This is a genomic window from Planctobacterium sp. R6 (genome assembly GCF_055755215.1).
In genome coordinates, this window is record NZ_JBVTQY010000002.1 from 1 (window position 1) to 57,671 (window position 57,671).

Below are 57,671 nucleotides of genomic sequence, written 5' to 3' on the forward strand. Positions count from 1 at the left end.
ATGTTGTGGAACTTAATCCGGAGAGCAAAAAAGAAGCAGCTTAACGGCTTAGGCGACAACTACCTTGAAAAACGCCGCCTACGGTATCGTACTCAAGGTTAATGTCTGAATATTCCCGCACGGGGTTTTCTACGGTGGTAAACAAGGCTGAATAATCGGTCGCCAGTGGCAAACTAAAACTGGCCCACTGGCTGCGCTGCTCTGTTTTAAAGGCGCCAAACACCAGATCCAGGCGTTCATCCTTGAGTCGGTTCATGGCGGATTGCCAGGTGGTCGCGATAGGAAGTAGATTTACTTTTTCGGCTCCAGCGGCCATTTCGATTAATCGCCAGGAAAGCCCATAAGGCCTGGAAGACTTAATTTGTTTTTCATGATCATCAAAAACAGCGATTACAATGTCTTGTCTGGCCTGGTCAACATTGCTATCCGGAGTAACGATGGCAGGTTGAGCAATAACACTGTGGCTGAGCACCATCAACAACAAAAATACACCACAGCATACTGTCATCTGAAACAGATAAGTAATGATCCTTTCTGTGGTTTGTTGTTTTTTAGTGTTATTCATTATTATGTTTATAATCAATACCCTAAGTGAGTACCGATAGTTTTTCCCCTGGATTCCGCTTGTATCGGCTGAAGTGAAAAAAACTGCACTGCTTTTTTCGCTTCACCGTTTTACATTGCGCATTCTGCTGTTACACAATGAACTCTGAGGCAATTGTCCGGCAATCCGCATTGCTGAGCTATTAGCTAATTTCCCGAACCCTTGTAAGAGATTGACTATAAAACAGGATTAAATCGTTGTTTTGTATAGATAAACTACCGAAAAGCTGGGTAGTCTTCACAGGAGGGAATTAGCGATTGAGCTTGTTCAATAGCAGTCCACGCAAATAACGGGCAGTATTATTATCCAGTGGATTCAGGATCCCCCTGTTAGCCGGTGGAATGTGCGCTTGTTCTTCAGGTGAGAACACATAGTGCTCAAACACCTCCCGCCAGTATGCTCTTTGCTGTGGCGGCAGTTCCCGGATACTGAGAATTGCATGCATTAGCGCATCTGCAGGGGCACCAATGAAATTGTCTACCTGTCGCCACCAGTAATTGATAAGCACGTTAAAGTCTGCGAGTCCTTCGACGTGGTGCCACCACATGCTGGGGATGTATATTGCGTCACCAGGCCCCAAATCGGCGACTACAGCGTGCTGCAGTGCCTCTTCAAATAAGGGAAAGCGTTTTAAGTCCGGATTGTGAAAATCCACCAGGCTGGCTGGCTGGCCGGCAGGGGTAAAATCCAGCGGTCCAATGTACAGATTTTTAATTTGCTCCGGAGGAAACAAAGTAAACCGGCGTCTTCCCGCCACGACGCAAGCGATATTATCCGGGGCATCGTAGTGAGCCGCGATACGGCTTTGATTACCCAGCCAGATACTGACTAAGGCTTTGCTGTGCAAGGCGGGTAAATCGTTGTCCTGACGAAAGCCCGGAAGAATGTGATCTATCGCGGTTGAACCAACATAGAGGGTATCCCGCTCGGATTGTTCGCTTTGTTTTAATTCGTTAAAAACCTGATCTAACGAGTCTTTGCTGCGACTAAAATTAAATCCGGTCAGCGTTTCGTTGTAAAACAAACGGCCGTTATTGCTGGCGTCTGTACGCATTACATGCACGGGCTTGTGATTGTAAAAACCCGCTAAATACGCCATAACAGCGTCTGGCTTGTTATGGCATTGTTGCACTACTGGCCATTCGCTCACATAGCCCCGCAAAATCACGGGGGCGGCGTTTTCCAGCAGACCTTCTGGCAAGGTCTGCTCACAAGCAACCGCAATTTCGGCCATGCTTTGCACTATTTTGCGGCCAGTTTTTTATTTTTAAGCGCTATCAATCTTGCGATATTTTGCAGTGAGGCATCCATCATATAAATCAGCTCCAGCATGCCATTTTTGTGCAGGCTGGCCACCTGTTCGCCGCTGAGTTCCCGCAGTTTATCCTCATGAATGGTGTATAAGCCGGCAAGCTCAACATTTTCACCGTTGTCCAGTTTCGCTTTCAGGTTGACCGACTCCATAAGTTCCAGTGACTGCAAGGTTTCGACAAACGCCTGAGTGTGCATCCAGCCCTGTTGCAGAGCATTGAGTACGGCGCTGATGTGTTGCAGATAGGGACTTTGTCCGCCTTGCGCCAAAAACAGCGGCTCGCCTTCAGTTTGGCTGATGCGGGGGCTGTCCATATCAATGTGTACTACGGCTTTATCTTCAGGGGTGGCGGGATCATTAGAACTTTGGAAGCCAATCAAAAATGGACGACGTTGCACCGAAAGGGGAAGGTAGTGGGCGTGCCAGCCATTGTCATCCAAAAACAGGTTTTCTTGTTCCGCCATACCGAACATGGCAATGATTTCGAATTGCCCGGTTTCATTGTTCTTTCTGAAAAATAATGGGTAATCAGCTTGTGCCGCTTTTAACTCCGAGGGAACAATTCTGGCGTAACTGTGGTTATCGCCATATTGAGGGTGTTGTGCGGTAATAACTTTGATGTCTTTGTGGGTAATATTGTCTAATAATTGGTGGTTGGCCATCATGGCTCCCTAATTTGGTAAATTATTCTTCGTCGTGGTTTGCAAAAACCACGCTTAAATGGTTTGCAGCCCGTAGTTTATTATTTTATTGATCAATTCTCTATTAGTGGGTAATCCACTGAGCAATTTTCGGGTCATTTCCTGATTTTTGGCAAAGTGCTGTTGCGCTAACCGTTCATTGGCGGAGCGTCTTTGCGTAGCACCGGGCTGGGTATGGAAACCCATGCCATACAGCACATACTGATAACTGGCAGACGGGAACACCTCGTCTATCTGAGTAAAATCCTGATGCCAGGGAGACTGATAACGCCAAAGTTGTAACAGGGACTGCAGTTCCTGTGGAATGGTTTCAGCGCGGCAATTGTCGAGCCAGTAATCACTATCTGTGCGTTTGGTGAGCACATAATGCAGTTTTAAGAAGTCAATAATGCGATCCCAGCGATAGCGGAATTTATCATTAAAGCGCCTGGCGACTATGTCCATGATGGTCCGGGTTGCGGGCATTTGCTCACTTATCATTGCCGCTGAAAGCTCTACCAACACTAATGCAGAGGCTTCCAAAGGTTCTAAAAAGCCGGCTGACAGACCTACTGCAACACAGTTTTTATGCCAAAACACTTCTCTGTGACCTGGCTGAATATCAATCTTCCTGAGGGTTAAATCATTGGCCTTTTTGCCGATACTTGCGCTGAGGTAGTTGCGCAGCTCCTGCTCCGCGCCGTCCTGCGATTGATGGGCGCTGGAATAAACATGGCCAACGCCCCGTCGGGTGGGTAATCCGATATCCCAGATCCAGCCAGCCGATTGGGCTGTTGAAATGGTGTGACTGGCTATCGCACTTTGCTCATCAGGGTAGGGAACCTGTACCGCAAGGGCGGTATCATTAAACAACACCTCTTTACAGCTTTTGAAGGGGATCCCAAAATGTTTACCTAACAGCAGGGCATTAAAACCGGTGCAATCAATAAACAGGTCGCCTTGCAATGCCCCGTGTTGTCGTGTTTGCAGTGACGCGATGTCGCCGTTGTCATGGCTGTTGACGCCTTCTACGTGATCTAAAATATGCACGGCACCCAGTTTTTCGGTGCAATGTTTCTGCAAAAAGGTGGAAAACTTACCGGCATCCAGGTGATAGGCGTAATTCGCAACATGTGCATATTCTGGTGTGGTGTTTTGTTTTGGAGCCAGCCCCTGTTCGCAAAGGTGGCTTTGAAAACAAACTGCATCAGCAAAAGAGACTTTATCAGCGTGCTCCGTCCAGAAGGGGACCAGGTTTATATCGCTATAACCCTGCGGCAAAACCAACGGATGGTAATAAGCATCGTCCTTTGCACCGGTAACCCATTGGGCAAATTTGGCCCCTTGTTTGAATGAGGCATCGCACTCTCTGAAAAAGTCGGTTTCGCGAATACCGGCTTTGCGCAACGTACCCCGCATGGTGGGCCAGGTACCTTCACCGACACCAATGGTTTTTACATCCGGTGATTCAATCAGGGTTATCTGTAAGCCATTTTCTGAATTGGCACAGTGTTCCGCTGCCAGTACTGCGCAGGTAAGCCAGCCAGCGGAACCCCCACCGACAATAACCACTTTTCTGATCTCTTTATCCAAATCGGACTCCAAATTCACTTTTTTAAAGTGTACAACATTAAAAAAAAGCCGCACAAGGCGGCTTTGATTTAATTGCCTTTGTTGTTATTCAAAGGTGTACCTGACGCCCAGCGCATAACGCGGTCCGTACTGTCTGCCGAACAGGAATTGGTTGCGATAGCGACCGTAACCTTCTTCGGTTTCATTGGTAATGTTGTAGCCTTCCAGGAAGATAGTCAGCTCTTCAGTGTGATCATAGTTGATACTGAAATCAGTAATACTGGTATCGCGGAAGTACTGAGGAGGCGCATCTGCAGAACCCTGCTCCTGACCAACACCAATCAGATAATCATCACGCCAGGTATGGGTTAGCTTGATTGACCACTGATCATCTTCATAGAATACCTGGAAGTTAGCTGAATCACTGACACCTGGCAGTGGTTCCTGCACCACTAACAGGTCGTTGTCATATTCAGAGTCACTGTCCACAACCGTGGCATTCAATGAAACCCCAAAGCCGGTATCTGCGATCATGTGTTGTATCGCAAACTCGATACCATCAACCGTTTTTTCAGAAGGATCGTTAACCGGCTGATTGACCAGCCACTCTACCAGTGGATCATCATCCTGCTGGCGAACAATTTGGGTCTGACAACAATCGTCATCTACACCACCACCATTTTCGATGATGCGTTCCCAAATTGCGGTGACAGTCGGTTGAATACCTTCAGCTTCCAATTGAGAAATCGCAGCCGTTGCTCGCGGACCGATAAAGGGATCGCGTAAACCGTCAAAGGTCAGAACATTCGCTCCATTGACGATAAAGTTCTTAACATCTTTTCTGAAATAACCCAAAGAAACATAACTGGCCTCGTCGTAATACCATTCAAACGACAAATCCAGGTTTGTGGATTCAAACGGCTCCAGTCCGGGGTTACCTGAGCCACCAGTTCTGCTGCCAGGTTTGGGGTTAGGGGACAGGCTACGCCCGGCACTCATATTACCCAAAGAGGCCCGTGATATGGTTTTACCTGTGGAGAAACGAACAAACATGTCGTCCATTATTTCATATCTCAGATCCAGAGAGGGCAACAGTACATCATATTCACCCGTACCTGAAACGAAGACATCATCTCCTTCGCGGAATCTCAACTGCCATTCGGTGGGGTTTGACCACACCAGGAAGTCCTCGGCACGTTGCAAATTGGTGCTGAGTATTTCGGTTTCTTCGTAACGAATACCGACATTGACATCCAGGATGCGGTTTGCAATTTCAAACTCCATCTTAGCAGCGAGATAAGCCGACAGGGTTTCTTCATTGATATCACCCTGGGATATCTGGCCTGACGTGTTGAATGGGTCAGAATTGAAGTTTGGAAAGTATGCCTGCAATCGGGACAGCGCCTCACTCAGATCCCAGTCGTAATAATAATTGGTACCTAGTGCGCTACCACCACCGGCGAATTCGTCCAGTAGATCACCGGTTTCCACCCGGGTGAACATACTGTCGGGGAATACGGCCTGGTTGCCATTGTAGCCATTCGGCCCCTGGTTTCCACCAAACCCGGTACGACCACCGAAGTATTGCTCTGTATAGGCCGCGCCCGCTTTCACATCAACCAGGAAACTGTCATTGGGGTTTAACCATTTGCCATCAATTTGGAACTGCTCAACAGATGATTCGCCGATATTGCGGGAGAATTGTGCGAACAATGGATCAATATCATTCGGATTTGCTTCCGCGGCACCATTTGGCCAGGTCATTTCAAAGTGAGGTATTTCACTGTTGGTGAAATCATAGGTTTTGGTCACGATGTTATTCGGCGCAATAATCAGCAACGAGCTGGCGTTAGTGCCTTCATCTAAACCATCATCGTAGGTGACTTTGGAGTCGTGATAATCCATCTCAACGTGGAAGTCATCATTAATTTGCCATTCCCAGTTAAAGCCGACAGAGTCTTGCTCGACACCTATCGTGCTGGCCGTGCGCGAATGGGCAAAATCATTTTGCACTTCGGTAAAGCGTGTCGCTGTACCATTTTCATCCAACTCGTAATTTGTGACGTTGCCGCCGAAGTTAAACCAGATACCGAATCCATAGCCTTCAAGCGATGTTTCTGCCTCGTTGTAGAGGTAATCAGCAGTGAACGTCATGTCGTCGCGAGGTGCAAATTGCAAGGTCAGATGGGTGTTAGTTCGGTAGCGTTGTACATCATTGACATCATAGGATATCTGACGCGGTAAAAAGGTGTTACCCACACGACCATCGGCTACACCATCTAACAAATCTTGCTCTTCGCTGGTAGCTTCAGGGCGAGGGTCGATATTGTTTGTTGCCGCGCCAAATGGTCCGGTATTCGCCTGCCAGCCGGGAATGTTGGCACTTTGTTGTTGGAAATCACGTTCCTGGTAGGAGGCCGTGATAGAAATACCAATTTTATTATCCATAAAGGTATTGCTGTACATGGCCGCAATTTCAGGGGTAACGTCATCACCCAGCTCATTGGACTCATCATAAATGCCTTTCGCTGACACTGTGTACTTTAACCCAGGAGAAGCCAGAGGCTTACCGGTTTCGATGTCAACTGTCGCACCCAAACCACCACTGGGAACATCAACGCGGCTGGATTTATAGACAGACAAGGTGCTGACACCTGCCGAGGATAAATTGGCCAAATCAAAGGAACGAGAGTTGCCGGTGCCCGGCATCTGACGGCCATTTAGTGTCAACAGGTTAAAACTGGGGCCGAAACCACGAACGGTAATTTCACTACCCTCGTTATTGCTTCGGCTGATTGTCACCCCGGTTATCCGTTGCAGTGATTCTGCCAGGTTAGTATCCGGGAATTTGCCCATTTCCTCAGCGGAAATAGCATCTACGATACCGGACGATTCGCGTTTGATATCCATGGAGCGGGCCATACTGCCGCGAATACCGGATACCTGAATTATTTCAACATTACTGTCTTCTGCAGACTCTTCAACTTCCTGAGCTGACAATGGAGACAATGCTGTGGCGCCCAGCAACATGGAAATGGTTGCTGACAGGCGTTTTTTTGAAAAGTTGGTCTGTTTCATAATAACCCTACTTTTTTGTGTGCTGTATCTGCAACCCTAAGCTGATGCTTCAGTGTGGGTTGCAGAGTTGCGTTATTCCAATCTGCGATGCAGTGTGATTAATTCTCAGTGAACATAGCGTTGTCGATTTGGTAGATGGCGCCGCCACCTGTGCCCCAGGCCGGGAAAACCATCACGACATCAATACCACTGACGTCTAAGCCCGCATCCAATAAGGTGAGCAAATCAAAGCTGTAGGTTTGCCATTCACCGGTGATCGGATCCAAACCTTCGTTACTGGTATTTAATGCCACCTCTACAAATGAGGTATTACCATGTGCTTCGATTTTGAGTAGCCAACTGGTGTCGCCTGAGGGGGCATTTACCACACGCATGTCAAACTGGAACTTACCGGCAGAAAGATACGCTGAGGCATCGAACACCTGTCCCTGATCACGGCCATTGAAACCCATCACAGTGCCGTTGTTATCCAGAATCTGGAATTCAGCCACTGCGCCATGTCCATCATCCAGCATTTGCACTGCCGGTGTGGTACCGCCGCAACAATCCCACATTGGCCAGTTCTCATTTTCGCTGTCGGCAAACAGTGTCAGAGCGGCGTTGGCAGAGCTGCCGCCACCTGAACCACCGCCCGATATGTCACTGGGGTTACCAACATAGACATTGTCTACGCGATAGGTTGCACCCTCACCAGTGCCCCATGCAGGGAAGATCATAATCACATCAATACCACTGACGTCTAAACCAGCATCACTCAAACTTAATAAGTCAAAGGTGTAGGTTTGCCATTCGCCTGTTACCGGGTCCACGCCTTCCTGACTGGTATTCAAAGGTACTTCTACGAATGAGGTGTTGCCATGCGCTTCGATTTTTAACAACCAGTCTGTGCTGGAAGAGGGCGGTGATACCACTTTCATTTCAAATTGAAATACCCCGGTAGTCAGAATGCTACTGGCATCGAAAGGTTCGCCGCTGTCACGGCTGTTAAATCCCATCACAGTGCCGTTGTTGTCCAGAATCTGAAATTCCGCTACAGAACCATGATCGGCATCGTCCATTGCGACGGCGGGCGTAGTGCCACCACAGCAATCCCACATCGGCCAAGCTTCGTTTTCCGCATCAGCGAAAACCGCTAACAGAGGACCGGTTGAGCCACCTGAGGAAGCATTAGGATCATAGATTTTAGCGTTATCTACTCTGTACGTTGCGCCTGCACCTGTTCCCCAAGCCGGGAAAATCATCACGATATCAATGCCGCTGACATCCAGTCCCGCATCTGACAAAGCCAGCAGAGGGAAGGTGTAAGTTTGCCATTCGCCGGTGACCGGATCCTGACCCTGAGTACTGGTGTTTAGCGTAACTTCGGCAAAAGAAGTGTTGCCGTGCGCTTCGACCTTGAGCAACCAACTGGTTTCGCCTGCAGGGGCATTAACCACTTTCATGTCAAACTCAAGTACGCCATCAGACAGAATACTGGAAGCGTCAAACGGGCCATTGTCACGGCCAAAGAAGCCCATTACCGTACCGTTGTTATCCAGAATTTCGAACTCTGCCACAGTACCGTGCTCTTCATCGTCCATGGCTTCAACCGGCGTTGTTCCGCCACAGCAATCCCAAAGTGGCCATTCGATATTGGCGCTGTCTTCAAACAGTACCAGTTCAACCGAAGGTGCACTGCCTTCCGGACCGACAATCAGGTTGTCTACACGGAATGTCGCGCCATCACCTGTGCCCCAGGCCGGGAAAATCATAATGACATCAATACCGCTGACATCCAGTCCTTGATCAGACAGGTAGGATAGCGGGAAGGTGTAGGTTTGCCATTCACCCAATACCGGATCAGCGCCTTCAGTGCTGGCATTCAGAGGTACTTCGGCAAATGACGTATTGCCATTGGCTTCAACTTTTAACAACCAGCTCGTGGCGGTGGTAGGTTCTGTGACCACTTTCATATCAAAGCGCAGGCTACCATCAGACAAGGATGGCGAGGCATCCAGTGCGCCGGCATCGCGACCATAAAAGCCCAATACTGTGCCGTTGTTGTCCAGGATTTTAAATTCCGCTACCGCACCGTGTTGTGCATCATCCATTACCACTTCAGGGGTCGTACCGCCGCAGCAGTCCCACAATGGCCAATCTGGATTTTCTTCATCAGCAAAAATGGTTACCGGATCAACTGACGGTGGAGCGGGCGGTGTAGGGATAGGCGCTGCGCCTTCTACCAATCCGTCGCCTTCTTCATCATAGCCAGGGCGAACCGTTTCGCAGCCTTTACCGGTGTTTCGGTCAGACGAACACTCGTAAACCCGAACATAGTCCACCTGCATGGCCTGACCGCCTTCAAAGGCACTTTCATCAATGCCCAAATTGTTAACGTTTTCAGGCCAGTTTCCACCAACGGCAAAATTCAGAATCATATGAAAATTTTGGTCAAATGGAGCAGCGCTGTAAACGTTTTCTTCTTCGCCGGTGACTGAGTTAAATTGTGGCACAAACCAGCCACGGTGAGAAAGGCCCACGGCCGTACCGTCATTCAGCCTTCTGACCACTGATTTGCGTTGTGTCGCAAACAGGTAACCATCCATATACCAGCGAATTTCGCCTTCCTGCCATTCGATAGCGTATGTGTGGAAGCCGTCAGCCGGGTTGCTGGTTGGGGTATAGCTCTGGCCTGAACTCATATTGTTGGGCCAGTCGAATCCATAGTGCAAGGTACCGTGAATGTTAGATTCGGCAACACCGCTTTCGGCGTCTACAACACCCAGGTTAACCGCTTCTAAAATATCAATTTCACCCGATTTGGGCCAACCGCCATATTCTTCATCTGTAGGCAGCATCCAGAATGCCGGCCAGGAACCTTGTCCCTGGGGTAATTTTATACGGGCTTCGAAACGACCATAGGTAAAATCACCTTTGTATTTAGTGTTTAATCGCGCCGAAGTATAGGGCAGTGGGAGATCCTGATCTTCGGGGGTGGGCATGGCAACAATATTAAGCATGCCGTCAGTAACAAAAGAGTTACGCGGGTCATCGGTATAACATTGTTTTTCATTGTTGCCGCCGCCCTGACAATTGACCTCATGGGTCCATTTGTCAGAATCAATGTCGGCGCCGTCAAATTCATCGCTCCATACTAATTCCCAGTCACTGTCCGGCTGGTCTGTGGCCGTTACAGGTGGGGTTGCGATCGATGGGTCTATGATTGTATTCGTGGTGTCACTACCACCGCCGCACCCTAACAGACCGGCTGATAGTAAGGAAGCTGAGATAATGTGTGTGAGCTTGTTCGCTCTGTAACTTACCATGTTGCTCTCCAAAGTCATTTTATTTAATTAGCCCCGTTTACGTCGCTCAGCCGTGTGTGTTGCTGCAAAGTGCTTGTGACGGAGTAATGCGCATTTGGGCAAGTCAAACAATTCTGTTCAGCTACGGGAAAACTGAATTTCCTTGTTTGCTTGCAGTACTTCTTATGAAAGCGCTTACATTTTTGCTTCAAAAAATAACGCATAATGTAAGCGCTTTCATCAATGTTAAAAATATGTGTTGCTCAAGTCAACATATTTTTAACATTCTGAACTAAACTGAATCTTGAAGGCGTTTTGCCGCGACGTAAATCTCGCTTTTTACAGTGCGTTTTGCGGGTAAAAAATAGAAACGATTAGATACGGATAACTCCCAATACCACCCATGTCTGTTGCTGCTAAAACCGGATTAAAATCACAATTTATCTGGCAACCCTTGTTGTTGTTTGCCGTTGTGGGCTATTTGCTGGCGGAGATGTATTTTTTGACCGTGCTGGTGAATAGTCTTTATGTCAGTGAGCACATTTCTGATCTGACCCAATTGGAAACAACCGGAAGAGTTATTTCAGGCGCCGGGCTTGGACTTTCAGTACTGATCGGTTTATCACTGCATAAAGGCCTGAACAGAACCAGTGCTGTGCGTCGTGTTTCTATCAAGTTGGGATGTTTTATTCTGGTGACGATTATGGGTTATGTCGCAATGAAAGAGCTATACCTGGTGATGGAGAAAAACGCGTCTAAAAATATTGTTCATTGCAGCTTATTAGGCAATGCCGCCAACCGACTCTTTAGCAATGGCAATCTACCGGACTATCACCGGTTTGTGGGCGCGGAACGGCTTGCGGAAAACAGCCATAAGCAATTGGTGCGCTTATATTTGCCGTTACATGTTTGCCTGAATGACAGCTATTTACACACTTTGCAAACCAGTGATGTGCTGGCTGATGAACTCGCCCTGATGTTGCTCGACACCGGCCTGCCCGCCAAAGTAGCCAAACCTGCTATTGCTATTTATCAGGGATTCAAAGACAAAATTGATGATTTTTACCCAATTGTTGAAGGGCTGGATAACACCAAAAACTCAGAGCCGGAAAGGACGTTGTATATCGATACTGCTGTGGCGCAATTTGAGGCATTCTTAACGACTCAAAGCCGCTACACACGATTTGATATTGCGCGCCTATCGGAAGTTTATCATTGCAGCTTGTCGGCCTTACCTGAGGCAACAACAGGCCCGCCAGAGCAGCGTTTTTTATTGTCGGTTAGCCGCTGCCTGAATACTATCGTCAAAGCCAGATTTCCCTCCGTTGCCGCTATTGTTCATGCCGAAGACATCTATGCTTTAGAAGGGGAGGTTGCCCGGCATTGGTCAAGGCAACTGGTGCAGTCGCCAAAAGATATACCACAGGAAGCGTTTAACCTGATGCGCAAGAGCTTTGCTCTGGTGTTTTTACCGACCTATGCCGTGCTGGTGAGTACCTTTGTTGTGTTTATCTGTCTGGCTGCGTATGTGCGCACCCGTTTTCTGATTCGGGCGCGTCGAATGAAGCAGCGTATAAATCCACTAATTAATGCGTCTCTGTCACCGTTAGTTGTGGTGCCCTTTATCTGGACAGCTATCTTTTTGTGGTTACCCCGAACCGAGACGGAACGGGTTTTGTTTCCGGAGCACCTTCAGTCGCAATGGGGTAAGGTGATTGAAGTGGCGTTGCGGCCGCTGTTTTATTACTACGATGCATCACTGACCGGATTCGATTCACTGAAGTTACCCCTGTTAGTTGCACAGGTCAATGCCACCGAAACTCCACCGGTACCCAGCAAAATACACCACAAGCGTCGACATCTGGGCGGTTTCTATCAGTTGTCAATCTGTGGTGAAACCTGCGAAACCGTGCGACTGGTACTGACGGATTCTATGACCACAGGGCGCGTTTATTATCCTAAACAGCGCTGCAACACGACATTGGTGTTTGCTGCTGAAACCGATTTACAAGGTTTCTCCTATTTTGAAACCGGTGATGCAAATTCGGCCTGTCAAATTAACCGACGGTGGCAAATTCAGGCAGTTGGTGACGTTTTAGAGGTGGTGCTGGAAGAAGGGCAACAGGTTTTGCGTCTGACCGCACAAAACCTGTTTATTTAATGGTGCAACCTGTTACCTGTGGCGAATCCATTGGACTGCGCCTGTGTGCAAAAAGGCACCGTAAAGATCAACACGCTTTAGTGACTGTCTTTGCCGGTAACGACTTTGGCATGCTGACTAACTGACGCACAGCCTTTGCCTGTTTCCGGATCTTTACTACATTGATAGGCTCTTACATAGTCAATACTAAAACGCTGTGGAAAGATCTGCTGATCAATGCCTTTTTCGTTAACATTTGATGCCCAGGCGCCACCCACTGCGAGATTCAGGATCAGATGAAAGCGTTGATCAAAAGGCGCATGGCCTGGATTGCTTTTTACCTCACCTGAATCACTTTTTAATTCCGAAAACCAACCGGAAGAGCGCTGCGTAGCATAATGCACATCATCCATGTACCAACGAATCTCACCTTCTTCCCACTCTACTGCGTAGGTGTGAAATCCCGTTGCCGGACTGAGTTTACCCGGTAATTCGTACCAGGTTCCGGAATACACATTTTCCGGCCAGGTTCGCCCATAGTGAAGGGTGCCGTGAACCCGGGTTTCTGCTTCGGGGCTCAGGGTGCCAGATTTGTCCGTGTGAACCCCGATATTGACTGCCTCCATAATGTCTATTTCGCCCGAAGCGGCCCAGCCGCCATAGACGTTATCAGTGGGTAGCATCCAGAATGCCGGCCATGTGCCTTGTCCATGAGGCAGCCGGGCCCGCATTTCAAACCGTCCGTAGCGCCAATCTCCTTTGTTTTTGCTGCGCAAACGTCCTGAAGTAAAGGGGAGGGTGCGGGTCTGGGTTGGATCCCAGGCAGGCGAATCCTCTGTTTCACTGGCGCCGGTATGGGCTTCTTTTCTGGCCAAAATATGCATGATGCCGTCGATAAACTCAAAGTTGCCGGGTTTGTCTACGTAACATTGTTGCTCATCATTCCCGCCTCCCCAGCAGTTGATTTCATAGCTCCATTTAGTCTCATCAACCCGGTAACCATTAAATTCATCCTGCCAAATTAACTGCCAGCCTTTGTCTTGCCAGTTAACTTTTTCCGGCGCTGGCTGTTCAGCCAGACTGTTACAGGCGAATAACGCCAGGGAAAGCGATAATAACTTAGGATTTTTTAACATTATTGTTCACTCCGACAGGATTGCGGTATGGATGCACTTTCCTCAGGTTGACTGGTGAGTATGACATCGGATATCTGCAACTGCGTCCCTTGTGTTGCATGCAATGCGAAAGGGGACATAATTTTTGTAAAGTTAACACCTTGCTTCGCCAGGCATTGCAGTGGCAGTTGCACGGTTTGCCAGGCGTTACCCTGCGCCGCACTCAGTGTTGCGGTGAGGTCTATGCTGTTGACGCAGTTATCCATACAGATCAATTTGAGTTGCACACTATCACTGATGCTGGTCACGTTTACGTCAAACTGCAGGCTGGCTCCGGATTCCAGGAAACCCATCAGGTCATCGGGAAAGGGGCTGTACAAACCAAATGCCGCGTCATTGAGCCAGGTTATTTGCAACGCATCTTCCTGCACCCGTCGGTCACGGGTTCTGACCTTGATTGCATCGCTGTTAAGCACACTGGCGGTCATAACCTGTTGCCCCTGAGCATCGACCGCGGCCAGTTGCCAGGGGGCTTTCACCGCCCCCTGATATAAGGCCCGATCATCCAGTGTCGCGCCAGAACTGCCATTGTCCTCAGCCAGCATTGTGATTGGTTTGGCGTCAGAACGATAACTTAACCCGTACCCGTAGGGGAATAACGGAGCGTAATCTGCCTCGCCCTTATTGGCTTGTTGTTGAGGTGTCTTCGGCCAACTGAAGCTGAGTTTCCCGTGAAAATCATGTTGGATTTCACCCTGGCTATCGGTGAACAATACATCGGCAATGCCTTGTCCTTCTGAGCCGGGTAACCAGGCGGCGACAAAAGCGTCAGAAGCGTTGATTTCGGGATTCACCCACATTGGTCTGCCACTGATAAACAGAGAAACCACCGGGATATCCTGAGCTTTAAGTGATTTGAGTAGGGCAAGGTCGGATTTACTGCCGCGTTGATATTCCACATTGTCTAAATCGCCATTGCCTTCAGCATAAGGCTCCTCGCCAAATACCACGATTGCAACATCCGGCTTTTCAGTAAATGTACCTTGCTCAGACAGCTCAACTTGACCGCCTGCCTGAGTCACTACTGAAGCTATACCGTCGTAAATGGAGGTACCACCGGGAAAATCTGAATTGTTGTTGCCCGTTCCCTGCCAGGTAATACTCCAGCCACCCGATTGTTTGCCAATATTGTGTGCGGCATCACCGGCCACCAGGACATTCTGATTGGGAGAAAGCGGCAGAGTTTGTTGATTGTTTTTCAGTAACACCAGTGACTTTCGAACCGCTTCACGGGCAATATCTCTGTGAGCCTGAGCACCAATCAGCGACTGTTTGTTGGCGTGAGGTCGATTCGCAGGTGATGGTTTGTCGAATAAACCGGCGCGCACTTTAACGCGCAACACTCTGGTTACGGCATCATCAAGTCGGGACTGGGGGATTTCTCCGGATTGTACCTGAGCAATCAGGTTTTCATAGAGTGGTTTCCACGCTTGGGTGGGCACCATATAAACGTCCAGCCCGGCATTCATGGCCTGAGCACAGTTTTCATTACTGCAACCTTTTATCTGACCGTGACCATTCCAGTCGCCAACCACAAAACCATCAAAGCCCATACGCGTTTTCAGCACATCGGTTAACAGGTATTTTTTGCCATGAATTTTTTCACCATGCCAGCTGTTAAACGACGCCATGACAGTTTGCGAACCTGCGCTTAAACCGCCTACGTAACCCTGAGCATGGATAGTGAATAAGGTTGCTTCGTCAGCGATGTTGTTGCCCTGATCGTCGCCCTTTTCTGTGCCACCATCACCGATAAAGTGTTTAACTGTTGAGATGACTTTGTCGTCACCAAAAAAGCCGCTTTCATCATCACCCTGAAGGCCTTGCACTATCGCTTCTGAATAATCCCGGATTATCGCCGGATCTTCTGAATAACTTTCATAGGTTCGGCCCCAACGATCATCGCGAGCAGCGGCAACGGTAGGCGCAAAAATCCAGTCGATACCGGTTGCCTGAACTTCGATTGACGTTGCGCCCGCAATGCGTTTGATCAGGTCTGGATCATTCGCGGCACCCAAACCGATATTGTGCGGAAAAATAGTGGCACCAATCACGTTATTGTGACCGTGAACGGCGTCAGTACCCCACATGGTAGGAATGCCGGAACCATCCAGGCTGTCGTCAATCGAAGCCTGATACATGGCCTCCGCCAGTGCTACCCAGTCGGATACAGTGGCGTGTTTGTTATTGTCCGGATAGGCGCCGCCACCATTGAGATAGGAGCCGAATCCATAACGGCGCATATCCTCAACACTAATGTCCCGGATTTCAGGCTGGATAACCTGTGCCACTTTTTGTGGCAATGTCATACCCGAAAGCAGTTCTTTCACTTTGGCTTCGACAGCGGCATCAGGTTTAATAGCGATATCCAGTTTTGGCCAGATTGCATGAACGTTAGGTTCAGCCCGAGAAGTATCTGCGCCGGTATTTTGCTCCGTAACTGCCGGCTGGCAACCTGCCAATAATAATGTCGCAATGCTGGACGCAAGGAGAGAAAGTGTTTTACTCATTGTAACTTACCTTTGAATTCGGGTTGTCTGTTAGTATTCAGTTCCGCGGGGCTTAAAGCCCTTAAAGCCAAAAAATGCGATGTAGACATAGCAAACCAGCGGCAATACAAATGAGGCCTGAATACCAATGGTGTCAGCCAGTACGCCCTGACACAGAGGGATTACCGCACCGCCAACAATAGCCAAACACAACAATCCGGAACCCTGGCTGGTTAGAGGGCCCAATTTTTTGATGGCCAGACTGAAAATGGTGGGGAACATGATGGAGTTACAAAGACCCACGGCAATAACCGACCACATGGCAATCGCACCATCAAAGCTCATGGTGGCGGCAAGTAATAAGATGGACATTGCACCATTGAACGCCAGGATCTTGTTGGCTGCGATATAACTCATCAGAGCGGCACCAATAAAACGACCTATCAGCGCACCTCCCCAGAAATAGGCAACGTAATTAGCGGCCTGTGCTTCTGACATATTGCCGATATTGGCTTCGCCTAAATAGCTCACTAAAAAGCTACCAATGGACACTTCGGCACCGACATAGGTAAATATGCCAATGGCGCCGAGAATCAGGTGTTTATGTCGCCAGATGCTGTCGTTGGCCGGTACTTCTGCATCGCTGGCTTCCGTGGTGTGCGTATCCGGGATGTGGATCATTTTAAAATAGATACCAAGGGCGATAAGAATAACGGCTAATCCCAGATAGGGAACGATCACTTTATCGACTGAGGCGCCGTCCGCACCGTGTGTTCCACCGAAAATCAAAATACCACCAACAATTGGGCCTGCGGTGGCTCCCAGGGAATTAAACGCCTGGGTCATATTCAGTCTTGCTGATGCCGTTTCTGGCTTGCCCATCAGCGTAACTAATGGATTAGCCGCTACCTGCAATATGGTGATCCCCGATGCCAGGATAAATAGCGCTCCAAGGAACATCCAGTACGCAGGAATTTGTGCGGAAGGGATAAATATTAAGCAGCCAACGGCGGCGGTTACCAAACCGATGAAGATTCCGAGCTGGTAGCCCGATTTTTGTATGAGCCGTCCGGCGGGGATAGAGACCAGAAAATAGGCGCTGAAAAAACAAAACTGCACCAACATTGCCTGAGTGTAGGTAAGTTCAAAAACACCTTTAAGGTGTGGGATTAGTATGTCATTCAGTGATGTGATCAATCCCCAGATAAAAAACAAAGAAGTTAACGAAATGAGTGCAAAGCGATTATTTATCTGCACATCCTGTGGTTGCACGTTATTTGTATTTCCCGCTGAAATTCCAGCCATAGACTTGTCCGCCTTGTAATAGTGCTAAGTGTTTTTTCACTATAAATGAAATATTTGTTTGACGGCATTGTAACAACACATTAACATAAATGAAAGCGCTTACATTTAAATTTTCTTAACAAATTTTTTTGAGTGAAAATGTAAGCGCTTACAGGATGGTTGCTGACGATTCTCAAGCGAAACCAAAGCCGGGTAGTGAAGATTGCCCGTTAGTAGCAGCCTATATTATTGCTGAATTCTGCCGGATAAACTCTGTTATGAAATTAGATATTGCTCCACATTCTCCGCTACGAAAGAAGAACTTTTGTTTTGGTGTCGCCACTGCTGCTTTTCAGATTGAAGGTGGAATTAATACCCGTGACCGAAACATTTGGGATACGTTTTGCGCAAAAGAGGGAGCAATTCGTGACAACTCCAACGGGGACATCGCCTGCAATCATTACGAGTTATGGCATGAAGACCTGGAGTTGATATCGCATCTGGGCGTTGATGCCTATCGCTTTTCCATTTCCTGGGGCCGCGTAGTGGATGCACAGGGGAATGTAAAACCTGAGGGAATTCAGTTTTACCTCAATATTCTCAAGCGATTAAAAGCCCTTAATATTAAAGCATACGTAACCCTGTACCACTGGGATTTGCCACAATACCTTGAAGATGCCGGCGGCTGGCTTAATCGGGAAACGGCTTATCAGTTTGCCCATTATGCTGATGTGGTCAGTAAAGCGCTCGGAGAATACGTGTATTCCTGGGCCACGTTAAACGAACCGTTTTGTAGCGCTTACCTGGGCTATGAAATTGGCGTTCATGCTCCCGGCAAAGTCGGGCGTGAGTTTGGTAAAAAAGCCGCACATTATTTATTGCTGGCACATGGTTTGGCAATGGCAAAGCTGCGCCAGAATTGCCCTGACAGTGAAAGTGGCATCGTGGTCAATGTCAGTCCCAGATATGGTGAAACTGATAGCCATGAGGATCAAATTGCCGCCAGACTGGCCGACGAACACTTTAATCAGTGGTACATCTGCCCACTGCTAACCGGCGAATATCCCACGCTTATTGAACAACTACCTGAAGAAGAAAAACCCGATATTGTGGATGGTGATCTGGAAATAATAGCGGCAAAGCTGGACTATCTTGGAATTAATTACTATACACGTGAAAGGTATGTTGCCGATCCACAGGAGGGATTCCGGGAATCTTCCAAAAAGCCCTTGCCACTCACTGATATGGGGTGGGAGATTTACCCGCAAGGCTTAACGGATATTTTAGTGCAACTTCATGAACAATATCAGCTACCACCCATGTACATAACCGAAAATGGCGCGGCAATGCCGGATGTGTTGAAAGACGGTGCCGTTGTAGACAAAGCACGCGTTGCTTATTTCAGAACGCATCTGCATGCTGTTGAACAAGCCATGGCACTGGGAGTAGATATTCGCGGCTATTTTGCCTGGAGTCTGATGGACAATTTTGAATGGGCAGAAGGCTATTTAAAACGATTTGGTATTGTTTACGTAGACTATCAGGATCAAAAAAGAATCATAAAACAAAGTGGCCTTGCCTATCGGGAATTTCTGTTGGCTCGGTAAGTGTTGTGCGCATTATTTGGGGATGAAAAGCTAAATGGTATCAGTAAAAGAAAAAGTGGCTTACGGGTTAGGGGATACCGCAAGCAATATCATTTTTCAAACGGTCATGCTGTTCCTGTCATTTTTTTATACCGATATCTTCGGTATTTCTCCGGCGGTCGTCGGCATATTGTTTTTAGCGGTCCGGGTCGTTGATGCCATCACTGACCCTCTGATGGGGGCGTTGACTGACCGCACCAATACCAAATATGGCAAATTTCGCCCTTATTTACTCTGGTTAGCGATCCCCTTTGCGGTGATCAGTATTCTGGCCTTTACCACGCCGGAACTGTCCGAAAATGGCAAGATGATATATGCCTTTGTCACCTATACGTTGTTAATGATGGCCTACACGGCTATCAATATTCCTTATTCTGCGCTGGGGGGAGTCTTGACCGCTGATCCAAGAGAGCGGGTTTCAATCCAGTCTTATCGCTTTGTATTTGGCATGCTTGGTGGACTGTTAGTTACGGCGCTGACTATCCCTCTGGTAGATTTGTTAGGACAAGGCGATAAAGCCAGAGGATATCAGTTAACGATCACGGCCATGAGTATTTTAGGTGTGATCCTGTTTTTATTGTGTTTTGCCGGTACTAAAGAACGCGTGCATCCACCGGTAACGCAAAAATCTGACTTCAAAAAAGAACTGGCTATTTTATGGCATAACGACCAATGGCGAATTTTGTGTCTGGCCGCCATTTTTGTGTTAACCGGCATTGTGATGCGCTCAACGCTGGCCATTTATTATGTGAAGTACTACCTGCTCAGAGAAGATTTGATTACCTGGTTTGTGACTTTGGGCATGATTGGCAATATTTTAGGTTGTGCGTATTCGGCTTACCTGGCTAAACGGATATGCAAAATCAAGTTGTATATTGCGATGCAACTGATTGCTGCCGGTTTTTCCATTGCTGCTTTTTTTGTGGGCGATCAGCAGATTATATTAGCTTTTGCACTGTACTTCTTATGGTGTTTCAGCTTGCAGATTGGTACGCCATTGCTTTGGGCTAAAATGGCCGATGTGGTGGATTATGGGCATTGGAAAAGCGGTATCAGGATCAACGGCCTGGTGTATTCTTCGGTAGTGTTTTTTATTAAATTGGGATTGGCCATCGGTGGCGCAATAGCGGGTTGGTTATTGGCTGCATATGGCTACGTCGCTGACACAGAGCAAACCGATGTCGCGAAACAAGGCATATTGTTGTCCTTTACTCTGTATCCGGCCATCAGTTTTATCCTGGTGGCCGTGGTAATGAAGTTTTACAACCTGACAGAGCAAAAACTCGATGATATCCATCGCGATCTGCCAGATTTAACCCGGGTCAGTTAACTGAAAACGCTATGCCTTGTCACTCTTCAGCATGGCGATACTGTCCCGACTTATGAGTTCAGGCATAAAAATGTGGGTAGCATCAAATGGCCCCTGGCCGTATATGCGACTTAATATCCAGTTGGCTGCCGTTTCTCCGATAGCGCGGGTAGGGTAGTCAACTGTGCTCAGTTTTGGATGGGAAAAGCGGGAAAATTCGATGTTATCAAAACCCACCAACGAGATATCATCGGGAATAGATAATCCGCGTTCACGGATAGCATCAGCCGCCCCATAAGCCATTTCATCATTGGCACAAGCCACCGCAGTTGGTGCTTGTCCTGAGTTCAAAAATGACAGCATTCCCTCATACCCGGAGCTGGCCTGGAAGTTCCCTTCGAATACGCGCAGGCGATTGTAGGGAATATTGGCATCCTGTAATGCTTGTTTGTGACCTGCCAACCGGTCGGCGGCGTCAGATTTCCACAACGAACCTGAAATATAAGCAATGTCGCGATGGCCGTAGCGGATTAACGTTTTCGTGGCGATATAGCCACCTTTGACATTATCCAGACTGATACAGCGGTCGGCAATTTCCGGGATGTAACGGTTAACCACCACAAAATCAACATTGTCTTTGGACAGTTCAATAAGATAGTCGTTTGAGACCGCTTCCAGATGCAAGATTAGTGCATCACATCGTCTGCCAAGTAAGGATTCGATGGCCTTGATTTCATCTTCTTCATTACTGTGTCCGGCAGCGATAAACAGATGCTTCTTGGCTTTCTTTAACAGCCTTTCTGAACCGGATAACATGTCGCCAAAAAACGATCCGTGTAATTCCGGTACAACATAGCCCACGGTATTACTTTTATTGGAGGCAAGTGACTGAGCAATAAAGTTGGGGCGGTAACCCAGCTTTTTCATGGCATCTTCGACTTTGGCGCGGGTGGCGGGTTTTACCTGATCGGTATCATTTATGACCCGGGAAACTGTTGCTAATGATACACCAGCCAGTTCGGAAACTTGTTTGATTGTTGCCATAAAATAAGAACGCTGAGCACTCGTATGAGAAAGAATTAATGTTCTATATTCTCAGCTTCTTAGGGTTTGTCAAACGATTCATAGCCGGATTGCCCAAAGAATGGGCAATCATACAATACTGAACTCAGCAAAAGGCGCCGGGGCGCCTTATCACTTTATCATTTGGTCTGATTTTTAGTTTGGAGTAACTTGCCAGATTGTTACTGTGCCACTGATTTCATTACCAATGACCACCAGTGCATTGCCGCTGGGGCTTTGATCGGCAGAGACAAAGACCATGCCTTCCGGTGCGGAATCACCTGTCAAGTCTGCACCTTCAGTGGTGTCACGGTTGATCACATATTCAACAAACTGCGTGTTGTAGGGATTGGTAATATCGTAAACGAAAATCCCGCCCATACGCTCAAGACCAATAAAGGCATAGGTTCTGTCACCCACAGTACCAATCGTCAGAGCTTCCGGTTCAGGCCCTTTGTTGGCAGAGCGTGAATCACCTTCATTTGCATCGTCGTTGTTATTGAATTCATCACCGTGTACCGATGCAGTAATGCGTTCAAAATCATCACCGGAATCGAATACTACCAGACCATTGCTATCCCAGATGGTAAAAGAGCGAGCACCGTAGGCATATATGTTTTCGTATACCCCATCGCCGTCACTGTCGCCCAGCTCCGCGGTTACTGTCAGGCGACCAATGGGGAAGGCGGTAAAGTCAAAATCTTCGGGATCGTCACCGGCGTTCATTGCCAGTGATGAACCTGCTGCAAAATCAAGGCGGCGGCCCTGAGTTTCATCCGTGTAGGAGAGACAGCCATCATCTTCGTCAAAGTCTTGTCCGCCAGCGGCATCACACAAGTCTTCGTCCTGGTTTCCTTCGGCATTTAGGGTGTCAAAGAAATATTCTCTGGCATCCCCTTCATTGGCGGTAACGACGAAATCAGCATTGTTCCAGCTGTAGGTTGCGATGGTATCGGGTTGGTACATTCCATAAAGGTTGTCGTAGGAGCCGAAACTAACAGCACCATCTTCCATACCATCAATCAACAGGTCGCTCCAATCCTTAAAGCCTAAACCCACCACTTCGAGACTATTGTCGGTTAAATCTACGATCGCCAGACCGTTATTTTCCTGCAGTGCAACGTAGGCCACCTCATTCGTGGCAGCAATGTATTCCGGCTCTAAATCCTGAGCAACCGACACATTGATAAGGTTGCCATTGATGGTGCGGCCATTGGGATTAGGGAAGTGCATTCCCTGAGCTTCTAAAGCGTCCTGCATACCGTTGTAGGCAGTAAAGTCGAGAATAGTGGCGGTATCTGCTGGCATGCCATCAGTCATGTTGATAATGGCCACAGAGCCTTCCGGATCAACCGAATAATCACCGGCAGGTTCGCCTTCGTTGGCAACAATCACTTTACTGCCATCAGGCGTGAAAGTGACCATGTCCGGCAGATTACCAACGGTAACGGCTTTAACAAAGACCGGTGTAGCGGCATCAAGACCATTGTAAAACAACACTACACCGTTATCGGCATGCGCATCTGCAGCGACAGCAATCGCCATCCAGTCACCTGATACGGCAATGCTGTTGGGTCCACCTAATGCAATGCCATTGGCGCTGGTTTCCAGTACCAGCGCGGTTGACGTTAAATTTGTGCTGGTTAACGGGTTGCTCAATGCCTCTGCGGTGAGTCCGGAAATATCAATCATTTCAACAGTAGGTGCATCGGCAGCACTATTGATAGCGAACACAGTTTGCGTGGCTGCATGGTATTGTACGATTTCTGCCGCGCCTTCGGGGTCTTCAGGATTCAGTTGTGCCCGCCCTACAACACTCATGCTTACACCTAATGTGGCATCTTGTCCTGGGGTACCTGGTGAGCCAGTGTCACCCTGAGCACCTTGTGGTCCCTGTGGACCGATTGCACCATCGTCACCATCATCGCCGGAACAACCGGCCAGAATAGCAATCACTGCCAAAGAAAGAAGTGTACGTTTCATGATTAATCCTATTTTAATTTGCACATTTGGGCTGAAAGTCAGGCCCAATATTAAAAATAGAGAATGTGACAGAATGGCTACGAAATTATTAAATCTTTCAATGGTTTATGACCATCTGGACAGGTTTTGATGTTAATTTTCGATGCGCCAATTGACGGCTGAACGGGTCAGAACAGGTGGCCCCGGAAAGTTTGGCTGTAGCTATTAAGTTGGTCCGGTTATTGCTGAACAGATGCAGGGTTAACGAATTTTTGACTTATTATGTTATCAACAACAGCTTCGCAGGCGACTTCACTTTTCCAGTACATCGACGATCAACGATCCAATGCACAATTTGTCAGTGACATGCAGAATTTAGGAGCAAAGAACAGTGCTCAGGATGTGGATGCCATTCAAAATAGCCTGGTCAACGTGCAGTCTATCGACAACATGGTTGATCAGATAATTAGCGGTGAAAGCAGTGTCACCGGTGACAAAGTTAATGACATGCTGGATTTCTATTTTAAGCAGGTCAAAAATGAACTGAAAAGTGTCACTGAAGATCTCAACCTGTCTAACATTCCGCCACTGCAACTATCTGATGGAAAGTGGCAACTGGCTTCTGAACAAGCCGACAATAAATCTTTAAACAAGCTGGTTGATTATCTGAATCGTGACAGCAGGCTTAGTGAGCGCATGGAAAAGGTAATGATGCTGTCAGAGCTCAGTGAACAGGTGACCGCCCGGGATTATGCACAATCCTTAAAGAATGACGACACATCGGACAAAGATATTGAAGCTTATTTGCTGAAAACCAGTGAACAATTGCAACAGAACCGCTTTCTCAGTGTTGAGTCAGGCAACCTGAAACTGGGGAATTATGGTATTGCCAAAGAAGAATATCAGGAGCGCTTTGGAAAACAGGCGGATGCTACCTAGCCAATTTAGCTAAGTTAACCACATCCGCCCAAAACGTTGGAAGGGAATCAATACCAACAAAGCGCATATCCGGACCACTCTCAAGCTAGTTTACAAGGGGCGGTTATGCCTTGTTGGCATGTTTCAAGACGCATCGTCTCATAAGTTTTATCGGCATTGGAACCCCCCAATTGAGCATTTTAGCCTAAAGTATTAGATGGCCTCTGGGTTAAATACTGAGAAATTGTTACCCTTATAAACCTGACTATGATTAAACTGTACCGGTAATTAAACTGAGGCTTTTTATAAATGCATGATTCTTCCCTGGTCATAGCAAAATTTGGTGGCACCAGCGTCGCAAATTTTGAGGCTATGAAAAACTGTGTGCGTATCGTTTCCCAGAATACAGACTGCAAACTGGTGGTAACCAGTGCCCCGGCGGGCATCACCAACCATCTGGTGGAATTGGGTAAAACGCCCATGTCCGGAGAAGATAAAGAGATTATTTTGCAGCGAATAGAGCAGCAAATTTTTGACATTTATGAACAACTCAACGACAAGCAAAGTGTTAAGCCTAAATTGGACAACCTGTTTGCCGGCATCCAAAAGGTCGTCTACGCTGATGGCATCAATGAAAGCCCGATGTTACAGGATGAATTACTGTCGTACGGTGAACGGCTGGCTTCTTTGTTGCTGGCTGCCTGTTTTAATGAAAGTGGCGTGGCGGCTCTGGAGTTCGATGTCAGACAGGTGATGCTGACCGACGACAATTTTGGCTCTGCCACACCCGATATTGAGCAACTCGCCATTCGCGCCCAAAAAGACATGACCCCACTGCTTGCAGAGCGGGTTTTGGTAACCCAGGGCTTTATAGGCAAAACCGCCTGGGGAGACACTACGACGTTAGGCCGGGGCGGTTCCGATTATACCGCCGCTTTATTATCTGAAGCGTTATCCGCAAAACGCTGTGAGATCTGGACTGATGTGGCCGGGGTGTTTAGCACGGACCCACGTATCGATGAACGAGCCTATCCCATTGCTGAACTGAGCTATGACGAAGCCGCCGAGATGGCAAACTTTGGTGCGAAAGTACTACATCCGGCAACATTAGCGCCAACGTTAAGGCAAAATATTCCGGTATTTGTGGGCAGTACCCGTGCCCCTGAGCAGGGCGGCACCACTATCGTTAAAGATTGTCAGTTCGAACCGACATTCAGAGCAATAACCCGACGCAAAGAGCAGCAATTGGTAACACTGCACACGCCTAAAATGGAACGTACTACGCAGTTTATCGGCAAGGTATTTAACATCCTGGATCAGTTTGGGTTGAGTATCGATTTAATTACTACATCAGAAACCTTTATATCTCTGACTTTCAACGCCTGGCATGCTACCAATCTGGCGCAGGCGTCAACCCGGGCGTTAGCAGAACTGGAAAAAATCTGCATTGTAGAGGTAACACCAAAGCTGGACCTGATCACGATTGTTGGCAATAAACTACACGCGAAACACGGTGGTGCTGGCAAAATATTTGAGGTGTTGGAAACCGTCAGAATCAGAATGATCAGTTACGGCGCGAATCCACACAATATCTCGTTTCTGGTGGATGAAGAAGCCAGTACCGGTGTGATAAAGGAGCTGCACCAACATTTGCTGGCTGAAAACCTGGCCAGATAACGCGAACGGTTATTTTAACATGGTATAAAAAAAACGCCTGTATGTCAGCATACAGGCGTTTTTCTTTGGGTAACGATTAATCGTTGGTAAGTGTCATGCTGCTAAGGGTATTTGCCGCGATGTCATCCTCAGTAAACAGGATAGGGCGTAAACCATTGCTTTGCGCATAGAGCACTGACTGGTCATTCCAATGAGGTGAAAACGCATTATTGGATTGTGAGAATGTTAAAACGCCTCTGCCTTGTGGACCATCATCGGTAAACTCCACCACCATCATCCAACTGGAGCCATAGCGCACATGATAGCCGGCACTGCTTAGGCCTGAGGCGAGGGGTTGTCCGGTAACCGCCGAGTCAACTCTGTCATAACTGTGGTGAGGTAACAACGTACCGTCGCGGCTTTGGCTGTAATTGTAATCAAAGACATTAAAGCCACCTTCCCGGCTGTTTGCGCCTGGCCAGGGAATAACTGCCCCTGATGGCGAGCCGTCCGGCAAGCTCTTTTCGGTAAACTGCATTGCTCCTAATGGCGAGGCGGGATTAAAGCCCGCTTCATTCAGATTATACCAGGCGGTTGCTAATGCTACCAACGCCGTGTCATAACTGGCCGGTGCCGACGGGGTTGTGGTGGCATTTGCGCTATCAAAATCATCACTCAGCGCATTAACGCAGGTACTGTTGCTACAGAATTCATAGGCAAATTCCCGCAACAAACCGCCACCGATACTGTCGCTACTTTGCATGCCATTCCAGGCTGTGAGCGTGCTGCAGGCAGGCACAACATCAACCGTTTCGCCGTTGGCTATTTCGACATTGTGTTGCCCGTTTTCATCCGGCTCGCAATTAGCCAGCAGATTGTCCAATACTAACTCTGCAAAATAAGAACGGTTTGAAAATAACGCATTCTCAACTTCAGTTGCATTGAATCTGCCATCTTCACCACTACTGTCTTTGAGCAGTTTCTGGCCCATTCTGGAGCGCATCGTTTGCGGTGTATGAGTATCGCCATAGAGCGGTGAGACATAGCCATTGAGGGGCATTTCTGCGTTAGTTAACCAGAATGAATCATTCGAGTTTTGCACATAAGTATTGGTCAGTAATTTAGGGGCATTTTCATAAGGTTCGGCATTGGTGAACCCGAAAATACTGGAACTACCTGGCAACACGGTAAACCCTGCCTGAGCTCTGAGACCTGCAAATGTGGGATCATTGGCAACACCGGTTTCCGCGTTCAATGTGAGGTTCGGTACCGTTGAATCATCAATGTACCAGGCATTACCCTGATCGTCCGCGTAGAGGGTGTTGTTAAAAATGACACCATCGTAATCTTTAAAGGCCTGCTGAAATTCCGCCAGATTGCGGGCCAGATTCATGGACACCCAATGTTCCAGGACGTCATTGTTGTACATATTGGCATCCTGCACATAAAACGCCTGATTGTCGTCCCAGACAAAGGGGGCCGCTGTTGGCGGTGCTTCAATCATCGGGCCTCGCGCGGTAACGTAGATATCTTTCTCAAAGGGCACAACTGCCGTACCAATGTTCACCATTATTTGCTCAGTACGTTTTTCAACGGGTAAAGCTTGCCCGTCAAAAATATAGGTTTCCCGGTCCTCGCCGAGTTGCAATTGATACACCACAAAGTGTTCAGCGGTTGAGAAGGTGTGAGTCCATGCCAGATTTTGATTGAAGCCAATATTGATTGCACCAGGCATACCGATCAGGGAACCGCCGGTAACATCCATGACACCCGGAATTGTCAGGTGCGACTGGAAAAAGCGAATTTGACCGGTATGGGGAAAATGGGGGTTAGCCAGGACAATGCCTTTGCCATTTTCTGTCATTTCTGAACCCAGTCCCCAACCGTTGGAACCCAGGCCCGCGGCATTTCTGTCTGGCAGGGTTAAATGGGCTTTTTGCGACGCTGCAACTTTGTTGATTTCCTGCAATGCTGCAGTAACCTGTTGCGAGGATTTACCCGCCGTCGCCAGGCGCGGCAGATACTCATCACTGTCGCCTGGATTGGCGAAAAACATTAAATCGAAAAAGTTTGCGGCGCCAGGCAGTAAAGCGATGGAATACATATAAGTCAGTAAATCGACACCTTCAATCGGCATTACCCAGGCCTGCCCCGCACAGGGCAGGTTCGGAGTAGGGTTGCTTGCCAACTCAGTCAGGTATTTGTTGTACCCCTGAGCAAAGCCACTGAGCATTGCGCGTGATCTATCGGGTAAATTGTCAATATTGGCTTCCGCAGCAGCTCTGATCCCCGTTGCCAGATAACCAAAGTCGGAAATTAGGTTGCCGTTATCGGCAGCACTAATTTCGCCCGTTGCGATATTAATGCTGGCATGTGGTCCAAAAAATTCTGAGCGTCGACTATTCGCCTTTACAAAGACATCAGCAAGAATACAAAGGTGGTCTTCGGCCTGCGTATATCCGCTACCGAACGCTAACTCCTCTAAACTATTGGCGGTAATATGGGGCACACCATAACTGGTGCGGCGAATATCCGCTGCTAGTGTACCTTCCGCGAATGCCGGTGCCTGTACAGGCGTAACCGGATCGGGTGGTGCCGGAATAGTAGGGTTCGTGGGTGTCGGAGGCGGTTGTACTGAAGGGGAAGGGGGATTAGCCACACTGTCGGGCGGGTTGTTGCTGTCTGATGAGCAGCCTGTTACCAGCAACGAGGCGGTTAACAATCCTGCTGATACTAATGTCAACTTAGTCATGTCCGTTTATCCTTTGCAAATGGGTCGAGAAAGATACTAGTCAGAGGTCTGACTTTCGTCAACTTAACATATTATTTACAAAAATGAATGATATTAAATTCACTTGTATTTGAGTATTTGCCTGATGTCAGGATTAGATTTGCCGTTTTGGTGTGTTGCAAGTCCAACCAGGCACAATTATGCTGTTGCCCGAAAATGAATGTGATAACCAGGACAATCAAACTATGAAAAGCTTGTGGCAAGGCGCTGTGCTGATGCTGGCAGTGTTAATCGCTTTTAATGCGTCAGGCAAGAAAGATTCCGCTATTGCTGATTCGGTAGGTTACCTGACACCCCAACAGATTTTAGCCAGTTACCCTGAATTTAAATCCGGGTATCAGGATTACCAGCCTTCACCGGCAGATATTGAACACATCAAAAAATTGACGGGTAAGGAACTGTTAGTGATGTTTGGCAACTGGTGCCATGATAGTCAGCGGGAGATCCCAAGGCTCCTTAAATTGCTCGATAGCAGTGGTGTTGAGTTGCAGAAACTCACCCTGTTGGCCGTTGACAGAACAAAGCAAGAACCTTCGGGAAAAGCCAAAGCAAACCGACTCAAATACACGCCCACTATCGTTCTGTTAGAGGGGGATAAAGAACTGGGGCGTATAGTTGAACGGCCCAGAACAACATTGGCTCAGGACCTCGCCAGTATGCTTGGTAACCAGGAATATTAGCGCCAAAGGTTTGGTTGGCACGAAGCTTGATTAAGTCTTAACACTTGTGCGGCAAAGTTGCCATTTGCCAAATTGTTGACGAAATCAGGAGTCAGTCATGTCAACCAGACAACTTATTATCAATATCGAAGCCCTGTCAGAAACCTTGTCCGAGAAACAACTGGTGCAGTTCCTGGATATCATGGATGCCATGACAGTGATGGTAGACGAAGCTAAAAAAATCAGCCATGACCTGATCGCTGATTTTGACCAACCCAATGAATGTCGCTTCCTGCATTAATAAATTCATGGTGTCAGAGTTCTTGAAGTGATTTCAAGATCTCTGACACCCTGAGCTTATGACCTTGAGATTAAACTGGTGTGTTATTGGTAAATGTGTGCAATTGCGGGCTAATCATATTGCTTTCAATATTTTGTCGTTTTTGAAAAGCCATACTGCTTAATGCCTGTGATGCTGCCCTGAACTCGGCTTCAAATTGCGGATTGCCTATGTGCTTGATGGAGCGCCTCAATGCATCATTTCGCCTGTTGACCAACTCTCTTTCGTTGAAATTAACTTCTATCATGAAAAACCCTACAACTTAAATGGATAGCGACGAGGTATTGCAAACGTGGATTCAAAGCACATGGAACAATGCATACCTTGAAAACGCCGCCATTTTGCCCGGTGCTTTTTACAAAACGGCGAATCCCCGATGAAAGTTGTATGACAAAGGTAATTACTACTCATTTTGTCGGTGCTTTAAACGCGGGTCTGCCAAACAGAAATCCTTGTAAATAATCCGCCTGAAGTGCCACCAGACATTCCGCTTCTGCCGCTGTTTCAATGCCTTCCGCGATTATCTGTATACCATTTTCTTTGGCACTGGCGATGAGATGTTTTACGATTTTTTGTTTAGACGGTTGTGAATCAATATCGCGTATTAAAGCCATGTCTATTTTGGCAAAGTCTGGCATTAAATCATGCAGTAAATTTAACCCTGACCAACCGGCACCCACGTCATCTAAGGCCACTTTAAATCCGGCATTGCGATAAAAATTCAGAACGCCTTTTAAGTGTGCCAGATTGTTTACTTTGTGGGTTTCGGTTACCTCAAAAACCACATCACTGGCCTCCAGTCCCGCCTGAGCAATGGCTGCTGCCGTGGAGCGTAAACAATAGGATGGGTCGTATATGCTGGATGGATTGAAATTGACAAACACCTTGCTTTTAAGCCGGGCAGAAGCAGCATGCTCTATTGCAGAGCGTCTGGCCGTCAGGTCGAGCGAAAACAAAAGATCCGATTTATCAGCCACAGAGAAAACATATCCGGGTGGAATGATGGTGTCGTCCTGATCTCTAAGCCGAAACAGGGCTTCGTGAGCGAAGATGCGGGGAGCGGCTTTGGTTGCATCGGCACTGTAAATAATTGGCTGAAACCAGCTTTCGTATCGGTGTTGCTCAACAGCATCTACAATCCACAGGCTCTTATAGCGATTGATAAAAGTGTCTGCACTTAGCAGTCTGCCCACGGCTTCCAGATTAAGCTGCCGTGTTCCTGAGGTTGAGGTGATTTTCGTGTTTGCTTTTTCCGGCCCTTGTAATTCGCCATAAATTCCCAGCAACAACATCTCAATTCGACTCGAGTGACACACAACGGTTAAGCAATGGGTGTCCAGGATCTCCTGTTCAAAATCCAGTGAGCTGAATAGTTTCTCCAGTTTTGACTGTGTTTCAGTCGTTGGTGAGAACAGGAAAAATCGGGTTTCTTCAAAAAAATATCGGTTGATTGCCTCACAATCTGCACACCACATATCGCTCTCCGCTGTCAGGGAAGTTGAACTTTGTGGCCTTAGTACGCAAAAAATGAGGCAAAGGTTTATTGCCGGTCTTTTTACAGAGTACTTGCCAGGCGCGTACCCTGATTAATGGCGCGTTTGGCATCCAGCTCTGACGCCACGTCGGCACCGCCGATTAAATGATACGGTTTGGTCAAACTCTCAGTCAGTTCACGCAATGGCTCCTGACCGGCACAAATGACAATATGATCTACATCCAGGACTATTTTTTCCCCGGCAATAGTCAGATGTAGCCCCTGGTCATCAATGTTGTGATACTGGCAATCTGCTAACATTTGTACGCCTTTTTTCAGTAAACCCGCCTTGTGCACCCAGCCACTGGTTTTACCCAGATTTGCGCCCACTTTGCTGCTTTTGCGTTGCAGTAAGTACACTTCTCTGGGAGATTCAGATAGGCGTGGCCGTACGCCCTCTATTCCGCCCCTGGCTTGCATCGCCATATCTACCCCCCATTCCTGCATAAAGCCTGCAATGTTCTGACTGGTGGGCTCGCCTGAATGGGTCAGATACTCACTGACATCGAAGCCAATGCCACCGGCACCAATCACTGCTACTTTGCGGCCTGGATTGACCTTTCCGGTCAGGACATCAATGTAACTGACCACTTTGGGGTGTTCGATACCTTCAATATTCGGTGTTCTGGGTGAAATACCTGTTGCAATAATTACTTCGTCAAAGTCGCTGTTATTGAGCATTTCTGACGAAACGCGGGTGTTGAGCCGGACATCGACTCGCTGTTTTTTGAGTTGCACGGAAAAGTAACGCAATGTCTCGTAAAACTCTTCTTTTCCGGGGATCTTTTTAGCCATATTAAATTGCCCGCCAATTTCGCCGGAGGAATCAAACAGGGTCACGTTGTGGCCTCGTTGTGCAGCTGAAGTCGCTGCAGCCAAACCTGCTGGTCCGGCGCCCACTACGGCAATGTTTTTGGGAGTCTGGGTTTTATCCAGAGAAATTTCGGTTTCATGACAGGCCCGTGGGTTTACCAGGCAACTGGCAATTTTTCCTTCGAATACATGATCAAGGCAGGCCTGATTACAACCGATACAGGTATTAATTTCTTCGGATTTGCCTTGTTCGGCTTTGATAACAAAATCAGGGTCTGCCAGGAAAGGGCGGGCCATGGAGACCATGTCGGCGTCCCCTCTGGCTAAAACCTGTTCAGCCACTTCCGGCGTGTTAATGCGGTTTGAAGTGATCACCGGAATGTTCAGTTTTTCTTTATACTTGGCGGTAACCCAGGTGAAAGCGGCTCGTGGTACTTTTGTGACGATAGTGGGTATTCTGGCCTCATGCCAGCCAATACCTGTATTGATAATGGTAGCCCCGGCCTGTTCTATGGCTAATCCCAGTTGTACCACTTCATCAAAGGTGGAACCGCCTTCCACCAGATCCAGCATCGACAGGCGGTAAATAATGATAAATTGTTCGCCGACCGCTTCGCGCACTCTGCGCACTACATCCAACGGTAATTTAATGCGGTTTTGATAGTCACCCCCCCAGTCGTCATTCCGCTGATTAGTACGTGCGGCAATAAATTGATTTAAGAAGTAGCCTTCTGACCCCATGATTTCAACGCCATCGTAGCCGGCTTTTTGGGCCTGAGTGGCAGCAAAAATAAAATCCTGAATTTGTTTTTCAATGCCTGTGGCATCCAGTTCCTTAGGCGTGAATTTGTTTATGGGGGCACGGATAGGAGAGGCACCTACCAGCTTGTCGTTAAATGCATAGCGGCCAGTGTGCAGGATTTGCATACAAATTTTGCCACCTTCTGCATGTACTGCGTCGGTAATATATTTGTGTTCAGTGACGGCTTCGTCGTTATCCAGTAATTTGCAAACGGGATGAGTAGAGCCTTCGGCATTAGGCCCGATTCCGCCAGTCACAATCAAACCAACACCGCCTTTGGCTCTTGCTGCGAAATACTTAGCCATGCGTTTGTAGCCACCTGGCAGCTCTTCCAGACCAGTGTGCATTGATCCCATAAGCACGCGGTTCTTCAACTGGGTAAAACCTAAATCTAATGGTTGAAATAAATGAGGGTAGTGGGCGTTAGGTTGTGAGTGCATAGGGTCTGCTCCGCATGTTGCTATCAATGTCAGGGTTTTTAAGCTCAATAAGTTCCAATTAATTCTTAACTTGGCGGCGTCAAGATGCGTTCAAAATAAACCTTGATGTTGACACTGTCAAGATGTGATTTTTGTTGATACTGTGGTTTAATAGCTTTCTGTCGGTAACCAGTGAAAACTACAAGCGAGAAATATTGCCATGACAAGCGCAGTGTCAGTGCAGGACAAAAAGCAATACCACCATGGTGATCTGAGAAATACGCTATTGTTAGCCGCCACTGAAATGCTGGTGGATGGCGGTATAGAGGGCTTGAGTTTGCGCAAACTGGCCGATCGGGTTGGGGTGTCTCGCACGGCGCCATATCATCATTTTAAGGACAAGAGTGCATTGTTGTGTGGCATCGCTCAGGAAGGCTTTAAGCGCTGGCAGTCACGTCTGAATGCCATTCTTGTCTGCACGGAATTGAACGATGCAGAAAAATATCGCGCGATGGTGAAGGCGTATCTTTACTATGCCTCTGAAAACCCGGAAATTTACGAATTGATGTTTGGTCGCACTATCTGGAAGTCTGATAATGCTACACCGGATTTGAAGTCAGTGGCTTATCCCTGTTTTCAGGCTCATGTTGAACTGGTACGTCAGTGGCAGCAAAAAGGAATACTGAACGCTCAGGAGGACAGCCTCAGATTGGCGCAGGTGAGTTGGGCCACCATGCATGGCCTGGCCAGATTACTGATCGATGGTGTATATGCGGATGTGTCTCATCTGGATGAAATGTGCGACTGCCTGGTAAACAGTTTTATTAAACATGACTATCAGACGAAATAGAGAAAAAGCTCCATTTTTTGCAGAGAAAAAATACAGGCATGTACTTATCACAACAACGTAATTTTCTTTTTTGCCACGTCCCAAGAACCGGTGGTTCCTCACTATTTAAGCACATTAGCGAGCATGTTCCGGATGCGGAGCGTGTTTTTTTACAGCATTCATCCATGAAAGAAGTGCAAAAGATCATTGGTGCAGAGTTCGATCATTTGTACAAATTTGCCATCGTACGTAATCCTTGGGAAAGGCTGGTTTCCTGGCACGCCTTAACGGCCCTAAATAAAGTCAACTACAACAAGAATAGTAAGCATCTGGAATTATATCCTGATTCGCCTCACTGGAAAGGGTTTGATGAGTTTCTTGAAAAGGCCTCTCTTCAAAAGGTTGAAAGTTTTCGTGGCGATTGGTTGAGTTTTAGTCAATGGCTTCAGCTTACAGATGAAGAAGGTAATTTATTGGTCAACGATATTGGTCGCTTTGAAAACTATGCGCAAGACAGCAAAAAGTTCTTACTCAAAATTGGTGTTATTCAACCATTTTCTACCATAGTAAACGACTCTAACCACTTACATTACAGCGAGTACTATTCCAATTTTGGCAAGGAGTTAGTAACAGAGGTGTTTAAGGACGATATTGTTAATTTTGGGTATAGGTTTGAGGATTTTCAATAGTGCATTTTTGCTGGTGAGGTCATGCTATCTCAATCTTCTGATTGATATACATTCGCAGTTCATTAAAACACCGTCTCGATACTGGTATTACCGCAAGCGTCATCCTCAATAGCTTGTTGCCGTTCAGTTTCGGTGAGTATGCCAACAAACGGGGTTTGTCGACGCAGCTTATTCATTCTCGGAGTATCTTCCAGCGCACCTGCCCGAAACCGGTCGTGATCCTCAATATTATCCATTAAACATATCCAGGTGAGATAAGCACCATGCCTTAATCGCCCTTGCTGATAACGTTCCTCAATGGTTTGAACAACTTGCTTACGCAATTCAGGATGGCTGATGAGTTTTTCCACCATGACTTTGTGAATAGCCAGTATTTGTCGATCTACGAACTTCTCTTTCAGGCCTGATTTACGCACAGAGTAGGGCTTGTCGGTCTTCTTATGATTTCTTGATGCTGCAAACATGGTCAATAACAAAAATTAATAACACTGGTTAAATATACAGTTGTTTGATGGATTGTCCAGCTTACTTTCTGTTTTGTTACGAGTGGCTCACTGGCTATTCGCTTAATCCCAAATCTTTGACAAATCCGTTGGCTTCGATACTGGCAATACCTTCATCATCAAAAAGGATGTCAACAGACCCCTGCTTACCCTTAAAAAAGTAGCTGATGTTATCTATGGTTAATACATAGTCGCCAATCGACCGTTTAGGAGAAAGGACCTTCTTCTGTAAAGCAATTTTGTGCTCACCCAACGTCCATTCAAACTCCCGGAAATACGAAGTCGCGAACTCTTGTACGTACACCTCGTGGTTTTGGTTCATGCTGAGCCAGATAGAGTATTTTTCCGGGCGTTGTGTGACCTCCATTTGTTGCTCTCCGGCGGTAAATACATTGTTGTATCCGGATTGTTGAAAGGCGAACCCAAAATTAAAGATGACTTCAGTGCCGGTTGGGAAACGCAACAGCCCCTGACCTTCATAGCTAAACTCAGCATAAGCCGGGTGGCAAATACTCAGGGTAAAAATCAATAACAGTCGGATCCTTAACATACTTCATTTACTGCCGTTTAAAATGAATAAGACGCTCTACTATTTAAGCACAGAAATCCAAACTGACAAATCTACCGGCTAATTTTGTTTCCGAAGTAAAGGCATTAACATGCCTTCCAGGCCATTGAGTTTGATTTCGTACATCAGTGCCAGCTGTTTGCCCAGTTTTCCATCAGGAAAGCCTTTGTCGTTAAACCACACCAGGTAAGGTTCAGGTAATTTCAGCAAAGGCCGTCCGGCGTATTTACCAAAAGGCATGATGGTGTTGATGGTTTCCAGCAGTTCCTGTTGATTTACATCGCTAAACATCGGTGTTCCTTGTATTTGTGTCGGTATGACTTTTTTGTTGCGCCTGCCAAAGTGCATAATATTCGCCCTGCTGGGCGATTAGTTCAGCGTGTTTGCCGGATTCTTTCAGCTCACCGTTTTTCAGTACCAGTATCTTGTCGGCATCCACGATCGTGGATAGTCGGTGGGCGATCACAATACTGGTGTGCCCACGGGCAATTTGGTTAAACGCGGATAAAATTGCTCGCTCTGACTGGCTGTCAAGGGAGGAGGTGGCTTCGTCAAACAACAATATTGGCGGTTTTTTGAGTATGGTTCTGGCAATGGCAACCCGTTGTTTTTCACCACCGGACAGTTTCAGTCCGCGCTCACCCACTTTGGTGTCCCAACCTTTGGGCAGGTTGTCAATGAATTGAGTGAGGTGGGCCAGTTGCAGGGCGTGGCGCACTTCTTCGTCTGTAGCATCGGTACGGCCATAGCGCACGTTTTCCAGAATACTGTCGTTAAACAATACTGTGTCTTGCGGCACGATCCCGATCAGTTGTCGCAATGAATCCTGGGTGACTGCTGAGATGTCTATCCCGTCGATATTAATCTGCCCTGACGTGACGTCATAAAAGCGGAACAGCAGTTTAATCAATGTTGATTTGCCGGAACCGCTGGGACCTACAATCGCCACTTTTTGACCGGGTTCAATCATAAAGCTGATATTTTTTAAAATGGGCCGGTCGGGATGATAGTGAAAATTAACCTGTTCAAAACTAATTTGGCCGCTTTGTATACTGATGGCTGGTGCATTCGGCTTGTCTTCCACCTGAGGTTGCTTTTTTAGCAGGTTGAACATGTTTTCGATGTTTGCCAGTGAGCCTCGTATCTCCCGGTAAACAAACCCCAGAAAATTCAGCGGCATAAATATCTGCATGGTAATCGCGTTGATCAGCACAAAATCACCTATGGTCATAGTACCGTGCGCAACATTATAGGCGGCCATCGCCATCATGCCTGTCATGGCCGCAGCGATGATAAATGCCTGTCCGCCATTCAGGGCAAACAGGGATAGTCGGTTTTTGCGCCTCGCGACTTCCCAGTCAGCAAGGTCTTTGTCATAGCGCCTGGTTTCGTATTGTTCGTTGTTAAAATATTTCACTGTTTCGTAATTCAGCAGGCTGTCTATGGCACGGCTATTGGTAGATGAGTCTGCATGGTTCATTTCTTTGACAAAGCGAGTACGCCAGTCAGTAGCTTTCATGGAAAAGCTGACATAAGCCACCACCGAACCTAGAATAATGGCGGCAAACTCAACACCATATTGAACAAATAGCACCCCTACCACAGCCATAATTTCAAACAGGGTAGGCACAATGTTAAACACCATAAAACGCATTAAAAAACCAATGCCTGACGTGCCGCGCTCAATATCGCGGGACAGTCCACCGGTTTGTCGGTTGATGTGAAAATCCAGGTCCAGGGCGTGCAAATGACGAAAAACTTTGAGTCCTACCCGGCGCATCGCCCGTTCTGTGACACGTCCAAACAAAACATCCCGAATTTCACCAAATAAAACTGTTGATAATCGCAACACCCCATAAGCCACCACCAGCGATAAGGTCACAGCAAGAAGTTGGGTAGTGGTATCATCGGTATTCAGACCATCAACTGTGTGTTTCAACACAAAAGGCAAACCAATATTGGCCAGCTTGGCGGCAATCAGACACAACAATGCCAGCATCACCCGCGATTTAAATTCAGTTAAATAAGGCCATAAATCCAACAGGACGCGCCAATTTAAATCGGTGTTTTCATCAACAGGGAAACGGTTACTGCGCATTTGAGAGTTCCGGATTAAGGGCAGAAAAGGGTAGATTTTAGTTTATGTGGGCAAGGATTGGTTGTTCAAGTTTATGCAGACCGCTTTTCCGGTTAATATACAGGTAAAAGCACTAACTCATATCCGATAAATAAGATTTCACCTTGAGGTAGCGTTCTTTCTGTTCACCGGTTAGCTCGCCATTTTCAATGGTGTAAATACACTGCTTTAGTATTTCCTTGTCGCTTTTAGCCAGGTTGCTGGATTGTGCTTTCATGCCGAGTGTTTGCAACAGGTTGAGTGCAATGGAAGTATTTTTTGGCATCAGTATAAAGGCTTTGCCAAAGACATCCATGGCATTCTCGGTGTCGCCACGCTGATAGTATTCCACAGCTTTGTTGTTCAGTTCTTTCGGGGTAAGCAGAATATCGTGCTTCAGGCGTTTTTCTTGTTGCAGATACTGAGCATGAACCGAGTTTTCACCGTCCTTTTCAACGGCCTTATCCGCCAGAAAGGCGATAATTTCGGCGCTTTCTTTGTGCATGCCCACCGAGTGTAGTGCTTTTGCACGGTCCAGCAGATCGCTTTCGCTGTGCGACTGCCAGTTGTCGGAATGAATTTGTTTCAGTAGTTCGGTTGCGCCTTTGGTGTCGTTTTGCAGTTGTAATATACGGGCGTTACAAACATCCATTTGGGTTTGAACTTCACCACCCTGGGCAATTTCTGAAAAGTGTGTCAGGTAATCGTTTGCTTCTTTGGTAAGGTTAACTGTTTGCTCGTCCTCAGTGGTCATGGCGTAATCAATTCCGGCTCTGGCCACATCCAGATAAATGTTGGGTTTGTCATGCACTGAGTTTTTGGCGTAGCGTACGATCTTTTTCGTGGTTTCGAACAGGGTTTTATGATCGTTAGTGAGCCGTGACAGCTCCACTGTTTTTTGATGCCTGTTCAGGTTTCTTGGGGACACCTCTGAAGCCACCACTGAGCTTTCCAGAGCAGTATCAAAATCCTTTTGGTAAATTTGCAGTTCGGTTAATAAATCATAGGCCAGTAACTGAGTATCTGGTTTTACTGCTAATCGCAATATCAGTTTTTCGGCATCTTCTACCTTGTCTGCCTGCAGCAAGGCTTTTACCAGACCCATTTGCGCCCAGGAGTGGGGCTGAATGTCGACTATTGCCTGATAAAAGTCCACCGCCTGCTGTGCGTTGTTCATGCCAAGCAGTATTTCACCTTTGGCCTTCAGCGCGGTTGGGAAATAATCAGCATGTGCCGAATCAGCCAAAAACTCGTTAACAGATTCTAAGGCACTGTTGAATTTTTTATCGTGCATGTAGCGGTAAATTTTACGCATCGCCCGCTTGCGGGAGAGGGCACGCGTAAGGCGTCGGTCCAGGTCTTTTATGGTGAAGGGCTTAGCCAGAAAGTCGTCTGGTTGTAATTCCAAAATACTGTGGATCAGTTCTTTACTGGTATCGGCACTGACAAATACAAAGGTGGTTAACATTGACAGCATATTGCGCCGCTTCAGCTCGTCGAATAAAAAATAACCGTCTTTTTCCTTGCGGAACTCATAAGCGCACATAATCAGGTCGTAAACCCGGGTATTGATCAAATCCATAGCGGTTTGCACCCGGTCGGCGATAGTAATGTCATGAAAGCCTAACTTTTCCAGCGGATACTTAATGTAGCCGATGGCCAGTTCCTGGTCATCGATGACGAGTACCTTTGATTTTGCCGCCAGGGCCTTATCTACCATGATGTTATTGAACCCAAGTCATTGAGGAGGTGCATCTTTTTATCGACTATATGGGTTTTATCATGAATTTCGTGAAAAACAAGTAGTGCACTGTGGAAATTAGGGCTATATCCCTAAACTAAAGTAAGATCGCCGATTCCGGTGAATGAAAAACGGTCAAACGGGTAAAAACAACTCAGGTCAGGGCAAAAGTACCTAAACCTGGCACCGTTGAATCTTGCTCCTGATTATAAACGTTCGGCGTGCTGATATAACCTGTCCAGTAAATCGCTGAATTGTCTTTGTTCTTCTTCTGAAAGACATTGCAAAATGTCGTTTTCGTGCTGGTAAGATAAGGGCACGATTTCTTTGTAAACAGCTGCTCCGGTATCAGAAAGTACAATTTCGGAGCGGCGTTTATCATCAGCAGCGATGCTACGTTCAATCAGATGTCGTTTCAGCAATTTGGCGATAGCCCGACTTAAAATGGATTTTTCGATTTGCGTTTTCGCCGAAATCTCATCTGCTGATATACCCGGATATTCCCCCAAAACCGCCATGATGCGCCACTCGGTAATAGAGAGCGCGAACTTATCTTTGTAGGTTTGCGCTACCAGACTGCTGATCTTGTTGGACAAGATAGAAAGTCGATAGGGCAGATAACGTTCCAGCTTAAGAATTGAAGAATCTGGCAATGTGGCCATACAGTTTTGCTCGTCAAAATTGCAAGGATAACTGAGTCTACCTTGACAATAGTTGTACTTACAACTAAATTGGTTGCAATTACAACTAAGTTGGTTGCTGTTGGTCTACACTACAGGAACATTAACTTCGAATAATATTAACGTGGAGAAGTGAAATGGCGGATTTGTTTGAGAACCCAATGGGGTTGGATGGTTTTGAATTTGTTGAATTTACGGCGCCTAAGCGCGGAATTCTGGAGCCCGTATTCGAATCAATGGGCTTTACCAAAGTGGCCGTTCACAAGTCGAAGCAAGTGGAATTGTGGCGTCAGGGTGATATCAACTTCATCACTAACTATGAGCCCAAGAGCCATGCTTTCTACTATGCCGAAGAGCACGGTCCGTCAGCTTGCGGTATGGCATTTCGCGTTAAGAATGCACAAAAAGCCTATAAATTGGCTCTGGAAAAAGGTGCTCAGCCGGTAGAAGTGTACACAGGGCCAATGGAGCTGCGCTTACCTGCAATTAAAGGTATTGGTGGTGCCACTTTATACCTGATCGACCGTTACGAAGAAGGTTCAACCATTTATGACATCGATTTTGAATGGTTGGAAGGCGTTGAACGCAAACCTGAAGGTTGTGGTTTCCATACTCTGGATCACCTTACTCACAACGTATACCGCGGTCGTATGCAATATTGGGCAGACTTCTATGAGAAGTTATTTAACTTCCGTGAAATTCGTTACTTCGACATTAAAGGTGAGTACACGGGCCTGACTTCCAAAGCCATGACAGCCCCTGACGGTAAAATCCGTATTCCTCTGAACGAAGAAGCTGGCGGTGGCGGTCAGATCGAAGAATATCTGATGAAATACAATGGTGAAGGTATTCAGCACATTGCGTTTGCCTGTGATGATCTCTACGCTTGTTGGGACCGTTTGAAAAAGCAGGGCACCAAGTTCATGACAGCGCCACCGGCGACTTATTATGAAATGCTGGAAGAGCGTTTACCAGGTCATGGCGAAAATGTACCAGAGCTGCAGCAGCGTGGTATTTTGATGGACGGCACCACTGAAGGTGGACAGCCTCGCTTGTTGTTACAGATTTTCTCTGAAACGGTACTGGGGCCGGTATTTTTTGAATTTATTCAACGTAAACAAGACGAAGGGTTTGGAGAAGGTAACTTTAAAGCCTTGTTCGAATCTATCGAACGTGACCAGGTCAATCGCGGTGTGATTAAAACCAAAACTGAGGCAGCAGAATAATGCTAAAGCGTATCCACCATGTCGCTTATCGCTGTAAAGATGCGAAAGAGACAGTAGAGTTTTATCAAAAACACCTGGATATGGATTTTCAGTTAGCCATTGCCGAAGACAATGTGCCTTCTACAGGTGCGCCGGACCCCTACATGCACGTGTTTCTGGATGCCGGTATGGGTAACGTTTTGGCGTTTTTTGAAATTCCTAATTCGCCGGAAATGGGACGTGATCAAAACACTCCAGCCTGGGTACAGCATATTGCCTTTGAAGTGGAAGATATGGACACTTTGTTGGCAGCTAAAGCTCGCCTGGAAAAGGCCGGACTGGACGTGTTAGGTCCGACGGATCACACTTTGTTCCAGTCTATTTATTTCTTCGATCCAAATGGTCATCGAATTGAACTGGCCTGTAATACTTCTGAGCCGGCTATGTTAGCGGAGTTAAAACGCGTCGCCCCGGACATGATTGAAGAATGGTCTCAAACTAAGAAAGCCCCTAAGCATGCCGACTGGCTGCACAATGGTGAAGGCTTCAAAGCAAAACAGGGAGATAATGCCTGATGAAATTAGCAAGTTTAAAGCACGGCCGTGATGGTCAGTTAGTTGTCGTTAACGCCTCTTTAACCAAAATGGTAAGTGCCGCAGAAATCGCGCCTACCATGCAGGCGGCTCTGGACGACTGGGCGAATGTGGAGCCCAAATTACAGTCACTGTATTTGCAACTGGAAAGTGGTGAAATTGCTGGTGAAGAGTTCAACCAAAAGCAATGTCATTCGCCGTTACCTCGTGCCTATCAGTGGGCTGACGGCAGTGCTTATGTAAACCACGTTGAGTTGGTGCGCAAAGCGCGTAATGCGGTAATGCCGGAAAGTTTCTGGACTGATCCCCTGATGTATCAGGGCGGCTCTGATTCCTTTTTAGCACCGAATGACAACATCATCATGCCTCAGGCTGATGGATTTGGTATCGACTTTGAAGCAGAAGTGGCCATTATTACTGATGATGTGCCAATGGGGGTTACAGCTGAAGATGCACTGAAGCACATTAAATTGATTATGATCGTGAATGATGTGTCGTTGCGCGGCCTGATCCCTAATGAATTGGCCAAAGGTTTTGGCTTTTTCCAGTCTAAGCCTTCCAGTGCATTCGCACCTGTGTGTGTCACTCCGGATCAGTTAGGCGATGCCTGGCAAGATGGTAAAGTGCACCTACCGTTGGTTTCTCATTACAATGGCGAAATGTTTGGTAAGCCTGAAGCGGGCATCGATATGACCTTCCATTTTGGTCAGTTGGTGGCTCATGCAGCCAAAACGCGTCCATTATGCGCTGGTTCGGTTATCGGCTCAGGTACTGTCTCCAATAAGCTGGACGGTGGCCCAGGAAAGCCAGTGAAAGACGGCGGTGTAGGGTACAGCTGTATTGCTGAAATTCGCATGATTGAAACGATTGAAGACGGTAAGCCAACAACGCCATTTATGCAGTTTGGAGACACCATTCAAATCGAAATGTTCGACAAAGACGGTAAGTCTATTTTTGGCCAGGTAAACCAAAAAGTAGAACAACAATAAGTTTTTGCAACGGTCTCAACGCCGTTGACTGAATAAAAGCAAAAAGCCCAATCAATCATGATTGGGCTTTTTTGATTTCCTCACCAGTCGAAACCACAGCAATTAAAATCTCAGCAATCAAAACCTCAGTTTTAAGGCTTCACACAAAAACCGCATAAAAGGCTGAGTGGTACCAAATAGTTTTGCAACCCGTTCGGGCAATGCCGGTTCCAGAATAAAGGCTTCCGGTAACTCTGCCACGGCAATAAAGTCTTTGCGTTTGATTTCTTCAATCAGTGGCAACTCCTTGTCATAGCCTTTGGGCGGTCTTGTGAGTTTACTTCCCTGCAATTCAAAATGCTGCAGCATGGGTTTATGGCTAATGGCATCCTGATAAGGGCCTGGTTTGGCTACGATCAAATCTCTGATGGCTTTTAATGCATCAGAAGCGGGAGCCCAGGCGCCAGCTGCTAAAAACACCTGACCGGGTTCGATATGCAGATAAAAACCCGGTGCATGCACGTCCTTACCAATTTCGTGGCGAAACTGGATGCCGACATTGGTTTTATAGGGTGATTTATCTTTGGAAAAACGCACATCGCGATAAACCCGCATAAGTGAGCCGCCCATCTTTTTGGGGATAGCCTCATAGTGTGGTGAGATGAGTTTGATCCAGCTTTCCATAGCCGTAATAAAATTCAGGGCTGGCGTTCTGACCAGGTCTTCATATTCCTGTTTATGGTCGTTAAACCAGTCTTTATTATTGTTGTCTTTTAGCTTTTTCAGATACTGAAAAACAGACTCGTCAAATTGCTCAAATTTCATCGCGGAACCTTATTAAAGCGCTCATATATAGAACAAATCTCGTATAGCAGAGGTTAACACGCTCTAGTATTTGTGACGAGACAGACCGGTGATTGCCAATATTTTTGCAGAAATTTCCTCAATCGAAAAATGCGTACTGTTCAGAAAGGGAATTTTTTCCTTGCGGTACATGTTTTCAACTTCTCTGATTTCCATGCGGCATTGCTGTTTTGAGGCATATCGACTATTGGCTTTGCGCTCCGAGCGAATTTGATGCAATCGCTCAGCGGAAATGGTGAGTCCAAATAGTTTATTTTTGTAAGGACGAAGGGCCGGAGGCAGTTTTAAAATATCGCCCATATCGTCTTCGGTAAAGGGGTAGTTGGCGGCTTTGATACCGTATTGTAGTGCCAGGTACAAACTGGTGGGGGTTTTACCGGATCGAGATACACCCACTAAAATAATATCGGCTTTGCCGTATTCTTTGAGATTGGTACCGTCATCATTCGCCAGGGCAAAGTTTACTGCGTCGATTCGAATATCATAGGTTTTTTCGTGGATGCTGTGGGTGCGGTGTTTTTCCGGCTTAGAGGGTACGCCCAGGGTTTTTTCCAGTGGTGCTATATATTGGTCCAAAAAGTTATAGTGGATCCCCTCTGATCTGGAGATGATTTCCCGCACTTCTTTGTTCACTATGGTGTAAAAAACCAGCGGCCGCTCTCCGGTTCGTTGGAAACTTTCAGAAATTTTACGAACAGTTTTATTGGCTTCTTCTTCGGTTTCAACGAATGGGACTGTCACGTGATCGAACTGGATCGGGAATAAAGACAGCAGTGCATGGCCAAAAACCTCTGAAGTGATGGCAGTTCCGTCAGATATATAAAACGCTGTACGCATAGGGCAAAATTCCAAAATGTAGTAATATTATTACGAAATAAAATAAGATTTTCTTTTTTATAACTAAACCTCTACAATGCCCGTCCCATAAGGGCAGCGGTCACATGAAGCGAGTCAATTTTCAGCACTTAAGGCGCAATGCTTTTTTCCAATGGCAAGCTAACCCCAAGCTCGAATTAATTCAAATATTGGTCTAGTTTTTTATTATTTAGTTAATTGTTAATCGGGAGAGTCGGTAGTGCAAGAATACATTCTTTGGTACGAAGAATTAGGTATGAATGATGTGGGGCGTGTAGGTGGAAAAAATGCCTCACTGGGAGAGATGATCTCCAATCTTGCCAATGCTGGCGTTCAGGTGCCTGGCGGTTTTGCTACCACAGCACATGCTTTTAACGAATTCCTTGAGCAAAGCGGACTGAATGATCGTATTCACGATGTGCTGGACACATTAGATGTAGACGATGTGGATGCGTTGGCAAAAACCGGCGCAGAGATTCGTCAGTGGATCATCGATACACCGTTCCAGCCTGTGCTTGAAGAGGCCATTAAAACCGCATTTGACCAGATTCAGTCTGCGTTCGAGTCAGACGCCTCGTTTGCGGTGCGCTCTTCGGCTACCGCTGAAGATATGCCTGACGCCTCTTTTGCCGGACAACAGGAAACCTTTCTTAACGTAAAAGGCTACGACAATGTTCTGGTAGCTATCAAACACGTATTTGCATCGTTGTTCAATGACCGCGCCATTTCCTATCGTGTTCACCAGGGATATGACCACAAAGGTGTTGCCCTGTCTGCTGGTATTCAGCGCATGGTACGCAGTGACCAGGCGTCTTCCGGTGTTATGTTCAGTATCGATACTGAATCAGGATTTGAAAACGTGGTATTCATCACTTCTTCCTATGGTTTAGGGGAAATGGTAGTGCAGGGCGCTGTAAACCCGGATGAGTTCTACGTTCACAAAGAATTACTGGGCAAAGGTTATCCTTCGGTATTGCGCCGTAACCTGGGCAGCAAACTGACTAAAATGATTTACTCTGCTGATACTTCTCACGGCAAACAGGTGGAGATTGTTGACGTAGCGGAACAAGACTGCCGTCAATTCTCTTTGTCTGATGACGAAGTGATGGAGTTGGCAAAACAAGCGCTTATCATTGAAGCCCATTACCAGCGCCCCATGGATATTGAATGGGCCAAAGACGGGTTAGATGGCAAGCTTTATATTGTACAGGCTCGCCCTGAGACGGTTAAGAGCCGCGAAGATTCACAAACCATTGAACGCTACCAGTTAAAAGGCAACGCCAACACCTTGTGTGAAGGGCGCGCAATTGGTCATAAGATTGGTGCTGGTGCCGCTAAGGTGCTGGACTCAATCGACGAAATGAACAAGATCCAGCAAGGTGATGTGCTGGTAACTGACATGACGGACCCTGATTGGGAACCCATCATGAAGAAGGCTTCTGCGATTGTAACCAATCGCGGTGGACGTACCTGCCACGCGGCCATTATTGCGCGTGAGCTGGGCATTCCTGCGGTAGTCGGTTGCGGCAATGCCACCGATGTGATCAGCACCGGCGACAAGGTAACGGTATCTTGTGCTGAGGGTGATACCGGTTTTATCTACGGCGACGAGCTGGAGTTTGATGTACAGACTTCCCGTATCGACCAAATGCCAGAAGCGCCCATGAAGGTCATGATGAATGTGGGTAACCCGGATCGTGCTTTTGATTTTGCACGGTTACCGAATCACGGTGTTGGTCTGGCGCGTCTGGAGTTCATCATTAACCGCATGATTGGTATTCACCCTAAAGCATTGCTCAACTTTGATTCTCAACCTGAGGATTTAAAAGAAGAGATCAGTGACATGATTGCCGGATATGCTTCTCCTACCGAGTTCTACATTGAGCGTCTGGTGGAAGGTATCGCCACTATTGCCGGTGCGTTCTACCCACAAAAAGTTATCGTACGTATGTCTGACTTTAAGTCTAACGAGTACTTTAACCTGGTGGGCGGCCACCAATACGAGCCGGACGAAGAAAACCCAATGTTGGGCTTCCGCGGTGCCAGCCGTTATGTTTCTGAAGATTTCCGCGATTGTTTTGCCCTGGAGTGCGAGGCGATTAAGCGAGTTAGAAATAAAATGGGGCTGACTAACGTGGAAATCATGATCCCATTTGTGCGCACCCTGGAAGAAGGCCAAAAGGTCATCGATTTGTTAGCTGAGCAGGGCCTGAAAAAAGGCGAAAATGGTTTACGCGTGATCATGATGTGTGAATTACCGTCCAACGCTTTGTTAGCTGATCAGTTCCTGGATATTTTCGACGGCTTCTCCATCGGCTCTAACGACATGACGCAGTTAACACTGGGACTGGACAGAGACTCTGGTCTGATTGCGCATTTGTTTGATGAGCGTGACCCGGCAGTGAAAATGATGCTGGGCATGGCAATTAAAGCGGCCAAAGAGAAAGGCAAATACGTCGGTATTTGTGGTCAGGGTCCTTCAGATCATGAAGACCTGGCAGCCTGGTTGGTGGAGCAGGGAATCGATAGTGTTTCTCTGAATCCGGATACCGTGGTAGAAACCTGGTTATACGTGGCAGAGAATTTAAGCTAACGGTAATGTCTTGAGTATAAAAAACGGAGCTGTCTTATGCTCCGTTTTTTTATGCCATCTTTTTGCAGCAGCAACCTTCTGGCAAGGTAGTTGAATACATCCGTTGCAGCTAACGGCGACTATAAATTGCCTTGTCCAACTTTCTGGCTCCCCAGCTCATCATTTTTTGACTCTTTCTCAGCCACTGACGTGCCAGTGGGAAGTCAAAGCTGAGTAAGAACAACCCGGCTACCAGGAATAATATAGACCCCGGTAATATAGCGAACACAATACCGATAAAAACCCCGATACTGCCGAGTGTGATTCTGATAGGTTTGTTTAACATGGATACCCACAGCTGTTTATTCAAATCTAACTATAATTAACTTTGCTGCGCTGACCAAAATTTCATCTGTTACAAAGTTTGTCGCGTGATCTTTAAAGGACATTTTGCGTTAAATCATTATAATCAGTGCTACTTTATATTGCTTTCACGACACGCCGGAGCCTATGTTACCTCTTCTAGACAGTCAGCAGTCTATTGCCAAAGAATATCTGGACTTTTTAGCGCAACTAAAATCCGCAGGATTTAAAGGGGATATAGAAACCCAATACTCAGCCAGATTGGCGGTTGCTACTGACAACTCTATTTATCAGCGTCTGCCGCAGGCAGTGTTATTACCACGTAACACCGAAGATTTAAAAGTCATCGGCTGTCTGGCAGCAAAGCATACCAGCGTAAAGTTCTCTGCCAGAGGCGGCGGTACCGGTACTAACGGGCAAAGCCTGACTCAGGGCATAGTGGTGGATTTATCCCGTCACATGAACAAAGTACTTGAGATAAATGCTGAGGAAGGCTGGGTCAGAGTGCAAACCGGAGTGGTGAAAGATCAGCTCAATGATGCATTGCGTCCTCATGGTTTTTTCTTTGCGCCTGACTTGTCCACCAGTAACCGCGCTACGATTGGTGGCATGATCAATACTGATGCCTCAGGGCAAGGCTCATTGGTTTATGGCAAAACCAGTGATCATATATTGGGGCTGACTTCGGTATTGATTGATGGCACGGTACTGGAAACAACTCCCATTGCCGCAGACAGCCAGCAAGAGCCGCGCTATCAGGCAATCCTGACGCAACTGCAGGCCAGCTGTATCGAAAAACGTGAACAGATACTGGCTAAATTCCCCCGATTAAATCGCTTTTTGACCGGCTATGATTTAGAACATGCGGTTTCAGACGATTTACAGAAAATAGATGTCAGCCGTGTACTGGCAGGTTCTGAAGGTTCACTGGCCTTTATCACTGAAGCCAAATTAAACGTGACACCCATTCCAAAGAATAAAGTCTTGATCAATATCAAGTACGATTCCTTTGAGTCAGCACTGCGCCATGCGCCCTCGATGGTGGCTGCGCAGGCTACATCAGTCGAAACGGTAGACAGTAAAGTATTAAATTTAGCTAAAGCTGACATTGTCTGGCACTCGGTCAGTGACTTGATTAGTGATGTGCCCGGGAAAACCATTGATGGTCTTAACATTGTTGAATACAACGATGACTCAAGAGAGCAGATTGACGCCAAGATAGCCAGATTGCAGACCATGCTGGACAGTCAGATAGCGAACGGTGAAGCGGGTGTGATTGGCTACCAGATGACCGAAGACCTTGCCGCCATTGGTAAAATTTACGGGATGCGTAAAAAAGCGGTAGGTTTGCTGGGCAAAGCCAAAGGCTGGGAAAAACCCATAGCGTTTGCTGAAGATACGGCCGTTCCACCGGAAAATCTGGCGGATTTCATCATGGAATTTCGGGCATTGCTGGATTCTAAGGGGTTGCAGTATGGCATGTTTGGCCATGTGGATGCTGGCGTGTTGCACGTCAGACCGGCGCTGGACATGTGCGATCCAAAACAAGCAGAACTGATGCAGCAGGTTTCTGACGAAGTCGTGGCCCTGGTGGCCAAGTATGGCGGACTTATGTGGGGTGAACACGGAAAGGGTTACCGCAGTGAGTACGGTCCGGCATTTTTTGGGGAAGAGCTGTTTACCGAGTTGCGCAAGATAAAAACCGCGTTTGACCCTCATAATCAGATGAACCCCGGTAAAATCTGTACACCGCTGCATTCTGACGAGCAACTGGTTAGGGTGTCTGATGTCAAGCGTGGTGACTTTGATCGTCAGATTGCCATTGAAGTCAGAGACTCATTTGCCCCAGCTATGAGCTGTAATGGTAATGGTTTATGCTTTAATTATGATACTAAAAGTCCAATGTGCCCGTCCTCCAAAGTCACCCGGGACCGGCGTCACTCGCCAAAAGGGCGCGCCGGTATGCTCAGAGAATGGCTCAGGCTGTTAAGTGAGCAAGGTTCAGATCCTGTGGCGTTGGAAGTCGCTCCCAGGCAGCCGTTTTTAAGCAGAGTCCGAAATTCATTGTCCGCACAACGCCAAACTGACTTTTCTGAAGAAGTGTTTGACGTCATGGATCATTGTCTTGCCTGTAAAGCGTGCACTAACCAATGTCCGGTCAATGTGGATGTACCTACTTTTCGGGCACGCTTTTTAGCCATGTATTACCAGCGTTATACCCGGCCTTTGAAGGATATGCTGGTGGCGAATATTGAAACTATGGCGCCGAAAATGGCTAAATTGCCGGGTTTACCCAACTTTTTTCTGAAACAGCGATGGTTTAATAAACTGTTGGAGAAAACCGTCGGCTATGTGGATTCTCCAATTTTGTCGCAACCTACTTTGCAACAACGGGCAAGTCAATCTGGCATTGAATCTTTTGATCTTGCGCAGTTGCAGTCGTTGTCAGAAGCGGAAAAGCAAAATAAATTACTGATTGTTCAGGACCCTTTTACCAGTTATTACGAAGCTTCCGTTGTGCACGAACTCATGCTGTTAGCTCGTCAACTGGGATTTAGCCCAATTTTGGTGCCTTTTAAACCCAATGGTAAACCTCAGCATGTGAAAGGTTTTTTGCAGCAGTTTGCTAAAACTGCATCTGATACCGCGGCCTTCTTAAATCAATTACACGAACTTGGCATCCCAATGGTGGGTATCGATCCGTCACTGGTGCTTTGTTACCGCGACGAATACAAAACCGTATTGGGCGAGAAGCGCGGCGACTTCAATGTTTTATTGGTGCACGAATGGTTAGCAACATTGAGAAATAAGCCGCAAATTAAACAGGATAAGGAATATGTGCTGTTTGGGCACTGTACGGAAAAAACTATGCTGGCTCAGAGTGAGAAACAGTGGCAAAACATTTTTACTGAGTTTGGCTTAACGCTGAAAGTGGAGTCGGTGGGGTGCTGCGGCATGGCTGGTACATTTGGCCACGAAGCAAAGCATTTGCAGGAATCTTTAACATTGTTTGACATGAGTTGGGAAAAACCAGTCAGTCAATATCAGCCTTCACAAATTCTGGCTACCGGCTATTCCTGTCGCAGCCAGGTGGCACGAATTAAACAGTTTAAACCCAGACATCCATTGCAGGTGTTGTCGGAGCAACTTTCTCGCTAGCGATGGGAACTTATTCGCTGAGGGCCTTTCAAACAAAGGCGTAAGAAATAATATGAAAGAAAAAAGATGAAAGGAAAAAGCCTGATCAATAAATCGATGTTGTTGTCAGTGTGTATGCTAGTGGTGGCCTGTAGTGCCACTCAGGCACCCCCTTATGAAGCGGACAAGGCCCCTGAGGATCGTGAAAATTACAGCGGAGCAAAAGGCCTGATGCAACAGCAAAAAGATCAAAGTTACATGGCCAAAAAAGAGTTATCTGACAAGTGTGAACAAGCTAAAGTGAGCCAGGCCGTGGCTATAAAAGAAGGTAACAGGGAAGAAGCTCAAAAACAGCAGGTGCTTATCGACAGAACTTGCGTCTGACTTCATTGAATTACAAGGGTTAACTTGTAATAGCTAAAGGGACAGCCGCAATGCGCCATCAGGGTGTTTAGTGATATAAATTATAAATCACCGGTTACCGCTCTGATTATGAGCGTGCTCAGCATCGCAGATTGCGAATTTGTAAGAAACTGACGTTAATGGGTCAGTTCAACCTTTGACCAGGAAAAGTCATTTACCGGACAACACATACGCTGTCGCGGGATACCTGAGTCCATAAACACTGAACCTATCGCCTGAAAGCCCTGAGACTCGAAATGGTCAACGCCTTCTAATTCGCATTGCACATAGACGTCGTTCAGTTCTTTTTCTTTCGCAATTTGCAATAGGGAAGTGTACAGCACATCGTATATTTCGTCGCTGCGATGGTGCGAGATCACCGCTATTCTGCCGATTTCACCTTCAGGCGTTATACGTCCTGTGGCGATATCTGTGCCATCGGAATCAACAACCAAAACATGTTCTGAATTGGGATCTTGTTGGTCAAATTCTGACTGGCGTGGGATTCGCCACTCACAAACAAATACTCTGTCGCGTAATCGCTTTAGCCTTCGTTTGGAATGACGCCAGTTCACTTTTTCAATAGTGAATTCGTTCATACTTGTTGTGTCTGCGTAAGTTTACTTCAACCGGTTCTTTATTATTATTGTTACCAGCCATGCTCCGAGAGCCATAGTTGTAACATTTCTGAATAAAAAATCAATATGAATGCATAAGTATGAGTATTCAAAATTGTACTATTTAATCAGATTGTATTATCCATAAGCCCTTATTTAACATTGTAGACAAGTTGTGAATAAATTGTGAACTAAAATTGAAATTTATTTTCTTGTCAGGCAGCCAAACTGTTGAATTGAGTAATAAAAATACCTGTTTTTGATCATCTACAGGCCAGGCATAATAATCCCCATTAATGAATGTGGATAACCGCTTGTCTGAGTCAATCACCTGATAGTGCAAATGACGGACCCCCGGACTTTTGATAAAAGAAACCTGGTTGGCTAAAAGCTGGTGAACCTGTTCAGGGGTATAATCTTCATCAGGGGGCTCGGTAATAAACTTCGGGGCATCAGTCAGGTGAGTGCCCAACCAGTTTTCAAACTCAGGTGAGTCAATGGCCTGTTTCAGCAGGTTTCTGAAGGCCTCGGTTTCGTTAGTACGCAACTCGCATGATAATGCTCGTACAGCCAACTGAGGGTCTGTGTAGCGTTTACCTTGCCAGTTGTTGTCCAGCAGGTGATCACAAAAACTGTTGAGCAGTTCTATCTGGTTGGCTGCCCTGAAACCAATGGAATAGTTCAGGCATTCTTCCTGTGCGACACCGTTGTGCGGGTGTCCGGGCGGAATGTAAACGATATCTCCCGGATACAAAATCTCGTCAATGATGGGCGTAAACTGCGAAATCTGCCGTAGTTTAGGGTGAGGAGTGATTTCCTCAGAGTCGTCGGGTAGACCCACCTGCCAACGTCTGGAGCCTTTACCCTGCACAATAAATACGTCGTATTGATCAAGGTGAGGGCCAACACCGGCACCGGCTACTGAATAGCTCATCATTACATCATCCTTGCGCCAGCCGGGAATAAAATCAAACTCGTCCATCATTGCCTGAGCTTCTGGCAGATAGTTTTCCAGTCCCTGCACCAATAGCGTCCATTGCCCCTGGCAAACTGTCGCAAACTCGTCAAAGGGACCGCAGCTTACTTCCCAGCTATTGTCTGCAAAGGAAATAATACGGCTATCAATCTCTTCTTCCATGGCCAGTCCGGCCAACTCGTGCTCGTCGGTGAAATCAGTAAAGTTCGGAAAGCCCTGCCTGATGACCAGCGGTTTCTTTTGCCAATAGTGCGCTAAAAACTCAGCGCTGTTAATTTTGAGTGTTGTCATTAAACCGAATAGGGTTCGTTAATCCAGTAGACATTTTGCGGGCCCATACCTTTAACTTCAATAGTATCCTGGTAATCAAACATAAACTGTCCTTTGACCAGGTCATAAGTGGCCTCACTGACCTGTATTTTTCCGGCATAGCCCTGGCTTTCCATACGAGAAGCCAAATTTACTGCTTCACCCCATAAGTCGTAGCTGAATTTATGCATACCAATAACGCCGGCCACAACAGGGCCGCTGTTGATACCTATGCGCAGCGTATTGCTTAGCTTATTTTCTCTGGCCCAGAGAATAAATTCCTCCTGCATGCGGATAGCACATTTGCAGGTATTGATGGCGTGTTTCTCCTGGTAAACCGGCAAACCGGCTACGGCCATATATTGATCGCCAATGGTTTTAATTTTTTCTAAGCCGAATTTGGCGACTAAGCGGTCGAATCGACAAAACAACTGATTGAGTAATGACACCAGTTCACCTGGTGAATAGCGTTTGGCCAGGTTGGAAAATCCTTCAATATCAGCAAATAAAATGGTGACATTGTCAAAGTGATCGGCAATGGGTTTTTCCTCCTGGTTGAGGCGCTTAGCGACTTCTTTGGGGAGAATGTTGAGCAGCAGCATATTGGTTTTAAACTGCTCTTTGCGGATCGTTTTCCAACTGGACTTCAATGACACGTAAATAAAATAACCGGTTAAAAAGCAGCTGATACCAAAACTGAGCTTATCGCTTTTACTTAAAATTGCCGTCGCCAGATCGCTATCCAAATTTAACGGATTAACCACAAGGGCAGTTTCCCAAAACAAATAGGCCAGCAGAAACCATAGCATCATATACACCACTTCTTTGGTAGTTAAGTCAAAGTGGAGAAAGGGGATTGCGAACAGGGCAATCAGGAAAAAGTAATGGATAGGGGTTAAAAAGTCATAATTAAACGACGACAGCCCAATGTAACTGGAAAACAGCAAAATCAGGCACAGCCGGGCGGCACAATATCGGCTCACTCTGTTGAGTAACGGAACGCCGGTCATTAAAAATGCGTGACTTAAAATTAACAGGATTTGTATTGGACTGTGTGCCGACCACAGTAAAAGCTGAACAGGTAACTGCAACAGGATTACACCGCAAGCCACCAGACTGAGTACATTGGAGAATCGGATGGATTGATATTGCTCTGGCTGCTGTGGGTTAGCACCGGCCAACAGAATTGTGTCTAATTTTGGGGTATTCACATTATTCAACTACAGGGTAAAGTCAGTGTAGTTAGCTTATGTGATGTGGCCTGAAAAGAGTGTTAAATTTGGGACATTCAGTGCCAGCCGTGAGACTGGCACTGATTAACAGGCGATAAAACGGGTTAACGCTGCTCGGTGAGTTGTTTCGCCATGCCAATGTAGTTGGCCGGTGTCATGGCCTTTAACGCCACTTTGGCTTCTTCCGGTAATGCCAGGTTATCGATGAATTCAGCGATAATTTGTTGGTTTACCTTTTTGCCTCGGGTCAACTCTTTCAGCTTTTCGTAGGGTTTTTCAATACCGTAACGGCGCATTACTGTCTGGATTGGCTCAGCCAGAAGCTCCCAGTTGTTGTTCAGTTCGTCTAACAGGCTTTGTTCATTTACCTGCAACTTACTGATGCCTTTCAGGGTGGCCTGGTAGGCAATCAATGCATAACCAACACCGACACCCAGATTACGCAAAACGGTTGAATCCGTTAAATCCCGTTGCCAACGGCTAACAGGCAGTTTAGTGGCCAGGTGGCCGAAAACGGCGTTAGCCAGTCCAAGGTTGCCCTCTGAGTTTTCAAAATCAATCGGGTTAACCTTATGTGGCATAGTGGAAGAACCAATTTCGCCAGCAATGGTTTTTTGTTTAAAGTGACCCAGCGCGATGTAACCCCATACGTCGCGATCGAAATCCAGAATGATGGTGTTAAATCGGGCAATGGCATCAAACAACTCAGCGATATAATCGTGCGGCTCTATCTGCGTAGTATAGGGGTTCCAGGTAATACCTAAGCTGGTTACAAACTTTTCAGAAAATCCATGCCAGTCAACATCGGGATAAGCGGACAAGTGGGCATTGTAGTTACCCACTGCACCGTTGATTTTACCTAACAGCTCAACCGCCTGGATTTGTTTTACCTGACGTGCCAGACGCGCTTTGACGTTTGCCATCTCTTTGCCCATAGTGGTAGGAGAGGCGGGTTGCCCGTGAGTTCGAGCCATCATAGGCACATTCAGATATTCGCCTGCCAGCGCATCAATGGCGTCAACCAACTTGTTGCACCATGGCAAAATGACTTCATCACGGGCGGCGCGTAGCATCAACGCGTGGGACAAGTTGTTGATGTCCTCTGACGTACAGGCAAAGTGAATAAATTCATTAACGGCATTTAACGCTGCATTTTCCTGTACCTTTTCTTTCAAAAAGTATTCAACCGCTTTGACATCATGGTTGGTGGTGCGTTCAATATCTTTAATGCGCTGAGCATCTGCTTCATTAAACTCAGCAACAATTTTATCTAACAGGGCGTTTGCCGCATCATCAAACTGAGGCACTTCTGTAATTTCAGGCTGATTCGAAAGGGCTTGCAGCCAGCGAACCTCTACTTCAACACGGTATTTTAATAGGCCGTATTCGCTGAAAATTGAGCGTAATTCAGTGGTTTTGTTACCATATCGACCATCAACTGGTGAAATGGCAGTTAAAGCAGACAGTTCCATTCAGGAGTCCCCGTTTTAGAAAGTTTGATTAATAGTCTTTAAAGTGTTCTCTGCAGATTGCAAAATTTTACCGCGTTGGAAAATAATGTTTCGGCGTTTGCCACCCAATTGCCGCCACAGAACCGCTGAGCGAATACCACCTAATAACAGGGCGCGTACTTTGTCCTGGATGGATTGTTGTTTCAGAGAGGCCGGATCGCCAGCTACCTGGATTTTATGCGGTAGCGGACTCACATTATCTTTGTAAATACTGGCCAGATTCGCAATCATCTGGTTTTCAAATAAGGACATCATACTGGTCTGGCGTTTGATATTTTCAATCCGTTGACCAATGGCCGCCAGTTTGCCGTCACTTTGCGTTATTTTTCGCTCTAACGTAAGCAGGCTGGCGACGTAGCGGGTGATTTCCTGATCTTTAGTGGCTTTATCACCCAGTTGTGCAATCAGTACTTCAAATCCCAGTTTCAGGTTTTTAAGTGCGCCATAAACGTCCACGGTAGCGTCAGGATCGGTAGCCACAATGGAGCTGATAGTGGTTTGATAAGCATCTTCAGAGTAAGGCTTGCTGCGGGCAATTGACTGCACCAGAATTGCGGCCTGGCAAACACCAGCCAGCGGCAGTTGGATTTCATCAAATCGATTCATTAACGTATATAACTCTCAATAATTCCGCCGCCAAGGCAAACTTCATCGGCATAAAATACAGCGGACTGGCCGGGTGTTACCGCTTTTTGTGGTTTATCAAACAGCACCTGACACTGACCTTGTTCATCAATACTCAACTGGCAATCGATATCCTGCTGACGGTATCGGGTTTTGACTGTGCAGCGCAAAGTACTGCCGGCGGTAACCGGGTTTTCTCGGGCTACCCAATGCAGTTGTTTTGCCACCAGGCCATTGGAAAACAGTCGAGGATGATTAGCGCCCTGGCCCACGATCAGCACATTGTTCTCAACGTCTTTATCAACGACATACCAGGGTTCATCACCGTGATTTTTAGTGCCACCGATGAACAGGCCTTTGCGTTGTCCAAGGGTGTGGTACATCAGGCCGTCGTGCTGGCCGATTTCTTCACCTTCCGCGGTTTCAATCTTGCCAGGTTGTGCCGGTAAAAATTTACCGAGGAAATCTTTAAATTTGCGCTCGCCAATAAAGCAGATACCGGTACTGTCCTTTTTATCGTGAGTAATTAACCCTTGTTCTTTAGCAATATCCCGCACCAGAGACTTTTCCATGTGCCCGATGGGGAACAGAGTTTGCGCAACGTGCTCACTTCCTAATGTGTACAGAAAGTAACTTTGATCTTTATTGTCGTCCAGGCCACGCAACATTTGCCACTTATCGCCATCTTTACGTCTTTGCACATAATGGCCGGTAGCGATGTAATTGGCACCTAATTCCTCTGCGGCGAACTCCAGAAATGCTTTAAACTTGATTTCTTTGTTGCACA

General features: G+C 46.9%; 44 protein-coding genes and 1 pseudogene (1 of these 45 running past the window's edge). 15 read left to right on the plus strand and 30 right to left on the minus strand.

Annotated features, from left to right (window positions below):
* Positions 1 to 40: 40 nt before the first annotated feature.
* From AC0J20_RS01855 to AC0J20_RS01880, 6 genes and pseudogenes are all read right to left on the minus strand, one after another.
* Complete coding sequence (locus AC0J20_RS01855; RefSeq protein ID WP_473020398.1) at positions 41 to 565, minus strand: type 2 periplasmic-binding domain-containing protein; 525 nt, start codon at positions 563 to 565, stop codon at positions 41 to 43.
* A gap of 289 nt (positions 566 to 854) precedes the next feature.
* Entirely contained in the window at positions 855 to 1,838 is a 984-nt protein-coding gene (locus tag AC0J20_RS01860; protein ID WP_229527837.1) for a cupin-like domain-containing protein, read from the minus strand.
* Positions 1,839 to 1,846: 8 nt separating this feature from the next.
* Positions 1,847 to 2,578, minus strand: coding sequence for a SapC family protein (locus AC0J20_RS01865; RefSeq protein ID WP_473020399.1), 732 nt, complete (start codon positions 2,576 to 2,578; stop codon positions 1,847 to 1,849).
* A gap of 54 nt (positions 2,579 to 2,632) precedes the next feature.
* Positions 2,633 to 4,189 (minus strand): tryptophan halogenase family protein, encoded by a 1,557-nt coding sequence (locus AC0J20_RS01870; RefSeq protein ID WP_473020400.1) that lies wholly within the window; start codon positions 4,187 to 4,189, stop codon positions 2,633 to 2,635.
* An 84-nt stretch (positions 4,190 to 4,273) separates the two neighbouring features.
* A complete protein-coding gene (locus AC0J20_RS01875; RefSeq protein WP_229527834.1) occupies positions 4,274 to 7,246 on the minus strand; it encodes a TonB-dependent receptor in 2,973 nt (990 codons plus the stop codon).
* A gap of 644 nt (positions 7,247 to 7,890) precedes the next feature.
* Positions 7,891 to 10,551: pseudogene (locus AC0J20_RS01880) on the minus strand (family 16 glycosylhydrolase); the annotation flags it as partial.
* Between the two features lie 382 nt (positions 10,552 to 10,933).
* On the opposite strand from AC0J20_RS01880, the gene AC0J20_RS01885 reads away from it, so the two are divergent.
* A complete protein-coding gene (locus AC0J20_RS01885) occupies positions 10,934 to 12,691 on the plus strand; it encodes a hypothetical protein (RefSeq protein ID WP_473020401.1) in 1,758 nt (585 codons plus the stop codon).
* 77 nt (positions 12,692 to 12,768) lie between these two features.
* Here the strand turns inward: AC0J20_RS01885 and AC0J20_RS01890 are convergent, their stop codons facing one another.
* Genes AC0J20_RS01890 through AC0J20_RS01900 form a run of 3 tightly spaced genes read right to left on the minus strand, consistent with a single transcriptional unit; the run spans position 12,769 to position 17,639 of the window.
* Complete coding sequence (locus tag AC0J20_RS01890) at positions 12,769 to 13,806, minus strand: glycoside hydrolase family 16 protein (protein WP_473020402.1); 1,038 nt, start codon at positions 13,804 to 13,806, stop codon at positions 12,769 to 12,771.
* Positions 13,806 to 16,355, minus strand: coding sequence for a glycoside hydrolase family 3 protein (locus AC0J20_RS01895; protein WP_473020403.1), 2,550 nt, complete (start codon positions 16,353 to 16,355; stop codon positions 13,806 to 13,808). Before AC0J20_RS01895 ends, AC0J20_RS01890 begins: the two co-directional genes overlap by 1 nt.
* Before the next feature lie 30 nt (positions 16,356 to 16,385).
* Complete coding sequence (locus AC0J20_RS01900) at positions 16,386 to 17,639, minus strand: sugar MFS transporter (protein WP_229527830.1); 1,254 nt, start codon at positions 17,637 to 17,639, stop codon at positions 16,386 to 16,388.
* 257 nt (positions 17,640 to 17,896) lie between these two features.
* Between AC0J20_RS01900 and AC0J20_RS01905 the strand changes: the two genes are divergently transcribed.
* Both AC0J20_RS01905 and AC0J20_RS01910 read left to right on the plus strand, forming a co-directional pair.
* Complete coding sequence (locus AC0J20_RS01905) at positions 17,897 to 19,225, plus strand: GH1 family beta-glucosidase (RefSeq protein ID WP_229527829.1); 1,329 nt, start codon at positions 17,897 to 17,899, stop codon at positions 19,223 to 19,225.
* Positions 19,226 to 19,259: 34 nt separating this feature from the next.
* Positions 19,260 to 20,594 carry a glycoside-pentoside-hexuronide (GPH):cation symporter gene (locus AC0J20_RS01910; RefSeq protein ID WP_229527828.1) on the plus strand — a complete coding sequence of 445 codons (1,335 nt, stop codon included), beginning with the start codon at positions 19,260 to 19,262 and terminating at the stop codon, positions 20,592 to 20,594.
* A 9-nt stretch (positions 20,595 to 20,603) separates the two neighbouring features.
* Here AC0J20_RS01910 and AC0J20_RS01915 read toward each other — a convergent pair whose 3' ends face one another.
* Both AC0J20_RS01915 and AC0J20_RS01920 read right to left on the minus strand, forming a co-directional pair.
* Entirely contained in the window at positions 20,604 to 21,617 is a 1,014-nt protein-coding gene (locus AC0J20_RS01915) for a LacI family DNA-binding transcriptional regulator (protein ID WP_229527827.1), read from the minus strand.
* Positions 21,618 to 21,791: 174 nt separating this feature from the next.
* The gene (locus tag AC0J20_RS01920) at positions 21,792 to 23,618 is read right to left on the minus strand and encodes a choice-of-anchor I family protein (protein ID WP_473020404.1); all 1,827 of its coding nucleotides are present in this window, start codon (positions 23,616 to 23,618) and stop codon (positions 21,792 to 21,794) included.
* Between the two features lie 261 nt (positions 23,619 to 23,879).
* Here AC0J20_RS01920 and AC0J20_RS01925 point away from each other — a divergent pair, with 261 nt between their 5' ends.
* Both AC0J20_RS01925 and lysC read left to right on the plus strand, forming a co-directional pair.
* The gene (locus tag AC0J20_RS01925) at positions 23,880 to 24,536 is read left to right on the plus strand and encodes a hypothetical protein (RefSeq protein WP_229527825.1); all 657 of its coding nucleotides are present in this window, start codon (positions 23,880 to 23,882) and stop codon (positions 24,534 to 24,536) included.
* A gap of 288 nt (positions 24,537 to 24,824) precedes the next feature.
* Positions 24,825 to 26,192 carry a lysine-sensitive aspartokinase 3 gene (gene lysC, locus AC0J20_RS01930; RefSeq protein ID WP_229527824.1) on the plus strand — a complete coding sequence of 456 codons (1,368 nt, stop codon included), beginning with the start codon at positions 24,825 to 24,827 and terminating at the stop codon, positions 26,190 to 26,192.
* Between the two features lie 76 nt (positions 26,193 to 26,268).
* Here the strand turns inward: lysC and AC0J20_RS01935 are convergent, their stop codons facing one another.
* The gene (locus AC0J20_RS01935) at positions 26,269 to 28,923 is read right to left on the minus strand and encodes a penicillin acylase family protein (RefSeq protein ID WP_473020405.1); all 2,655 of its coding nucleotides are present in this window, start codon (positions 28,921 to 28,923) and stop codon (positions 26,269 to 26,271) included.
* Positions 28,924 to 29,102: 179 nt separating this feature from the next.
* Between AC0J20_RS01935 and AC0J20_RS01940 the strand changes: the two genes are divergently transcribed.
* Both AC0J20_RS01940 and AC0J20_RS01945 read left to right on the plus strand, forming a co-directional pair.
* Complete coding sequence (locus AC0J20_RS01940) at positions 29,103 to 29,642, plus strand: thioredoxin domain-containing protein (protein ID WP_229527822.1); 540 nt, start codon at positions 29,103 to 29,105, stop codon at positions 29,640 to 29,642.
* A 97-nt stretch (positions 29,643 to 29,739) separates the two neighbouring features.
* The gene (locus AC0J20_RS01945) at positions 29,740 to 29,922 is read left to right on the plus strand and encodes a hypothetical protein (RefSeq protein ID WP_229527821.1); all 183 of its coding nucleotides are present in this window, start codon (positions 29,740 to 29,742) and stop codon (positions 29,920 to 29,922) included.
* A 70-nt stretch (positions 29,923 to 29,992) separates the two neighbouring features.
* Here the strand turns inward: AC0J20_RS01945 and AC0J20_RS01950 are convergent, their stop codons facing one another.
* The 3 genes from AC0J20_RS01950 to AC0J20_RS01960 form a co-directional block, all read right to left on the minus strand.
* On the minus strand, positions 29,993 to 30,208 hold the full coding sequence (locus AC0J20_RS01950; RefSeq protein WP_473020406.1) for a hypothetical protein: 216 nt from the start codon (positions 30,206 to 30,208) through the stop codon (positions 29,993 to 29,995).
* A gap of 160 nt (positions 30,209 to 30,368) precedes the next feature.
* Positions 30,369 to 31,436 (minus strand): EAL domain-containing protein, encoded by a 1,068-nt coding sequence (locus tag AC0J20_RS01955; protein WP_473020407.1) that lies wholly within the window; start codon positions 31,434 to 31,436, stop codon positions 30,369 to 30,371.
* 80 nt (positions 31,437 to 31,516) lie between these two features.
* Positions 31,517 to 33,550 carry an oxidoreductase gene (locus tag AC0J20_RS01960; RefSeq protein WP_473020408.1) on the minus strand — a complete coding sequence of 678 codons (2,034 nt, stop codon included), beginning with the start codon at positions 33,548 to 33,550 and terminating at the stop codon, positions 31,517 to 31,519.
* A gap of 199 nt (positions 33,551 to 33,749) precedes the next feature.
* Here AC0J20_RS01960 and AC0J20_RS01965 point away from each other — a divergent pair, with 199 nt between their 5' ends.
* Together AC0J20_RS01965 and AC0J20_RS01970 are read left to right on the plus strand one after the other, a co-directional pair.
* Complete coding sequence (locus AC0J20_RS01965; protein ID WP_473020409.1) at positions 33,750 to 34,379, plus strand: TetR/AcrR family transcriptional regulator; 630 nt, start codon at positions 33,750 to 33,752, stop codon at positions 34,377 to 34,379.
* Between the two features lie 38 nt (positions 34,380 to 34,417).
* A complete protein-coding gene (locus AC0J20_RS01970) occupies positions 34,418 to 35,047 on the plus strand; it encodes a sulfotransferase family 2 domain-containing protein (RefSeq protein WP_473020410.1) in 630 nt (209 codons plus the stop codon).
* Positions 35,048 to 35,109: 62 nt separating this feature from the next.
* Here the strand turns inward: AC0J20_RS01970 and AC0J20_RS01975 are convergent, their stop codons facing one another.
* The 6 genes from AC0J20_RS01975 to AC0J20_RS02000 form a co-directional block, all read right to left on the minus strand.
* Positions 35,110 to 35,511 (minus strand): hypothetical protein, encoded by a 402-nt coding sequence (locus tag AC0J20_RS01975; RefSeq protein ID WP_229527815.1) that lies wholly within the window; start codon positions 35,509 to 35,511, stop codon positions 35,110 to 35,112.
* A 94-nt stretch (positions 35,512 to 35,605) separates the two neighbouring features.
* The gene (locus tag AC0J20_RS01980; RefSeq protein WP_229527814.1) at positions 35,606 to 36,100 is read right to left on the minus strand and encodes a hypothetical protein; all 495 of its coding nucleotides are present in this window, start codon (positions 36,098 to 36,100) and stop codon (positions 35,606 to 35,608) included.
* Positions 36,101 to 36,178: 78 nt separating this feature from the next.
* The gene (locus AC0J20_RS01985) at positions 36,179 to 36,409 is read right to left on the minus strand and encodes a DUF3820 family protein (protein WP_473020411.1); all 231 of its coding nucleotides are present in this window, start codon (positions 36,407 to 36,409) and stop codon (positions 36,179 to 36,181) included.
* Complete coding sequence (locus AC0J20_RS01990) at positions 36,402 to 38,216, minus strand: ABCB family ABC transporter ATP-binding protein/permease (RefSeq protein WP_473020412.1); 1,815 nt, start codon at positions 38,214 to 38,216, stop codon at positions 36,402 to 36,404. The genes AC0J20_RS01985 and AC0J20_RS01990 overlap by 8 nt, the downstream gene beginning before the upstream one ends.
* A 112-nt stretch (positions 38,217 to 38,328) precedes the next feature.
* Positions 38,329 to 39,954, minus strand: coding sequence for a response regulator (locus AC0J20_RS01995; protein WP_229527811.1), 1,626 nt, complete (start codon positions 39,952 to 39,954; stop codon positions 38,329 to 38,331).
* 227 nt (positions 39,955 to 40,181) lie between these two features.
* Positions 40,182 to 40,637: a MarR family winged helix-turn-helix transcriptional regulator gene (locus tag AC0J20_RS02000; protein WP_473020413.1), complete on the minus strand. Its 456-nt coding sequence runs from the start codon at positions 40,635 to 40,637 to the stop codon at positions 40,182 to 40,184.
* A gap of 155 nt (positions 40,638 to 40,792) precedes the next feature.
* Between AC0J20_RS02000 and hppD the strand changes: the two genes are divergently transcribed.
* Genes hppD through AC0J20_RS02015 form a run of 3 tightly spaced genes read left to right on the plus strand, consistent with a single transcriptional unit; the run spans position 40,793 to position 43,442 of the window.
* Positions 40,793 to 41,881, plus strand: coding sequence for a 4-hydroxyphenylpyruvate dioxygenase (gene hppD, locus AC0J20_RS02005; RefSeq protein WP_473020414.1), 1,089 nt, complete (start codon positions 40,793 to 40,795; stop codon positions 41,879 to 41,881).
* A complete protein-coding gene (locus AC0J20_RS02010) occupies positions 41,881 to 42,435 on the plus strand; it encodes a VOC family protein (protein ID WP_229527808.1) in 555 nt (184 codons plus the stop codon). The genes hppD and AC0J20_RS02010 overlap by 1 nt, the downstream gene beginning before the upstream one ends.
* Positions 42,435 to 43,442 (plus strand): fumarylacetoacetate hydrolase family protein, encoded by a 1,008-nt coding sequence (locus AC0J20_RS02015; protein ID WP_473020415.1) that lies wholly within the window; start codon positions 42,435 to 42,437, stop codon positions 43,440 to 43,442. Before AC0J20_RS02010 ends, AC0J20_RS02015 begins: the two co-directional genes overlap by 1 nt.
* A 117-nt stretch (positions 43,443 to 43,559) precedes the next feature.
* Here the strand turns inward: AC0J20_RS02015 and AC0J20_RS02020 are convergent, their stop codons facing one another.
* Positions 43,560 to 44,246 (minus strand): DUF2461 domain-containing protein, encoded by a 687-nt coding sequence (locus AC0J20_RS02020; protein WP_473020416.1) that lies wholly within the window; start codon positions 44,244 to 44,246, stop codon positions 43,560 to 43,562.
* 63 nt (positions 44,247 to 44,309) lie between these two features.
* Positions 44,310 to 45,122, minus strand: a complete 813-nt coding sequence (gene ppsR, locus AC0J20_RS02025) for a posphoenolpyruvate synthetase regulatory kinase/phosphorylase PpsR (RefSeq protein ID WP_229527805.1) — start codon at positions 45,120 to 45,122, stop codon at positions 44,310 to 44,312.
* Positions 45,123 to 45,360: 238 nt separating this feature from the next.
* On the opposite strand from ppsR, the gene ppsA reads away from it, so the two are divergent.
* Positions 45,361 to 47,733, plus strand: a complete 2,373-nt coding sequence (ppsA, locus tag AC0J20_RS02030; protein ID WP_473020417.1) for a phosphoenolpyruvate synthase — start codon at positions 45,361 to 45,363, stop codon at positions 47,731 to 47,733.
* A 109-nt stretch (positions 47,734 to 47,842) separates the two neighbouring features.
* Here ppsA and AC0J20_RS02035 read toward each other — a convergent pair whose 3' ends face one another.
* On the minus strand, positions 47,843 to 48,058 hold the full coding sequence (locus AC0J20_RS02035; RefSeq protein ID WP_229527803.1) for a PGPGW domain-containing protein: 216 nt from the start codon (positions 48,056 to 48,058) through the stop codon (positions 47,843 to 47,845).
* A gap of 164 nt (positions 48,059 to 48,222) precedes the next feature.
* On the opposite strand from AC0J20_RS02035, the gene ydiJ reads away from it, so the two are divergent.
* Together ydiJ and AC0J20_RS02045 are read left to right on the plus strand one after the other, a co-directional pair.
* Positions 48,223 to 51,234, plus strand: a complete 3,012-nt coding sequence (gene ydiJ / locus AC0J20_RS02040; RefSeq protein WP_473020418.1) for a D-2-hydroxyglutarate dehydrogenase YdiJ — start codon at positions 48,223 to 48,225, stop codon at positions 51,232 to 51,234.
* A 66-nt stretch (positions 51,235 to 51,300) separates the two neighbouring features.
* Positions 51,301 to 51,597 (plus strand): hypothetical protein, encoded by a 297-nt coding sequence (locus AC0J20_RS02045; protein WP_473020420.1) that lies wholly within the window; start codon positions 51,301 to 51,303, stop codon positions 51,595 to 51,597.
* Between the two features lie 155 nt (positions 51,598 to 51,752).
* Here AC0J20_RS02045 and AC0J20_RS02050 read toward each other — a convergent pair whose 3' ends face one another.
* The 6 genes from AC0J20_RS02050 to mnmA all read right to left on the minus strand — a co-directional run.
* A complete protein-coding gene (locus AC0J20_RS02050; protein ID WP_473020421.1) occupies positions 51,753 to 52,214 on the minus strand; it encodes a GNAT family N-acetyltransferase in 462 nt (153 codons plus the stop codon).
* 142 nt (positions 52,215 to 52,356) lie between these two features.
* Positions 52,357 to 53,499: a cupin domain-containing protein gene (locus AC0J20_RS02055; RefSeq protein ID WP_473020422.1), complete on the minus strand. Its 1,143-nt coding sequence runs from the start codon at positions 53,497 to 53,499 to the stop codon at positions 52,357 to 52,359.
* Positions 53,499 to 54,728: an adenylate/guanylate cyclase domain-containing protein gene (locus tag AC0J20_RS02060; protein WP_473020423.1), complete on the minus strand. Its 1,230-nt coding sequence runs from the start codon at positions 54,726 to 54,728 to the stop codon at positions 53,499 to 53,501. The genes AC0J20_RS02055 and AC0J20_RS02060 overlap by 1 nt, the downstream gene beginning before the upstream one ends.
* Positions 54,729 to 54,853: 125 nt before the next feature.
* Positions 54,854 to 56,221, minus strand: a complete 1,368-nt coding sequence (gene purB / locus AC0J20_RS02065) for an adenylosuccinate lyase (RefSeq protein ID WP_473020424.1) — start codon at positions 56,219 to 56,221, stop codon at positions 54,854 to 54,856.
* Positions 56,222 to 56,236: 15 nt separating this feature from the next.
* Entirely contained in the window at positions 56,237 to 56,866 is a 630-nt protein-coding gene (gene hflD / locus AC0J20_RS02070; RefSeq protein ID WP_229527796.1) for a high frequency lysogenization protein HflD, read from the minus strand.
* Positions 56,866 to 57,671: the 3' portion of a tRNA 2-thiouridine(34) synthase MnmA gene (gene mnmA, locus AC0J20_RS02075; protein WP_473020425.1), read on the minus strand. It continues 346 nt past the right edge of the window; the window shows 806 of its 1,152 coding nt (coding positions 347-1,152); its start codon lies beyond the right edge, outside the window; its stop codon occupies positions 56,866 to 56,868. Before mnmA ends, hflD begins: the two co-directional genes overlap by 1 nt.

What these genes read in the sequence shown, in the direction of transcription:
- AC0J20_RS01855 (WP_473020398.1), bottom strand. Translation starts at nt 565, where the DNA reads ATGAATAACACTAAAAAACAACAAACCACAGAAAGGATCATTACTTAT.
- AC0J20_RS01860 (WP_229527837.1), bottom strand. Translation starts at nt 1,838, where the DNA reads ATGGCCGAAATTGCGGTTGCTTGTGAGCAGACCTTGCCAGAAGGTCTG.
- AC0J20_RS01865 (WP_473020399.1), bottom strand. Translation starts at nt 2,578, where the DNA reads ATGGCCAACCACCAATTATTAGACAATATTACCCACAAAGACATCAAA.
- AC0J20_RS01875 (WP_229527834.1), bottom strand. Translation starts at nt 7,246, where the DNA reads ATGAAACAGACCAACTTTTCAAAAAAACGCCTGTCAGCAACCATTTCC.
- AC0J20_RS01885 (WP_473020401.1), top strand. Translation starts at nt 10,934, where the DNA reads ATGTCTGTTGCTGCTAAAACCGGATTAAAATCACAATTTATCTGGCAA.
- AC0J20_RS01890 (WP_473020402.1), bottom strand. Translation starts at nt 13,806, where the DNA reads ATGTTAAAAAATCCTAAGTTATTATCGCTTTCCCTGGCGTTATTCGCC.
- AC0J20_RS01895 (WP_473020403.1), bottom strand. Translation starts at nt 16,355, where the DNA reads ATGAGTAAAACACTTTCTCTCCTTGCGTCCAGCATTGCGACATTATTA.
- AC0J20_RS01900 (WP_229527830.1), bottom strand. Translation starts at nt 17,639, where the DNA reads ATGGCTGGAATTTCAGCGGGAAATACAAATAACGTGCAACCACAGGAT.
- AC0J20_RS01905 (WP_229527829.1), top strand. Translation starts at nt 17,897, where the DNA reads ATGAAATTAGATATTGCTCCACATTCTCCGCTACGAAAGAAGAACTTT.
- AC0J20_RS01910 (WP_229527828.1), top strand. Translation starts at nt 19,260, where the DNA reads ATGGTATCAGTAAAAGAAAAAGTGGCTTACGGGTTAGGGGATACCGCA.
- AC0J20_RS01915 (WP_229527827.1), bottom strand. Translation starts at nt 21,617, where the DNA reads ATGGCAACAATCAAACAAGTTTCCGAACTGGCTGGTGTATCATTAGCA.
- AC0J20_RS01920 (WP_473020404.1), bottom strand. Translation starts at nt 23,618, where the DNA reads ATGAAACGTACACTTCTTTCTTTGGCAGTGATTGCTATTCTGGCCGGT.
- AC0J20_RS01925 (WP_229527825.1), top strand. Translation starts at nt 23,880, where the DNA reads ATGTTATCAACAACAGCTTCGCAGGCGACTTCACTTTTCCAGTACATC.
- lysC (WP_229527824.1), top strand. Translation starts at nt 24,825, where the DNA reads ATGCATGATTCTTCCCTGGTCATAGCAAAATTTGGTGGCACCAGCGTC.
- AC0J20_RS01935 (WP_473020405.1), bottom strand. Translation starts at nt 28,923, where the DNA reads ATGACTAAGTTGACATTAGTATCAGCAGGATTGTTAACCGCCTCGTTG.
- AC0J20_RS01940 (WP_229527822.1), top strand. Translation starts at nt 29,103, where the DNA reads ATGCTGTTGCCCGAAAATGAATGTGATAACCAGGACAATCAAACTATG.
- AC0J20_RS01945 (WP_229527821.1), top strand. Translation starts at nt 29,740, where the DNA reads ATGTCAACCAGACAACTTATTATCAATATCGAAGCCCTGTCAGAAACC.
- AC0J20_RS01950 (WP_473020406.1), bottom strand. Translation starts at nt 30,208, where the DNA reads ATGATAGAAGTTAATTTCAACGAAAGAGAGTTGGTCAACAGGCGAAAT.
- AC0J20_RS01955 (WP_473020407.1), bottom strand. Translation starts at nt 31,436, where the DNA reads ATGTGGTGTGCAGATTGTGAGGCAATCAACCGATATTTTTTTGAAGAA.
- AC0J20_RS01960 (WP_473020408.1), bottom strand. Translation starts at nt 33,550, where the DNA reads ATGCACTCACAACCTAACGCCCACTACCCTCATTTATTTCAACCATTA.
- AC0J20_RS01965 (WP_473020409.1), top strand. Translation starts at nt 33,750, where the DNA reads ATGACAAGCGCAGTGTCAGTGCAGGACAAAAAGCAATACCACCATGGT.
- AC0J20_RS01970 (WP_473020410.1), top strand. Translation starts at nt 34,418, where the DNA reads ATGTACTTATCACAACAACGTAATTTTCTTTTTTGCCACGTCCCAAGA.
- AC0J20_RS01975 (WP_229527815.1), bottom strand. Translation starts at nt 35,511, where the DNA reads ATGTTTGCAGCATCAAGAAATCATAAGAAGACCGACAAGCCCTACTCT.
- AC0J20_RS01980 (WP_229527814.1), bottom strand. Translation starts at nt 36,100, where the DNA reads ATGTTAAGGATCCGACTGTTATTGATTTTTACCCTGAGTATTTGCCAC.
- AC0J20_RS01985 (WP_473020411.1), bottom strand. Translation starts at nt 36,409, where the DNA reads ATGTTTAGCGATGTAAATCAACAGGAACTGCTGGAAACCATCAACACC.
- AC0J20_RS01990 (WP_473020412.1), bottom strand. Translation starts at nt 38,216, where the DNA reads ATGCGCAGTAACCGTTTCCCTGTTGATGAAAACACCGATTTAAATTGG.
- AC0J20_RS01995 (WP_229527811.1), bottom strand. Translation starts at nt 39,954, where the DNA reads ATGGTAGATAAGGCCCTGGCGGCAAAATCAAAGGTACTCGTCATCGAT.
- AC0J20_RS02000 (WP_473020413.1), bottom strand. Translation starts at nt 40,637, where the DNA reads ATGGCCACATTGCCAGATTCTTCAATTCTTAAGCTGGAACGTTATCTG.
- hppD (WP_473020414.1), top strand. Translation starts at nt 40,793, where the DNA reads ATGGCGGATTTGTTTGAGAACCCAATGGGGTTGGATGGTTTTGAATTT.
- AC0J20_RS02010 (WP_229527808.1), top strand. Translation starts at nt 41,881, where the DNA reads ATGCTAAAGCGTATCCACCATGTCGCTTATCGCTGTAAAGATGCGAAA.
- AC0J20_RS02015 (WP_473020415.1), top strand. Translation starts at nt 42,435, where the DNA reads ATGAAATTAGCAAGTTTAAAGCACGGCCGTGATGGTCAGTTAGTTGTC.
- AC0J20_RS02020 (WP_473020416.1), bottom strand. Translation starts at nt 44,246, where the DNA reads ATGAAATTTGAGCAATTTGACGAGTCTGTTTTTCAGTATCTGAAAAAG.
- ppsR (WP_229527805.1), bottom strand. Translation starts at nt 45,122, where the DNA reads ATGCGTACAGCGTTTTATATATCTGACGGAACTGCCATCACTTCAGAG.
- AC0J20_RS02035 (WP_229527803.1), bottom strand. Translation starts at nt 48,058, where the DNA reads ATGTTAAACAAACCTATCAGAATCACACTCGGCAGTATCGGGGTTTTT.
- ydiJ (WP_473020418.1), top strand. Translation starts at nt 48,223, where the DNA reads ATGTTACCTCTTCTAGACAGTCAGCAGTCTATTGCCAAAGAATATCTG.
- AC0J20_RS02045 (WP_473020420.1), top strand. Translation starts at nt 51,301, where the DNA reads ATGAAAGGAAAAAGCCTGATCAATAAATCGATGTTGTTGTCAGTGTGT.
- AC0J20_RS02050 (WP_473020421.1), bottom strand. Translation starts at nt 52,214, where the DNA reads ATGAACGAATTCACTATTGAAAAAGTGAACTGGCGTCATTCCAAACGA.
- AC0J20_RS02055 (WP_473020422.1), bottom strand. Translation starts at nt 53,499, where the DNA reads ATGACAACACTCAAAATTAACAGCGCTGAGTTTTTAGCGCACTATTGG.
- purB (WP_473020424.1), bottom strand. Translation starts at nt 56,221, where the DNA reads ATGGAACTGTCTGCTTTAACTGCCATTTCACCAGTTGATGGTCGATAT.
- hflD (WP_229527796.1), bottom strand. Translation starts at nt 56,866, where the DNA reads ATGAATCGATTTGATGAAATCCAACTGCCGCTGGCTGGTGTTTGCCAG.